This is a genomic window from Methylocystis sp. (assembly GCF_050246715.1).
GTDB lineage: Bacteria > Pseudomonadota > Alphaproteobacteria > Rhizobiales > Beijerinckiaceae > Methylocystis.
The window spans coordinates 1-54,971 of the sequence record NZ_JBFWVN010000015.1 but is presented as its reverse complement, the minus strand read 5'-3'; the positions used below and the strand labels follow the sequence as shown (position 1 = coordinate 54,971).

The following is a 54,971-nucleotide window of genomic DNA, read 5'->3' as shown; positions in this document are numbered from 1 at the left end:
CAGCGTCAGATACGGCGCAACCAACGACCATTCTTCATCACTGATATCAGACGGATAAGGCTTGCGAATCGGAACCATCCGATTCCATTAAACCCATCCCTCCCGAAAGTACATAACACCCTCTAGCGATATTTGGTTGGCTTATAAGCGTTTCACGCGGCGAGTTCGTTGAGCGTTCTTCCACTCTCCACTACTGTTATGGCGTCTCAGCACCCTGCTATCGCCGTACCGAAAATGTTCGAGTTATTTTAGTTATTATGCCCCAGACGTACAGCGGCCGATACTTTCATCTGACCCTGTGGAAGGTACCCATCACGCCCCGTTTGACGAGCGAGCAGAAGTCCGGGGGGAAGGGGTGAGTGCGGCGTCCGTAGGCGCTCATCCGACCAACAGCGCGGCGTTGCGCCCCAGCCGCGGCAGAAGCCGGGCCATGTCGCGCAAGCGCAGCGCAACGCAGCCGGCGGTGGGGGAAAGATCGTCTGTTGCGATGTGAAAGAAAATCGCGCTGCCGCGGCCAAGCACGCGCGGACGTAGATTGTAGCCCATCACGCCGACAGCGTTATAGAGCGCATCCCTACGCCACACCTCTTCGTGACTGAACCGCGACGCCGTGCAGAGCGGCCTGTTATAGAGAAACGAGCCCGGATCGTCGCACCAGAGATCGCGCGGCCGCGTGCGCCGCCACTTCAGGCGCAATGGAATTGGCGCGCGCAGGTAGAAATAGAGGAGCGGCCAACGGCCGGCAGGCGTTGCGCCGTCGCCCTCGCATTTGCGGCGCGCGATTCCGCTGCGGCCGAGCGCGCAAGGTAGAACGAGCGTCCCGGCGATCAGCCGCCCTTCATGCGGGCGCCCGCCGACGCGACGCGCGACGCGCAGCAATGCGAGTCCGGCAGGTTTCGTCCGCTTTGATCGCCGTGGCATGATGGCTTCATCTGCGCCGCTTGCCGGCGCGGTTGACCGCCTATAGCAGGAATGGTCTTCTCGAAGCGAGAAGCGACCGCCGGACCATGTCACTTCCGCGCATTATCAGCATCGCCGCCGAACCACAGTTGCGGGCTATTCTCGTCGAGCAGTTCGCCGCGCTCGGCAAATTTGCGCTGCGCGAAGGCCGGTTCGCGGCGCCCGGCGAAGATTGGCCGGATGCGGCGATCCTCGATGAGGCGCATTGCCGCGCTGAAGTGCTTGCGGACGCACGCCGGCAGGGCTGCAAGACCAACATCGTGCTGATCGCAGACACGCCGAAAGCGCCGCCGCCAAGCGTCGATGCCGTCATCGCGCGTCCTTTCCGTTTCGCGGCGCTTGTCGCCCTTATAGAATCGACGCCCGCGCCAAGCGCCGTCGGCCCCTATCGTTTCGAAGCCGGCGAATTATGGGCGCCATCGGGCGCACGTCTGAGGCTGACCGAAAAAGAATCGGCGATTCTGGCGAGGCTTGCGCGCGCCCGTGGCGCGGCCGTCTCTCGCGAGGCGCTGCTTCGCGACGTCTGGGGCTACGGGCCGACGATGTCCACCCGCACGCTCGAAACCCATATTCACCGCTTGAGACGCAAATTGGAGCCGGCGCCGGAGCGTCCGCGCTGGCTCAAGACGGAAGGCGGCGGCTATCGGCTCGCAGCCCGCGAGGATGATCCGTCATTTTGACGCTTGCGCCCGGAGGCGACCGCCAACAGACCTGCGCAGGGAGCTGGGCGAGCGAGGCGGAACAAAAGGAGATGATGACGCTTAAGTTATTATGATTATTGTTTTATTTAATTCCGGAACGGCATATGGGCCGCGCCGCCGTTTGCGATATTCTCCGTCGAAGGCTGCTGGCTTCATTGGCAAAGTCGGCGTCGAGACTTCCGCCTGCGACGCGGGCGTTGGCCGTTCATGATGAATGGGAAAAAAGTTCGGCTCCAGCCTCTAGAAGCGGATCAATTTCCTCCCAATTGAGTTGTTAGTTGCGGCGCAAGCTCGAGCGGAGTTTGCGACGCATCGCGGCGTAACGCCGCGCCAAGAGGAGTAGGAATGATGCGTAATGGCCTAAAATTGGCGCTATGCGGCGCGCTGTGCAGCGCGACTTTGGCGGCGGCCGTTCCCAGCGAAGCGATCGCCGGGCCGATGAGCGCGCCGGATCGGTCGATTGTCGCGCCGTCAGGCCCTGTCGACAATGTCTGGTATCGACGCGGTTGGGGATATCGCGGCGGATGGGGCTATCGCGGCTATCGGCGCGGTTATTACAATCCCGGTGCCGCCGTCGCGGCGGGCGTCGGTCTTGGACTTCTCGGCGCCGGCCTCGCGGCTTCCAGCGGCGGCTATGGCTATCCCTATGGCTACGGCTACTATCCGGGCTATTATTATGGCGGATGGGGAAGTCCCTATTACGGCGGCTGGGGCTGGTAAGCCCGGAGCTTCGGATAGGCTTTGAAGGGCGGCGCGGGACTCCCCCGCGCCGCCTTTTTGCCGTTACAGGAAGCAAATTGTAGAGGCAGACGCCGCGCCGACCGCGGCGCCGACAGCTATGCGAGGCTTTCGTACAAAATGGGGAATTTGCACGCGACGACGATCGCAACGACGCCCTTTGCCGACCAACGGCCGGGCACATCCGGACTGCGCAAGAAAGTCGAAATCTTCAAGCAGCGCCATTATCTTGAGAATTTCATTCAGTCGATCTTCGACGCTCTTGAGGGCTATCAGGACGCGACATTCGTGCTCGGCGGCGACGGCCGCTATTACAACCGCGAGGCCATTCAAAAGATTTTGAAGATCGCCGCCGCGAATGGCGTCGGCCGCATCATCGTCGGACAGAGCGGCATACTCTCGACGCCCGCCGTCTCGGCGCTCATTCGTTCGCTGAAGGCCTTCGGCGGAATCGTATTGTCCGCGAGCCATAATCCCGGCGGCCCGCATGGCGACTTCGGCATAAAATATAATGTCGCCAATGGCGGCCCGGCGCCAGAGAAGACGACGGAAGTGATCTACCGGCGCACGCTCGAAATTGCGGCCTTCAGAATCGTCGAAGCCGAAGACGTCGACATCGACAGGCTCGGCGAAACGATGATCGGCGCCATGCGCGTCGACATCGTCGACAGCGTCGCGAATTACAAGGCGCTGATGCAGACGCTCTTTGACTTCGATCGCATTCGCGACGCGTTTCGCTCAGGGCTAACCCTCAAATTCGACGCCATGTCGGCGGTCACCGGCCCTTATGCGCGGGCGCTTTTCGAAGAAGAACTCGGCGCTGCGCCCGGCAGCGTCATCAATGCGACGCCCCTGCCCGATTTTGGCGGGCATCATCCCGATCCCAATCTGGTCTACGCCAGGCATCTATACGATCTCGCCATGTCCGACGCCGCGCCCGATCTTTGCGCGGCATCGGACGGCGACGGCGATCGCAATCTCATCATCGGCCGCGGGCGTTTCGTCACGCCTTCTGACGGTCTCGCGATTCTTGCCGCCAACGCCACGATTGCGCCGGGCTATCGCAAGGGCGTTGCAGGAATCGCCCGCTCGATGCCGACGAGCGGCGCCGCCGACCGCGTCGCCGAAAAGCTCGGCGCGCCATTGTTTGAAACGCCGACAGGCTGGAAATTTTTCGGCAATCTGCTCGACGCCGGCCTCGTAACGATATGCGGCGAAGAAAGCGCCGGCGCCGGTTCGGACCATCTGCGCGAGAAGGACGGTCTGTGGGCGGTGCTGTTCTGGCTCGACATGCTCGCGGCGCGCAAGGAGAGCGTCGACGCGATCGTTCGCCAACATTGGACGACCTATGGGCGCAATTATTATTCGCGTCACGATTATGAGGAAGTCGCGAGCGACGGCGCTCATGCGTTGATCGACGCGCTGCGCGAAACTCTTCCGACTCTCAAGGGCAAGCGTTTCGGCGCTCTCGAAATCGCGAAGGCCGACGACTTCGCCTATCACGATCCGGTCGACGGGTCGGACTCCAAGCATCAAGGCTTGCGGGTGATGTTCGCGGACGGTTCGCGGATCGTCTATCGGCTGTCGGGCACCGGCACGGCCGGCGCGACGCTGCGCGTCTATATCGAACGTTACGAACCTGATCCCGCCCGCCAATATCTGGAGACCCAAGCCGCGCTCGCCGACCTGATCGCGCTGTCGCGCGAACTCGCCGCGATCGAACGCTATACGCAGCGCGGCGCGCCAAGCGTCATCACATAACGCGCGCAAAGCTCGCGCACGACATTTTGCTGGCGGCGAACAAAGCGTCTCGCAACCTTGCTCGCTAACGCATAGAGAACCGCGTGTCCCGAACAAAATTCGGCGTCCTGGAGCACAACATTGGAAAAGCAGCGGCTTGAAGCCTTCAGCGACGGCGTCATCGCCATCATCATCACCATCATGGCGCTTGAGTTGAAGCCGCCGCACGAGGCGAGCTTTTCAGCGCTCTTGCAAGTCGCGCCCGTCTTTTTCAGCTATGTTTTGAGCTTCGCCTATATCGCCATCTATTGGAACAATCATCATCACTTGTTGCAAGCCGCCACGCATGTGACCGGCGGGGTGCTGTGGGCGAACATTCATCTGCTGTTCTGGCTGTCGCTTATCCCCTTCGCCAGCGCCTGGATGTCGGAAAATCATTTCGCTCAAGCGACCGTCGCCATCTACGGCGTGTCGCTTTTGGCGCCGGCGATCGCCTATTTCATCCTCAGCCGCATGCTGCTGAAGACGCATGGACCGGAGTCGACGCTCACTCGCGCGATCGGCGCCGACGTTAAAGGCAAACTTTCCGTGCTGCTGTATCTTCTCGCAATCGGGCTGACGCTGGTCGACCCGCGCTTTTCGCTCGCAATTTATGTGTTCGTGGCGTTGATGTGGCTTGCGCCAGATCCGAGAATTGAGCGCGTTCTGGCGGGACAGCGACGCAAGGAAAGCCGGGACTAGACGCGGTAGAGCCAGGCGTTGCGCTTGAGTATGCCGGATCCGCCGAGCGCGCGGATCGCGAGATCGCGGGCGGCGGCCTGCATTCCGCTCAGATGATCGTAAGCGCCCTGACGGCGCGAGGCGCGCACCACCCGCTCGGCGCGGTCGCGCCGAACGCCTTGATAGGCGGCGAAGGCGGTCTCCACCGTCGCGCCCAAGCGCAGAAAAGCCTCGCCCAGCGCCTCTGCGTCTTCGATCGCCTGCGCCGCGCCCTGCGCCAGAAACGGGACCATCGGATGCGCGGCGTCGCCGAGGAGCGTGACGGATCCCCGGCTCCATTGTTTCAGCGCGGGCCGCGTAAACAGCGGCCAATGCCGCCAGGAGTCGCCAGCCTCGATCAACGTGCGAAGCTCGGCGGCCATGTAACGCCGCGAGAAGCGACTGGCGAGTTCTTCGCCTTTGAGCGACAGGCTCGAATGGGCGTCCTCGGCCTCCGGCGGCTCTTCGATGATGACGACGGCGTTGATCATTGAGCCGTCTCGCAGCGGATAATGTACGACATGGGCGCCCGGCAGCAGCCAGAGATTGGACTCACGCGCCCGAAGCGCCGTCGGAACGCTGTCGGCGGGCAGCGTCGCCCGCCAGGCGACGCAACCGGAATAAGAGGGTGCGTCGCGCTCCGACGGAACAAGATGCGCGCGCACGCTTGAGCGCACGCCATCGGCGCCGACAAGGCCCGCCGCTTCGATTTCCTCGACGCCCTCCGGCGTGTGCACGCGAACGCGGACCCCGTTTGCGCGCGCTTCGAAATCGCCGACGCGAGCGCCCGAGCGGACGTGAGTCTGCGGATTCTCGAGCGCCGCCTGAAGCAGCGCGCCCTGTAGATCGGCGCGGTGGAAAAGACGGAACGGCGCGCCCCAGCGGTTCCTTGCATCGGAAAGATCGAGCCGCGCCAGAACGGCGCCGTCGCGCCCGCGGCGGACATTGACCGCCTCAGGCTCGAGAGCCACAGCGGCAAGCGCCGGCTCGAGCGCGAGCCTGGCGAGAATGCGCCCGGCGTTCGGCGCGATCTGCAGTCCGGCGCCGATCTCCTCGATCCGCGGCGCGCGTTCCAGGACCAGCGCGCGCTTGCCGGCGCGCGCCAGCGACAGGGCGGCGGCGAGGCCGCCGATCCCCGCGCCGGCGATGACGATCGGCGCGCTCATCGGCTGGCTTCTGTCAGGCGGCGGCGTCTTCGGAGATGCGATAGACGCATTCGGCCGGATCGGCGCCGCCGCGCAGCGCCGGGTCGTAGACGTAATGCGTCGAGCAATAGGGACAGACGGCCTCGTTCGACGCGCCCATGTCGATATAGACATGCGGATGATCGAAGGGCGGCAGCGCGCCAATGCACATGAATTCTTTGGCCCCGACGCGAATCTGGGAGACGCCGGGCTGATTGTGGAAATGGGGCGTGGAATGTTCGGCCATCGTTCGCTCATGGGCTTGAGGGCCGCGGCGTCGCCCCGGCCGGAAACTCTCCCGTCCCTATATTGCAGCCGGCGCGGATTGGGTAGAGCATTTCCGGAGGAAGCGACGCCGGTCCTGCGTCGAAAATTCGTCAATTCAATAAATTACAGCGCATTGACGCATCGATGATTCATCGATGCGCATCGGATGGCCGGCCCGCGCCAGGGGCCGCCGGAGCTTCAGCGGTCCTTCGCTTGTCGGCGTCGCCTCAGCCGAACTTCAAAATATGGCTGAAAGCGAAATAAAGACCGCCCGAGAGGAGGATGGCGCAGGGCAGCGTCAGCACCCAGGCCATCAGCAAATTGCGGATCGTGCCCATTTGCACGCCGGAGCCATTAGCCGCCATCGTTCCGGCGACGCCCGAGGACAGCACATGAGTCGTCGAGACCGGCAGACCATAAGAGTCGGCGATCGCGATCGTGCTCATGGCGACGAGTTCGGCGGAAGCGCCCTGACCATAAGTCAAATGCTGCTTGCCGATCCTTTCGCCCACTGTGACGACGATCCGCTTCCAGCCGATCATCGTCCCTAGCCCGAGCGCGATCGCCACCGCGATCTTGACCCAGGTTGGAATGAATTTCGTCGCCTGATCGATCTCGTCCTTGTAATTTTTCAGAACCTGCTTGTCGCCGTCGGTCAGTTCCGCGTCCCTGTCCTTGACGATGGAGCGGAGCGCCTCGGAGACGAGATAGATGTCGTTGCGGGTGTTGCCGACCGCTGCGAAAGGAATTTTCGCGATCGAGCCATAGGTTTCGATCTCCTTGGCGATGTCGCGCATTAGAACGGCAAGCGAAGGATAAGTGCCTTCGTTCAGCTCATGGCGCGAAATATATTGCATCACCGCCGGGCGTGGATCGCCAATCACTTGATAGCCCTCGGCCTTCCCTTCAACGATTGTCGAGGCCGCTTCGGACGCGCTCGCGAAGGCCGCGATGTGACTCGCCGGCAGCGCGCGGTTGAGCGCATAGGCGGTCGGCACCGTGCCGATGAGGATCAGCATGATGAGGCCCATGCCCTTTTGGCCATCATTCGAGCCATGGGCGAAGGAAACGCCAGTGCAGGTGAGAACCAGTAAACCGCGTATCCACCACGGCGGCGGGTTCTGACCCTTGGGCTCCTGATAAAGCGCTGGATTGCGCACAAGCACTTTCATCGTGAGCAGCAAGAGCGCCGCTGCGACAAAACCGACGATCGGCGAGAACAGCAGCGAATAGCCGATCTCCACCGCTTTGCTCCAATCGACGCCTGACGTGCCGTCGCGACCGCGCATAAGCGCGTTGACGACGCCGACGCCGATGATCGAGCCGATGAGCGTATGCGAACTCGAGGCCGGTAGGCCTAACCACCATGTGCCGAGATTCCAGATGATGGCGGCGATGAGCAGAGCGAAGACCATCGCAAAGCCGGCGCTGGACCCGACCTGCAGAATGAGTTCGACCGGGAGCAGCGACACGATGCCGAAAGCGACCGCGCCGGTCGACGCCATGACGCCGAGGAAATTCCAAATGCCGGACCAAACGACCGCGACAGTCGCAGGCAGCGAATGCGTGTAGATCACCGTCGCGACGGCATTGGCGGTGTCGTGGAAGCCGTTGACGAATTCAAAGCCGAGCGCGATCAGCAACGCGACGCCAAGCAGGACGAAGGGAAGATAGGTCGTCACCGGCGCGCCGGACTCGCGCAGATCGCTCCATATGCTGAAGGCGGTGAAGCCGAGGCCGCAAGCCATCACGGCGAGAAAGACGAGAAGGCCGCGGATGTCGAGCGATTGATCAAGTTTCGGCTTGGGGCCTTGCGGATCGTGGCCGGCTGCAAGGTCGACGCCGGAGGTAAGAGATGTCATGGACTGCTCCTAATGGAACAAAGGCCGTCTAATCCTTTCGTGCAACTCTCGAATGACGCTTGACGCTATTCGCCCGATCCGGGTTCGCTAAGCCCAGTCACGCCTAATTTTTCCAGTCGCGCCTTTTCCTCGCCCGTCAAACTCGGCGCCGCCGGCGAAATGGCGGCTCGGTTGCGCCGGGCCGCCATCCAGACGGCGGCGGCGCCGGCAAGCAGCGCGATCGCCGGCGCGCTCCATAACAGCAGCGTGCCGGGCTTCATCGGCGGGCGCAGCAGCACGAAGTCGCCGTAACGGGAATGAACATAGTCGCGCACCTCGGCGTCGCTCATCCCCTCCTTGAGCTTCTCGCGCACCAGCACGCGCAAATCCTGGGCGAGCGAAGCATCGGAATCATCGATCGACTGGTTCTGGCAGACGAGACAGCGCAGCTCCTTGGTGATCTCCCGCGCCCGGGCTTCAAGCGCCGGATCAGCGAGCATCTCCCCGGGCGTGACGGCATGGGCGACGAGGGGGAGGACGAGGAGGAAGACGAATAAGGCCCCCACCCCAGCCCTCCCCCGCTTCGCGGGAGAGGGAGTCCGATTCGGCGACCCCCGCGAAGCGCACAAATGCCGATCGTTAAGGTCCCCTCTCCCGTGCAAGCGGGGGAGGGACAGGGAGGGGGCTCCGCCGCTCATTCCGCCGGCTCCAGGGCCGAGGCGGGGGCGCGGCGGGCGACGCCGATGCGCAGGCGCCGGTCGGCGAGCGACAGCGCGCCGCCGAAGGCCATGACCAAAGCGCCGATCCAGATCAGCGTGACCAACGGCTTCCAATACAGCCGGGCGTCGATCGTGCCGTCTTCATGCGACTCGCCGATCGCCGCATAGACCTGCCCCAGCCCGATCGTGACGATGCCGGCCTCCGAGCGCGACATGCGCCGCGCCTGATAAAAGCGCTTCGCCGGCTCGATCGTCGCGAGCGCAGCGCCGTCCTTGCGCACCGCCATCACCGCGTAGACTTCCGAATAGTTCGGCCCCTGGCGCGGGGAGATGGATTCAATGCCGATCTGATAGGGACCGACGTCATAGAAGCTCAAGGGCTTCATCGCCACGATGCTCTCGACCCCCCAGCCGGTGGCGGCAAGGCCGAGCAGCGTCAGCCCCATGCCGGCATGGGCGATCGACGTGCCGAAGGCCGATAGCGGCAGGCCGGCGAGGCGCTTGAGGCTTACGCGTCCGGCGCGTCCACGAGCGCGTATGGCAAGATCGCTCAATCCGCCGACGACGAGATAGATCGCGATCCCCGCGGCGGCGACCGAGAGAAAGGGCGTTCCATACCAGGCGCCGAACGCCGCCGCCGCCAGAACGCCGACGACAAAGGCGACGCGCAACCGCTGCAAGGCGGCGGCAAGATCGCCGCGCTTCCAGGACAGCATCTGGCCGATCGGCATCAATAAAGCGAGCGGCAGCGCGATCGGGATCAGCACGGTGTTGAAGAAAGGCGCGCCGACGGAAATCTTCTCGCCGGTAAGCGCTTCGAGCGCCAGCGGATAGAGCGTGCCGACGACCACCGTCGCGCAGCAGGCGGAGAGCAGCAGGTTGTTGAGAACGAGCGCGCCTTCGCGCGAGATCGGCGAAAACAACCCGCCGACGGGCAACGCGCCGGCGCGCAGCGCAAAGAGCGCCAGCGCCCCGCCGATGAAGAAGACGAGAATGGCGAGAATGAACACGCCGCGGTCGGGATCGCTCGCGAAGGCGTGCACCGAGGTGAGCACGCCGGAGCGCACCAGAAATGTGCCGAGCAACGAGAGCGAAAAGGCGAGGATCGACAGAAAGATCGTCCAGACCTTCAGCGCCTCGCGCTTTTCCATCACGGCGGCGCTGTGCAGCAGCGCGGTGCCGGCGATCCAGGGCATCAACGAGGCGTTCTCGACGGGGTCCCAGAACCAGAAGCCGCCCCAGCCCAGCGTGTAATAGGCCCAGTATGAGCCCATCGCGATGCCGAGCGTCAGCGCGATCCAGGCGAAGAGAGTCCAGGGCCGAATGACTCTCGCCCAGCCGGCGTCGATGCGTCCGCCGATCAGCGCGGCGGCAGCGAAAGAGAAGACGATCGAAAAACCGACATAGCCCAGATAGAGCAGCGGCGGATGGATCGCGAGGCCGGGGTCCTGCAGGATCGGATTGAGATCGCGGCCTTCCCATGGCGCCGGCGCGATGCGCGCGAAGGGATTCGAAGTCAACAGGATGAAGAGAAGAAAGGCGGCGCCGAGCAGGCCTTGCACGGCGAGCGCGTCAGAGCGCAGCCTGTCGGACATCGCATTCGAGAAAATCGCGATCAACGCGCCGCAAAGCGAGAGAACCAGCACCCACAACAGCATCGAGCCTTCGTGGTTCCCCCATACGCCCGAGATTTTATAGATGAATGGTTTCAGCGAATGCGAGTTCTCGATGACGTTGACGAGCGAGAAGTCGGAAACGACATGCGCATAGGTCAAAGCGCCATAGGAAAGCGCGACGAACAGGAATTGCGTGATCGCCGCCGGCCGCGCGACCCGCATCAGCGCCGCGTCATTTAAGCGCGCGCCGACGAAGGGGATGGCGAATTGCGCCAGCGCCAAAGCGAGCGCGAGAACTAACGCGTAATGTCCGGTTTCAACGATCATGCGGACCTCGGAACGGCGCAATGATTAAAGTCGCCCTCATGCTGAGGAGCGCCGTAAAGGCGCGTCTCGAAGCACGAGGGCGCCGCGCCAACTTGCTGACAGCGGCTTCCTCGTCCTTCGAGACGCAAGCTTCGCTCGCTCCTCAGGATGAGGAAGCCTTGTGGAGAGCCCATCACCTCGTCTCCCCCTGCCAGACGCCCTGCTTCTTCAAGGCGTCGGCGACGTCGCGCGGCATGTAGCGTTCGTCGTGCTTGGCGAGCACGCTGTCGGCGCGAAAACCGCCGTCCTGCTGCAGCACGCCGTCGACCACGACGCCCTGCCCCTCGCGGAAGAGATCCGGCAGCAGGCCGGTGTATGAGACCGCAAGATCTCGCGTCTTGTCGGTGATGGTGAAATTCACGTCGTGACCGTTCTTGACGACGCTCCCCTCCTTCACCAAACCGCCGATGCGCAGCCGCGCGCCTGAGGCGACCTGTTTCTTCGCAAGCTCCGACGGCGTGTAGAAGAAGACGATATTGTCGCGCAGCGCGAACAGCATCAGCCCGGCGGCGAGGCCGAGAACCGCCATCGCCCCGGCAATCAACGTCAGTCGTTTTCCCTTGCGCGTCATCTTGTTCAGAACGCTCCCATAGAGGCGAAACTTCGCTCTAGCCGCCGATATTCAATTCCTTCGCCAGCGCGTCGATGCGGGCCAGCTCGTCCTGCTTGCTTGCGAGCGCATGACGCGCGTCGGTCACCGCCTTCTTCGCCTTTTCGGTCTCGGCAAGCACGCTATAGGCGCGAATGAGCTTCAGCCATCCTTCGACGTCGTCGCCCTTGGCTTCCAGCCGCGAGGCCAGACGATCCACCATGCCGCGGATCATCGCCTGACGCTGATCGGCGGGCATCGCCGCGATCGCTTTGCCCTGCGCGCTCGACGGGCCGCTCGCCGAGACAGGCGGACTCTCCTCCCCGCGCAACATGGCGAGCTGCGCGTTCACGGCCTTGAGATAAGCGGCGTCGGGCGGCGCGTCAGCGACCATCTTGGAAAAGATTTCGATTGCTCTTTCCCTGTCGCCGGCCTGCGCGGCGGCGACGCCAAGATAATAGCGCGCCTCGGGCGCTGACGGATCGAGCGCCAGCGCCGCCTCGAAATCCTTCTTCGCTTCCGGCGTCACCATGCCGCGCGCGACGACGACGCGCGCTTCGCCAAGCGCTGCATGCCGCGCCGCGCTCGCGCCCAGAAGCCGCAGCGCTTCTGAATAGGCGTGGATCGCCTCTTCGCCGCGGCCGGTGCGCAGCAAATAAGGCGCGATGACCTCATAGCCGCGACCGTCTTCGGGATGTTCGCGCAAATGCTGTTCGATGCGCGCCACGGCGCCGGCGAGATCGCGCGCATTCGGCGCGGATTCGAGCCGCGCCGTCAGCGGCATGTCGGGCATGCCGGAATGGCCGAGTTTGGCGTAGAGCGACAGCGCGATCGCCGGCATGGCGACGATCGCCGCAAGCGCCGCGGCGAGCGCGAGCTTGCGCGAGGCGGCGACCTTGGACTTTGGCGCGGCTTCGGCGCGCAACAGACGGCGCGCCGCTTCGGTCTTTGCGGCTTCGGCGTCCGAGGCGTCGAGCCGGCCTTCGGCGCGCTCGCGCTCGATTTCGGCGATCTGCTGCTCGAAAAAGGCGACGTCGGCGGCGCTGTCATTCCCCGCCCCGTCCCGCATGGCGAGCGGCGCCAGCACCGCTATGACCGCCGCGCCGGTCAGCAAAGCGAAGATAAGCCAGATCATGGCCCGCTGTTTAAGGCTTTGCGGAGAAGTTTGGAAGAGACATGCGGCACGGGACCTATCGGACCAGGGCCATGACGCCGGCGCGAAAAAAGCCAACCGCCCATCGCGCGTCTTGCGGTATAAGCGCCGCAGAACTGGATACCTCCAACAGGGCCGTCGCCGACGATGTATTATTCGCCTTCGATCGAACAGCTTTCCACCGTGATCTCGCAGGTCACCGGTCCGGCCTTTCTGCTCGCGGCCGAGGCGCAGCTTTTAGATGTGCTCATCTCCCGCCTCGACCGGATCGTCGACCGTTCAAGAGAGATCGACGCGGAGGACGATCAGGTGCAGCCGCGTCTCAAGGCCGAACTGCCGGTCCTCAAAACGCGCGCGAAGCTGATACATCGCGCCATCTATTGGGGCGTTGGAAGTTGCATCGCGACGAGCGTCCTCGTCATTCTCGGCTTCGGCGCGGCCTTTCTGCACGTGCGTCATGAATATGGCGCAGGCTTTCTGTTCGCTGTCGCAATGATCCTCTTCACCGCCGCGCTCATCGTCTTCGCGAGAGAATTGCAGCTTGGGTTTTTGGAGATCGAGGGAAACGTCAACGCTCGTCGAAAACGCGAGCGAAAATCGTATCCACATGTTTGAAGTGGTACGAAAGATCGAAAAGCTCGTCCAACTCCTGCGGCGACAGTTTCGCGCTAACGTCCCTATCCGCGCCGAGCAGCGTGCGGAAATCCCCTTCGCCGCGCCAGACCGGCATGGCGTTTCGCTGCACCATCGCATAGGCGTCTTCGCGCGAGACGCCTTTTTGGGTCAGCGCGAGAAGCACGCGCTGCGAATGGATGAGGCCGCCGAGCTTTTCTAAATTCTTGCGCATGTTCTCCGGATAGACGACGAGATTTTCGATCACGCCTGTTAAACGCGCCAATGCGAAGTCGAGCGTCACGGTTGCGTCGGGCCCGATCATGCGCTCGACCGAAGAATGCGAAATATCGCGCTCATGCCACAGCGCGACATTCTCCATCGCCGGAATCGCCATGCCGCGCACGAGGCGCGCGAGGCCGGTCAGATTTTCGGTCAGCACCGGATTGCGCTTATGCGGCATGGCCGAAGAGCCTTTCTGCCCGGCGGAAAAAAATTCCTCCGCCTCCAAAACTTCGGTGCGCTGTAAATGACGGATTTCGATCGCCAGCCGTTCGACCGACGACGCGACGACGGCAAGCGTCGCGAAATAAGCCGCATGGCGGTCGCGCGGAATGACCTGCGTCGAGATCGGCTCGGGCGTGAGCCCCATCTTATGCGCCACATATTCTTCGACGCGCGGATCGATATTGGCGAAGGTGCCGACCGCGCCCGAAATCGCGCAGGTCGAAATTTCCTTGCGCGCCTCGACGAGCCGCGCGCGCGCACGGACGAATTCGGCGTAAGCCTGCGCCAGTTTCAGCCCGAAGGTCGTCGGCTCGGCGTGAATGCCGTGCGAGCGGCCGATCGTCGGCGTGTATTTGTGCTCATAGGCGCGGGTCTTGAGCGTGGCGAGCAGCGCGTCGACATCGGCGATCAGCAAATCCGCGGCGCGCGACAATTGCACCGCGAGACAGGTGTCGAGCACGTCGGACGACGTCATCCCCTGATGAACGAAGCGCGATTCGGCGCCGATGAATTCGCCGAGATGGGTCAGAAAGGCGATCACGTCATGTTTGGTGACGCGTTCGATCTCGTCGATCCGCGCCACGTCGAAGGCGACGAAATCCGCTTTGTCCCAGATCGCCTTGGCGCTCTCCTTAGGGATGACGCCGATTTCGGCGAGCGCGTCGCAGGCATAGGCCTCGATCTCGAACCAGATGCGAAACCGCGTTTGCGGCTCCCAAATGACCGTCATTTCGGGTCTGGAATAGCGGGGGATCATCAGGCGCCCTGAAATTCTGCGGAATGAAACAGGCGCCTAGCATGCGTGTTGCATCAAAGTCCATATATGAGGCGACCAAGCGAAGGGCGATCGGGTGAAGGGTTTCCTCATCCTGAGGAGCGTGCGCAGCACGCGTCTCGAAGGACGAGGAAGCCCGTTTTGCACATTTTTCCTCACCCAATTCCCCTGCGGCTAAGCTGGAGGATACATGAAGTCGACGGATGTGGTGGTTCTTGGCGCCGGCATCGTCGGCGTCAGCGCCGCGCTGCATCTGCAGGCGCGCGGCCAGGAGGTCGCGCTGATCGATCGCGCCGGCGCCGTCGGGCAGGAGACGAGCTTTGGCAACGCCGGGCTGATCGAGCGCTCCTCGCTCATCCCCTATCTTTTCCCGCGAGACCCGGCGCGGCTCATAAAATATGCGCTGAACCTTCTCCCCGAGGCGCATTACCATTTCTCGGCCCTCCCGGCGGTAGGGCCTTGGCTCCTGCGCTATTGGCGCGAAAGCGCGCCTGAGCGCGTGGAGCGAAATATCGAGGCGCGGCGCCCGCTGATCGAAAACAGCCTCAGCGAGCATGAGGCGTTGATCCAGCAGGCGGGCGCCGGGGAACTCCTGCGCAGAAACGGCTGGATCAAGCTGTTTCGCAGCGAGGAAAGCCTTGCGGCGGGATTTGCCGACGCGGAGCGGCTGCGCGCCTATGGCTTACATATCGACTCGCTCGATTCGGCTGGCGTCGCGGCGCTGGAGCCGGATTTCGCGCCGATCGCCGGCGGCGTCCATTATCGGGACACGGCTGGAATCGTCGATCCCGCCGCTCTGTCTAAGGCTTACGCCGACCTTTTCGTTTCACGCGGCGGCCAATTCATTGCCGGCGACGCCCGCAGCCTTTCGCAGGAGGCGAATGGACGCTGGCGCGTGGCGACGGCGGAAGGACCGCTTGCCGCCGGCGCGGCGGTCGTGACGCTCGGCCCCTGGTCGGACGCCATCTACGGGCCGCTCGGCTATAGCATCCCGCTTGGCTGGAAACGCGGCTATCACATGCATTACGCCGCAAAAGACGGCGCGAAGCTCAATCACACCATCCTCGACGCGGACGTCGGCTATCTCCTCGCGCCGATGCGTCGCGGCGTCAGGCTGACGAGCGGCGCCGAATTCGCCCGCCGCGACGCGCCGCCGACGCCCGTTCAGATCGAGATTTGCGAGCCCACAGCGCGCCGGCTGTTCCCGCTCGCCGAACGGCTCGACCCGGAGCCCTGGCGCGGCGCCCGGCCCTGTTTGCCCGACATGCTGCCGATCATCGGGCCCGCCCCGCGTCATCCTGGCCTGTGGTTCGATTTCGGCCACGCCCATCATGGGCTGACGCTCGGGCCGGTCTCCGGCCGGCTCCTCGCCGAAATGATAACTGGCGAGACGCCGTTCATCGATCCGACGCCCTATCGCGCCGATCGGTTTTAGATCTATTCCGCGCCGACGAGCCGCAGCGCGGGGTCCAAAACCCGCACCACCCGCGAGAGATCATGGCCGCGCCGGAGCACCAGGCCCGTCGCGGCGATGACTGAATAGGCACCCTGCCGACGCGCCAGCGCCGGATTCTTTTCGATTCGATAGAGCGGCGCCTCGCTCGAGCGTCGAAAAATCGAGAACACCGCCTTGGCCGACGTAAAGTCGATCGCATAGTCGCGCCATTCGCCCTGCGCGACTTTCGCTCCGTAGAGATTGAAGATGACGTTGAGTTCCGGCCGGCTGAATGAAACCGCAGCGCCGCGCTTGTCTCCCCGCGCTCCCTGCGCCGCGTCCGGCGAAGCGCCATTCACGACGACGAGCGCGGGTCGGGCTCGGCTGGGCTCCGTCGTCTCCGACTCCGCCATGCGTGACGCTCTCCTCAATGTCTTGCCGCCATGTTGGCAAGCGCGCATGCGGCGGGCAAGACTTAATGACGAGTTTGCGACGAAAATCTTTGCGGCCGTGCAACTGGATAAGATTTAGCCTGCAACAATCATACTTTCGCCGACATGGCGCCCCTTGCCAGACAAACGCGCCGCCCAAAATGAAGGTCATTGCCTCGACAGCTCGGGGCCTCGCGCTTTCGGTTTCGTCAGCCCCCCAGCCCCCCGAAAGCGTGCGGTTCCGAGATATAGAGGTCGTGGCGATGGTCGAGTCGGCCGGGAGTCTCGCTCCCGCGCCGGCTCGTCTACTTTTGGCCTTGGCAGGGGCGGTCGAGCGGGCTCAAGCGCGCCCTTGCAAAATTGCCGACCTTGCAAAATTCCCGACAATGACGAACTCAAGATGCGCCGACGCGCCGACCGCGACGCTGATTCCCTTTTGCTTTTCATTGGAGAGAACATGACCGACGACGCCGCTTCCGTCGAAAGCGCGGCCCCGGCCGCCCAGCCGCAAGCCGCCGCCGATTTCGGCTTCGAGGCTGATGTCGCGCGGCTTCTCGAATTGATGACGCATTCCGTCTATTCGGAGCGCGACGTCTTTTTGCGCGAGCTTGTCTCGAACGCCGCCGATGCTTGCGAAAAGCTGCGCTACGAGGCGCTTTCGGACGAAAAGCTCGCCGCCGAGGCCGGCCCGCCGCTCGTGACGATCTCGCTCGACAAGGACAAGCGCACCCTGACCGTCGCCGACAATGGCGTCGGCATGTCGCGCGAGGAGCTGATCAGCGCGCTCGGCACCATCGCCAATTCCGGAACCCGCGCCTTTCTCGACAAGCTCGGCAAGGAAAAGGACGAGGGCTTCATCGGCCAGTTCGGGGTTGGATTTTATTCCGCCTTCATGGTCGCCGACCGGGTGGAGGTCGCGACGCGGCGCGCCGGCGAGAATCAGGCCTGGCTATGGAGTTCCGAGGGCAAGGGCTCCTATCAGATCGCGCCGCTGCCGCTTGAAGACGCGCCCGCCGTCGGCACCCGCGTCACACTGCATCTCAACGAAGAGAGCGATGAGTTTCTCGACGGCTGGCGCGTCGAAAGCGTCGTGCGCGAACATTCGGGCGCGATCGCCGCGCCGATCGACCTCATCGCCGCGCCGGGCGAAGAGCCGCGGCGAATCACAGAGGGCGTCGCCCTGTGGACAAAGCCGAAGTCCGACATCACGCAGGAGCAATATGTAGACTTCTACCGGCAATTGTCCGGACAATTGGACGAGCCGGCGCTGATCGCCCATTGGCGCGCCGAAGGGCGCACCGAATATACGGTGCTGGCCTTTGTCCCCGGCGCGCGGCCTTTCGATCTCTTTGACCCGGCGCGAACCAGCAAATCAAAGCTTTACGTGCGCCGAGTGCTGATCTCGCGGGACATGGCGCTATTGCCGGCCTGGCTGCGATTCGCGCGCATCGTCGTCGACAGCGCCGACATTCCGCTCAATGTCTCGCGCGAGATGGTGCAGAAGAGCCCGGCCGTCGGCGCGATCGGCAAGGCGATCGCGACGCGCATGCTGCAGGAACTGAAAAAGCTCGCCGACGCCGAGCCAGAGAAATTCGCGCAAGTGTGGAGAGACTTCGGCGCCGTCCTCAAGGAAGGTCTGCATGAAGACCCGAGCCGCCGCGACGCTCTGTTCGAAATCGCCCGTTTCGCCTCGACCAAATCAGAGGAAAAGACCCGCACGCTCAAGGATTACGTCGCCGATCTGAGGAAGAATCAGACCGCGATCTATTATCTCGTCGGCGACGATATGAAGCGGCTGCGCGCCAGCCCGCAGCTCGAGGGATTCCGCGCGAGAGGCGTCGAGGTGCTGCTGCTCGACGACGCCGTCGACGCCTTCTGGGTGACGAGCGCTTTGGGCTTCGAGGGCAAGCCGTTCAAATCGGTGACCCAGGGCCAGGCCGACATCGACGCGATCGCGCTGGCCGACGACGCCAAAACCGAGGCTGCGGCGCCGGCCGACGTCGTTGATTTGCTTTCAGCGCTCAAGGAGACGCTCGTCGATTATGTCGACGACGTGCGCGCCTCGACCCGGCTGACCGACAGCGCCGTCTGCCTCGTGGCGCCGGATACCGGGTTCGATCGCCAATTGTCCCGCCTTCTGGCCGAACATGGTCAGGAAGCGGCCTTTGGAAAGCCGGTTTTGGAGGTCAACCCGAGACATGAGGCGATCATCGCGCTGGCCGGCGCCCTGCGCGACAAAGGGCGCGAGGCGACCCGCGACGAGCAGCTTCTACTCTTCGACCTCGCGCGCGTCGCGGACGGCGAGCATCCGGTCGATGCGGCGGCTTTCGCGAAACGGCTGGCGACGCTTCTCGCCAATAAGGGATAGGGCATGACCTCGGGCGTTGGGAAAATGGCGACGGCGAACAGCGAGCCGCTCCCGACGCGAATCGAGGCGATCGCGATGGCCGCGGATGATCTCGAGGCCGCGGGCGTCGCCCATCCGCAGGACGAGGCGCGCGCCCTTCTGCGCGGCGCTGCGGCGCTGACCCGGCTCGAACTCGCTCTGGCACCCCGCGCGCCGCTGACGGAGGACGAATCGCGCATCCTTGCCGACTATGTGGCGCGGCGAATCGCCCGCGAACCCCTGTCGCGCATTCTGCGCGAGCGCGGATTCTGGACGCTCGATCTTATCGTCGCGCCTGGCGTGCTCGATCCGCGGCCCGACACCGAAACGCTGGTCGAAACCGCGCTGAGCCTCGTCGCCGAAAAACGCGAAGCGCCGCTCTCGATACTCGATCTCGGCTCCGGCTCGGGGGCCATCGCCTGCGCGCTACTCAGCGAGCTTCCGGCCGCCAACGCGCTCGCCGTCGATCTTTCACCGGAAGCCTGCGCGGCGACCGCCACAAATCTCGCCCGCTGCGGCCTCTCCGATCGCGCAAGCGTCATGCGCGGCCGCTGGGCCGAGGCGCTTTGCGGTCGTTTCGACCTCATCGTCTCCAATCCGCCTTATGTGCGGAGCGGCGACATCGCAGGGCTCGACCCCGAGGTGCGACTGTATGATCCGGCGCTGGCGCTCGACGGCGGCGCCGACGGGCTCGACTGCTATCGAGACATTATCCGCGATCTGCCGCGGCTGCTGGCAGAAAACGCCTTTGTCCTTTTCGAAGTCGGTTTCGACCAAGCCGCGAGCGTCGCCGAGCTATTGGGCGCTCAGGGGCTCCAAGTCGAGCGCGTCGCCCACGACGCCGGCGGACATGAAAGGATTGTCGCAGCGCGGTTTGCGCCCGCGCCGACGTGACATATTGGCTACAGTACTCCCTTTTTTGGCCCGCTGTTCGGCGCACGGTCTTGTTGGGGGGCGCCCCCTCCACTATAGTCATTTCAGGTCCAGCCGATCGCCGACTTCGAGAATGAACCTCGAACCTTTGGCTCCGCTTCGCGAACGGAAGCCCGAAACGACCGGCGGGAGCAAAGTCGAAATCGACATGAGAGCGCCGGAGTGAGGCCACTTCGATCGTCGCTGGGCGTTATGCGCCAGGCAGGCAGACGCCATCCCGTTGCGCTTAGGGTCGTGAATTCGCGCTGAGGGGTATTGGCGCAGAACAACGCGGGGCCGCCGATTGCGGCCGACTTGAGGACATTCGACTCGCGCGCGCCGCTCTTGAAGCTGGCTGTCCGGGAACACGGGTCGCTGTCGCGCGGTCGTTTGGCGTTAGCGGCTTCTGGCGAAGGAATTTGGCGGCGGCGTTCTTGATAAGGCCGCGCAGGCGAAAGCCGAGCGTGGCGAGATTGCGGGGAGTTTGATGAGACCAGGACAGAACAAGAGAATGCGCGGACGCAACGGCCGCAAAGGGCCTAATCCGCTGACGCGATCCTATGAGTCCAATGGCCCCGACGTGAAGATTCGCGGCACGGCTCAACATGTCGCCGAAAAATATTTACAGCTCGCGCGAGATGCGCAGTCTTCCGGCGACACGATCATGGCCGAGAGCCTGCTGCAGCATGCGGAGCACTATTTCCGGCTGATCGCCGCCGCGCAGCAGCAGGTCAACGGCTATGCGCGTCCGCAGTATGAAGCGGAAGTTGAAACCAGCGAGGACGACGACGATTTCGCCGCGCTGCCCGACCGTTTCGCGCCACTTTCGGAGCGGCTGCCGGCACCGGCCTATCAGCCGCAGCCGCAGCAGCAGCCCTTCGCGCCGCAGCCGCATTTCGCCGCGCCGCAGCCCCAGCCTCAGCCTTTCGAGGAGCGCCCGATCGGCGACATGCAGCGCCCGGAACGGCCCGAGCGTCCGCAGCGGTCTGAGCGGCCCGAGCGGCAGGCTTTTGGCCGGGACCGCAACGCCGAAGGCGGCGACCGCCCGCGTCATCAGGGCTACGACCGCAGCCGCGACCGCCGTTTTCAGCCGCGCGCCGAGGCCGGCGCCGCCGAGGGCGGCGCGGGAGCCGCGCTTCCGTCATTCATAACCGCGCCGGCGGCTTCTCGCCCCGTTCCGAGCGAAGGCGCGGAGCCCTCGGTCGAGCGCGAAAACGCGCCGCGCGATCATGAGGGCGGGGTCAATTATCATCTGAGTTCGCGTCGTCGCCGGCGGCCGCGCCCGCCGATGGATGATGTCGCCAGCGGGTCGCGGGAAGATGATGCGCCGGAGGTCGGCGAGCTTCCGCTGGAGCCCGATCGTTTTTAAGTCGTCGCCGCGAATGAAATGCCCCAACTCCGGCTTGTTCGCGATGCTGCGCGCCTGGAGGCGCGCGGTCCAAGGGCGTCGCGTGTTGGACCGCGCGCCTCGAGGCGCGCCAAGGTTCCTGCTACCGATTCAGTTATTTCATGGCGTCGACTAAGGCCCCGCTGCAACGACGTTGATCGCGTCGCCCGCGGCGATGTGGCCGCCCTGCGCCACCCGCGCATAGACGCCGCAATCGATATGGCCGAAGTTCGCGCGCAGCGTCTGGACGAGGTCCATGTCGCGCCGCCCGGTTCCGGGCTCAACCCCCGTCGCCGCGCAACGGTCGGTCATTTTGAGAATTTCAAGCCGCGCGCCGCCGATCGCGAGCGTCCGACCAAGCAGCGCCGCCTCGGCCCAGGGGGCCATGTCCTCAACATAGAGATTGGCGCGAAAACGCAGCGGATCGACCACCGCCTTTGCCGCCTGCGCGATGGCGGCGACGCTCGCCAGATTGACGAGCGAGACGAAGCCGGATTTCGAATCAGTGAAGCGAAAACTGCCTGGCGCCGCGAGAAGCCGCACGGGACCCCGAATTTCCGAGTCGAGAAAGCCTGTGAGGAAGGCTTCGATGGCTTCGCGACCTTCGGCCGACCGCAAATCTCCACGTGCGACCTCGTCACCGTCTTGCTCGATCATCAATATGCCTGTCGCCGCGTCGTAGCGCGTCGCTAGACCAGCGAGCGCGGCGTTCCTCATCAGCATCAGGAATTTGATCTTGGGCTGATGTTCGGGCGCCGAGGGATTAAAGCCTGACGGCCCGTTTTCCAGCGCGAACAGCCGGTCGCCGGGAAAATAGCCGTCGGCTTCGAGAGCGGCGGCGTCGAGCGGCTCGGGCGAAAGGCCCTTCACTGGATAGCGGTAGATTGCGGCGACGCGCATGCGAACTCCGGTGGACATCGGCAGCGACAATACGTCCTGGCGAAGCGGCGGCAAATTGCGGCGCTTGCGCCCCAACCGGGCCTTTTCATATGGCCCCAACTTCCCATATCGAGCACGAGGGCCGCCGCAAGGGGTCCTCTCACAAAATATTGGACGCGAGGCGCGCCGCTCGAAGAAGGGCCGCCTCATGGTCAGAGGGGCGATGAATGAACTTTGAGAAATACACCGAACGCGCGCGCGGTTTCGTGCAGAGCGCGCAGGCGATGGCGACGCGCGAAGGCCATCAGCAGTTTACCCCCGAACATATTCTGAAAGTCCTGCTCGACGACGAGCATGGCCTTTCCGCCGGGCTGATCGACCACGCAGGCGGCCGGTCGCGAGAGGCGCTGGCGAAGACTGAGGCCGCGCTCGCCAAATTGCCGAAAGTCGGCGGCTCCGGCGCAGGCCAGCTCTATCTTGCGCCGGCGACGGCGCGGCTCTTCGACAACGCCGAGAAGCTCGCCCAGAAGGCGGGAGATTCTTACGTCACCGTCGAGCGACTGCTGCTGGCGCTGGCGATGGAGAAGGATTCGGAGGCGGCGCGCATTTTGAGCGACGCGGGCGTGACGCCGCAGACGCTGAACGCCGCGATCGAGGATTTGCGCAAGGGCCGCACGGCGGATTCGGCTTCCGCCGAAAACGCCTATGACGCGCTAAAGAAATACGCCCGCGACCTGACTGAAGCGGCGCGCGAGGGCAAGCTCGATCCGGTCATCGGCCGCGACGAGGAGATTCGCCGCACCGTGCAGGTGCTGTCGCGGCGCACCAAGAACAATCCTGTGCTGATCGGCGAACCAGGCGTCGGCAAGACGGCGATCGTCGAAGGCCTCGCTTTGCGCATCGTCAATGGCGACGTGCCGGAATCGCTCGAAGACAAGAAGCTGCTCGCGCTCGACATGGGCGCGCTGATCGCCGGCGCGAAATATCGCGGCGAATTCGAGGAGCGGCTCAAAGCGGTACTCAATGAGATCACCGCCGCCGCCGGCAAGATCATCCTGTTCATCGACGAGATGCATACGCTCGTCGGCGCCGGCAAGGCGGATGGCGCGATGGACGCCTCCAATCTGCTCAAGCCGGCGCTGGCGCGCGGCGAATTGCATTGCGTCGGCGCGACGACGCTCGACGAATATCGCAAGCATGTCGAAAAGGACGCGGCGCTGGCGCGGCGCTTCCAGCCGGTCTTCGTCGACGAGCCGACGGTCGAGGACACGATCTCGATCCTGCGCGGGTTGAAGGAGAAATACGAACTCCATCACGGCGTGCGCATCACCGACAGCGCGATCGTCGCCGCCGCGACGCTGTCGAACCGCTATATTTCCGACCGCTTCCTGCCGGACAAGGCGATCGACCTCATCGACGAAGCGTCGTCGCGTCTGCGCATGCAGATCGACTCGAAGCCCGAAGAGCTCGACGAACTCGATCGGCGCATCATTCAGCTCAAGATTGAGCAGGAAGCCTTAAAGAAGGAGACCGATGCGGCCTCGAAGGACCGTCTGTCGAAGCTCGAAGGCGAGCTTGCCGAACTCGAAGAGAAATCGACGGCGCTGACCGCGCGCTGGCGGGCGGAGAAGGACAAGCTCGGAACGGCGCAGAAGCTCAAGGAGCAGCTTGAAGCGGCGCGCAACGAACTGGCGCAGGCGCAGCGGCGCGGCGAATATCAGCGCGCCGGTGAACTGACCTATGGCGTGATTCCCGACCTCGAAAAGAAGCTCGGCGAGACCGAAAAGGAGGCAGACACGCTCGTTGACGAAGCGGTCACCGCCGATGACGTGGCGCAGGTCGTCTCGCGCTGGACCGGCGTGCCGGTCGACAAAATGCTCGAAGGCGAACGCGAGAAGCTTCTCCATATGGAGGACGAGCTTGCAAAGCGCGTCGTCGGGCAGCATGACGCGGTCGTGGCGGTGTCGACTGCGGTGCGCCGCGCGCGCGCCGGGTTGCAGGACCCCAACCGTCCGATCGGCAGCTTCATCTTTCTCGGGCCCACCGGCGTCGGCAAGACCGAACTGACCAAGGCGCTGGCGAGCTTCCTCTTCGACGACGAGACCGCGATGGTGCGGCTCGACATGTCGGAATATATGGAGAAGCATTCGGTGGCGCGGCTCATCGGCGCGCCGCCCGGCTATGTCGGCTATGAAGAAGGCGGCGCTTTGACCGAGGCGGTCCGCCGCAGGCCCTATCAGGTCGTGCTCTTCGATGAAATCGAGAAGGCGCATCCTGACGTGTTCAACGTGCTGTTGCAGGTGCTCGACGACGGACGCCTCACCGACGGCCAGGGCCGAACCGTCGATTTCAAGAACACGCTGATCATCATGACGTCGAATCTCGGTTCGGAATTCCTCGTCATGCAGAAGGAGGGCGAAGATTCCTCCGCCGTGCATGACGAGGTCATGCAGGTGGTGCGGGCGCATTTCAGGCCGGAGTTCCTGAACCGCGTCGACGAGATCATCCTGTTCAACCGCCTGCAGCGCGAGGACATGGGCGCGATCGTCGACATCCAGGTCAAGCGGCTGCAGAAGCTCCTCGAAGATCGCAAGATCACGCTGCATCTCGATTCGAAGGCGCGCGACTGGCTGGCGGCGAAGGGCTATGACCCGACTTATGGCGCGAGGCCGCTAAAGCGCGTCATGCAGAAGGAGCTGCAGGATGCGCTCGCCGAGCGCCTCCTCGCCGGCGAGATCATCGACGGCGCGACCGTGGAAGTTTCGGCCGACGCTTCAGGCCTTGTCATCGACGGCAAGTCGACGCATGGCCGCGCCGCGCCGCTGCTGCGCACGGTGGGGAACGCTTAAGTATCCCGCGCATGTCATTCCCGGCAGGCCGAAGGCCTGACCGGGAATCCAGAGCCAATCCAAGAACGTTGGCGTTGCTCTGGATTCCCGATCGCGCTTCGCTCGTCTGGAATGACAGCTGAGCGTTTCAAAAAAAAATGCCTATCGCCGCTACCACAGCCGCTCCGCGCGGCGGTTCAGCACATCCGCCTCGCGCAGATCGAGTTCGCGTTCGATACGACGGCGGGCTTCGTCTTTGAGTTTGCCTTCCCGCAGCAGCGCATTGATCAGATCGCGCTCCTCAGTGATGAGCAGCAGGTCGATATCGTCGTGACGCTCGATCAACTCGCGGCGCTCTTCGTGAATGTCGCACTTCATACGCACGCGCGACGAAAAATAGTCCTGCTGCGCGCGAAGCGTCAGCATCGCTTCTTCGGGAATGTCGTTCTCGGCGCCGAGAATCGCAAGTTTTGCGCTCGAAGCTTCAATCGCCGCGTGACGGGCGCGCAGCTCCTCGGCGCGGTGGAGAAGGCGTTCCTGCATGCCGGCTTTGGCCAAACCGGTTTTGCGAATGATCCAAGGCATCGCGGAGCCTTGAAGGACGAGCGTCACCATCACGACGAAAAAGGCGATAAAAAAGATCGCGTCGCGGTAGGGAAACGGCTCGCCCTGCGCCGTCGCGAATGGAATCGCCAGCGCCGCGGCGAGCGAGACGATGCCGCGCACGCCGGTGAAGGAAATGATAAACGGCCATTGCCAGGGTGGCGCGGGATCGCGTCGCGCAAGCGGCGGAATGAGCCAGCGCGGCAGATAGGTGAGCGGAAAAATCCACACGAAGCGGGCTAGAATCACGACGAGCGAGACGACCGCGGCGGACGCCGCCAATTCGCTCAGTGAATGATCCTGAATGCGCGAAGCAAGCGCCTGCGCCTGCAAACCGGTGAAGAGAAATACGAGCCCTTCGATCAAAAAGAGGAAGAAATCCCAGAAGAACACGCCTTGCAAGCGCGTGGCGGCGCTGATCAGCCTCGGCCCGTTCCAGCTGATGTAAAGGCCGGTCGCCACCGTCGCGATGACGCCCGAACCGCCGAGCTGTTCGGGCGGCCAATAGGCAAGGTAAGGCGTAATCAGCGACAGCGTGATCTCGATGCGCGGATCGCGCATGAGGCGGCGCATGCGCAGCATCGACCAGCCGACGACGACGCCCCAGGCGATCTCGCCGACGATGATTGCGGCGAATGTCTCGCCCGCCTGCGCAAGAGAAAAAGTGCCGACGCTGACCGCCGCCACCGCGAAGCGATAGAGCACCAGCGCCGTCGCGTCATTGGCGAGGCCCTCGCCTTCCAGGATCACAAGGATGCGCCGCGGCATTTGCATGCGCCGCGCAATGGCGAGCGGCGCGACGGCGTCGGGCGGCGAGACGATCGCGCCGAGCACGAATCCGACCGCCAGAGGCCAGCCAAGCAGCCAATTCGTCGCCGCGGAAACGGCGATGGTGGTGAAGACGACGCAGCCGACGGCGAGCAGCAGGATCGGCCACAGATTGAACTTGAACTCCCGCCAGCTCATGTTGATCGCGGAAATGTAGATCACCGGCGGCAGCACCAGGAGCAGCACGAATTGCGGCTCGAGCACAAAGGGCGGCACGCCGGGCGCGACGGCGATCAGCACGCCCGTCGCAACGAGCAGGATCGGCGAGGCGACGCCCGAGCGTAAGGCGAGGAAAGCGACGAAAGCCACCGCCGCCAGCAGAAACACCAGTATTTGCAGACCCGCGAGCATGCGCGCACCCCCGTCGCCCGCGCTCGGCGTGACGCCGAGCCTATAGCTTTCGCAGCGAGACTTCCTCGATCCTGTGATCGGCGCCCTTGGTCAGGATCAAACTTGCGCGCGGTCGGGTCGGGGCGATGTTCTGGCGCAAATTCTCAAGATTGATGCGCGTCCAAATGTCTTTGGCGACGTGCATCGTCTCCTCTTCGCCAAGATCGGCATAGACCCGGAAGTAAGACTTCGGATCGCGGAACGCGGTCTGCTGCAGCCGTCGGAAACGCTCCACATACCAGTGCTCCAGCACGTCCTCGCGCGCGTCGAGATAGACCGAGAAATCGAAAAAGTCCGAAACGAAGGGAATTTCGCGGCCATCGCGCGGGCGCGGCGCAAGCAGAACATTGACGCCCTCGACAATGAGAATGTCGGGCCGGTCTACGCAGGTCGCCTCTCCTTCGACCACGTCATAGGTCATATGCGAATAGACCGGCGCGCAGACGTTGCGCCGGCCGGCCTTTACGTCGGAGAGAAATCGCAACAGAGATTTATTGTCGTAGCTTTCCGGAAAGCCTTTCTTGTCCATGAGCCTTTCGGCTTCGAGGATTCTGTTGGGGAGGAGAAATCCGTCGGTGGTGACGAGTTCGACCTTCGGCGTGTTCGGCCAGCGCGACAGCAAGGCGCGCAACACGCGCGCCGTCGTGGATTTTCCCACCGCGACCGAGCCCGCAACGCCTATGATGTAGGGAACCTTGCCGTCTTCGGCGCCAAGAAAGCGCTGCGTCGCCTTGAAGAGGCCTTGCGTCGCGGCGACATAGAGCGCGAGCAGTCGCGACAGCGGCAGATAGATTTCGATGACTTCTTCGAGCGAGATCGGATCGTTGAGCGATTTCAGCCGGGCGAGATCGTCGAGCGTCAGCGTGAGCGGCGTATCGGCGCGCAGCGCCGCCCATTCGGCGCGCGTAAAGTGCCGGTAGGGAGACAGAGCCTCGCTGTTGGGAACGAGCTCCGCCGCCGTCATTCCTTGGCTCCGCGCGCGGCTTTCTCCGCAAGGCCGGATTGTTGCGTGCGCCGCTCCAGCTCGCGCACGACATCGTCAAGAGAGACATCGCGCGCTTCGAGCATGACGAGGAGATGGTAGAGCGTGTCGGCGGCTTCATTGATGAGCGCCCTACGATCGCCCTCCATCGCCGCGATGACGGCTTCCACCGCCTCTTCACCGAATTTTTTGGCGATCTTCGCCATGCCGGCGTCGAGCAGGGTCTTCGTATAAGAGGTCGAAGCGCTGTCGTTGCGCCGCGATTTGATCAGCGCCGCGAGGTCGTCGAGAGCGAAGGTCATTGAAAGCCCACTCCCCAGCCCTCCCCCGCTTCGCGGGAGAGGGAGCTGATTCGGATTCCGGCTGATCCGTTCGCTAGGACCATGTCCTTCCCGACAGGCCGAAGGCCTGACGGGGAATCCAGAGCCGACGCAGCAATGCTGGGCTTACTCTGGATTCCCGATCGCGCGCATTGCGCGCGTCGGGAATGACGTGGGCGTTCAATAGCGATCATCCCATCGCCTCCAATCCGTCGAGGCGCATCGGCAGTCCCGCCGCCGCCATGTGGCGCTTCGCCTGCGGGATCGAATATTCGCCGAAATGGAAAATCGAGGCCGCGAGCACGGCGTTCGCATGGCCTTCCTTGACGCCGGCGACGAGATCATCGAGCGTTCCGACGCCGCCGGAAGCGATGACCGGCGCATGCACCGCGTCGGCGACGGCGCGCGTTAGCGCGATATCGAAACCGCTCTTTGTCCCGTCGCGATCCATCGAGGTGAGCAGGATTTCGCCGGCGCCGAGTTCGGTCACCTCGCGCGCGTAGTCGACGGCGTCAATCCCGGTCTGGCGGCGCCCGCCATGGGTGAAGATTTCCCAGCGCCCGTCCGCGACGCGCTTGGCGTCGATCGCGACGACGATGCATTGCGCGCCGAATTTTTCGGACGCTTCGCGAACGAAACCGCGATTGGCGACGGCTGCTGAATTAATCGAGACCTTGTCGGCGCCGGCGAGCAGGAGATTGCGGATGTCGTCCAGCGTGCGCACGCCGCCGCCGACGGTCAGCGGCATGAAGCAGGCTTCTGCGGTGCGCTGCACGACGTCGAGCAGAATGCCGCGATTCTCATGGCTCGCGGTGATGTCGAGAAAGCAGAGTTCGTCGGCGCCGGCGGCGTCATAGGCGATGGCGCATTCCACAGGATCGCCAGCGTCGCGCAGATCGACGAAATTAACGCCTTTGACGACGCGGCCTTCCTTCACATCCAGGCAGGGAATGACGCGGGCTTTGAGCATCAGGCGTCCTCCGTCGCCGCCCGCGCGCGGCGTATCAACGCCAGCGCCTGCGCCGGATCGAGCCGCCCGTCATAGAGCGCGCGCCCGGTGATGGCGCCGGCGAGTTTGCGGCAGTCCGGCTGCAGCAGCCGCTCGACATCGGCGAGCGACGCGAGGCCGCCCGAGGCGATAACGGGAATCGTCAACGCGTCGGCGAGCGCCAGAGTGGCGTCGATGTTGAGGCCAGTGAGCACGCCGTCGCGCGAAATATCGGTGTAGATGATGGCGCTGACGCCAGCGTCTTCGAAGCTCCTGCCGAGATCGAGCGCCGACATACGCGTCGCGCGCGCCCATCCGTCGACGGCGACGCAGCCGTCCTTGGCGTCGACTCCGACCGCGACGCGGCCGGGATAGAGTCGCGCGGCCTCGCGCACGAAAGAGGGGTCCTTGACCGCCGCCGTGCCGATGATGACGCGGGCGACGCCCTGGTCCAGCCAGCGCGACAGCGTGCGCATGTCGCGAATGCCGCCGCCAAGCTGCACGGGAATGGTCAGCGCCGCGAGAATTGCTTCGACGGCGGAAGCGTTACGCGGCGCGCCCGCGAAGGCGCCGTCGAGATCGACGACATGGAGATATTCGAATCCGACCCGCTCGAAGGCGCGCGCCTGTTCCGCCGGATCGTCGCTGAACACGGTCGCGCGATCCATGTCGCCCTGGGCGAGGCGCACGCACTGCCCTTCCTTCAAATCGATTGCGGGAAACAGGATCACGGTCGCCACCTGAGGAAATTGCTGATCAAGGCTAAGCCGAGCCTCTGGCTTTTTTCGGGATGAAACTGCACGCCGACAAGATTGTCGCGGGCGACCGCCGCGGTCAGCGGCGCGCCATAATCCGTCGTCGCCAGGATGTGTTCGGGCGCCGACGGCGTGAGCTGAAACGAGTGCACGAAATAGGCGTGCAATCCGCGCTCTCCGGTCGGCACGCCGGAAAAGAGCGGATGTTCGCGACTCAGCGTAAGCGTGTTCCAGCCCATGTGGGGGATTTTCAATGAAGGATCGGCAGGCGTGATCGCCGCGACGTCTCCTGGAATCCAGCCGAGCCCCGGCCATTCGCCATGCTCGAGGCCACGCGCGCCCATGAGCTGCATCCCAACGCAAATGCCTAAGAACGGCCGGCCGCGGTCGATGGCCGCCTCCTGCAGCGCGGCGTAAAGGCCCTCGATCGCCATCAGGCCGCGACGGCAATCGGCGAAAGCGCCGACGCCCGGCAGAACGACGCGCTCGGCGGCGCGCACGACGTCAGGTTCGCTGGTGACGCGGATATTGGCCGGCTGCTGCGATTCGCGGGCCGCGCGCTCAAAGGCTTTCAAGGCGGAATGAAGATTGCCCGACCCGTAGTCGATGATCGCCGTCGTCAAGGAGCAGGCTCCCGAGCGACGTCTTCCTTGGCGACGGGGCGGTGACGGTGAAAATACGCCGCCTCGGCTTCGTCGATGTCGTCGCCGACGACAAGGTCCTGCTCGACATAGCCGCGACGCGCCAAATTCCAGCCGACGAGCCGCTCTCCCTCGAAGCCAAGCCAGACGGCGAGCGCGAAGGTGAGCCAGGAGATGGCGTCGCGCGAGACCCGCATTTTCCAGGCGAGAAGCGATAAGGCGACGAGCAGAAGCGTCCACAGGCCGGCGACGATCCAAGCCCGGCGCCAGGCAAGCCAGAACGGGCCGAAAAGCGCGGCCGGCCAGGAAAAGCCGTCGCGCAGAAAGACGATCTTATCCGGCGCGGGAAGCGCGCCCGACGCCGTTCGCGGAAAATGAACAGTGAATATGGCCATCGGCCGTCCTCTCCTCGGCGTCACGCGCCTCCTGTCAGGCGGTGAGCGTTCCCTTGGTAGAGGGCGCTTCGCCTTGCGAACGGCGCGGATCGATCGCGACCGCCTTACCGAACGCCCGCGCGAAGCCCTTGAAGGCGCTTTCGGCGATATGATGGCTGTTGACGCCGCGCAGGCATTCGATGTGCAGTCCGATGCGGGCTTGAACCGCGAAAGCCTGAAAGAATTCGCGCATCAATTCCGTGTCGAAGTCGCCGATCCGTTGCGCCGGGAAGGAAACGTCGTAAACGAGAAAAGGACGGCCGGAAACGTCCACGACGACGCGGGTTAACGCCTCATCGAGCGGCACATGGGCGTCGCCATAGCGGGCAATGCCCTTGCGGTCGCCGAGCGCGCGATCCGTTGCCTGGCCAATGGCGATGCCGACGTCCTCGACTGTGTGATGGCCGTCAATATAGAGATCGCCCTCGGCGCGCACCGTCAGATCCAGTGGCGCATGACGGGCGATCTGGTCGAGCATATGGTCGAAAAAGCCCAACCCCGTCGAAATCTCCGAGCGGCCGGCCCCATCGAGGTCAACGGCTACGGAAATCTTCGTTTCCTTCGTGTTGCGCTCGATCGTCGCGCTGCGCATGTCCTACCTTTTTGTGGGCTCCGCCGGCGATTCCGGCGACTGTGGCCGAAGCGGCGGGTTTGTAACAATTCGGTCCTTGATAAGCCACCCGTGCCGCTTCCGCGTCAACCGCCCGAGCCGCTTCCGCGTCAAGGAGAAGCGAGATACGCGCCAACGATCGCCTCCTGTCGGCAGACCGAAAGCAAAGCGGCGAATGGTCCTTCGGTTCGCGTCGATTCCCTCCCCAAACTCGACCACGGCAATTTGTCTGATCCCCCGGAGCGCTTATAGCTTGGCGAAAATGTCCTAAGAAGACGCCTCCATGCGCAAAATGCCGCATCCGACAGGACGTCGGTCGCTTGTTCAAACGGCCGAGGGCGAGGCGAGGAGAGGAGAAAACATGCGCGTAAGATTCTTTTCTGGCCTCATCGCGACGGCGCTGGCCGCTCAACCGACGACCGCCGAAACTTGGCGGGACGGCTTTGTGTCGCGCGTCGAAGCGCTGGCGCTTATCCAAACGCTGAACGCCTCATTGCTCGCAAGCCGCAGCGCGACCGCGACGTTAGAGAAATGGTGCGCCGATCACAAAATGTCGGCGGCGCCCAAAATCCTTGCGCGCCGCGTTTCGGGCACCGAGAAGCCGCCGAGCGAGGAGACGCGCCGGCGGCTCGATGTCGGCGCGAATGAGCCGATAAAATATCGTCGCGTGCAGCTCGCATGCGGCGAACATGTGCTGTCGGAAGCCGACAATTGGTACGTGCCGGGGCGCCTTTCCGACGACATGAACCGCGCCCTGGAGACGACGGAAACGCCCTTCGGCAAGGCGATCGCCCCGCTTCAACCGTTCCGCCGCACGGTTGAGATGAAGCTGCGCTGGTCGCCGCTGCCCGAAGGATGGGAGGCGTCTGCAACCGGCACCTCGCCAGACAAGGCGAGCGGCGCACTTTCCATTCCTCATGATCTCTTCGAGCACACGGCGGTGGTTTATGCGCGCGATCACCGTCCCCTGTCCGAGGTGCATGAAACTTATACGCGCGAGATATTGGAATTTCCTGCGCCCAGATCGCCGGGCGAGTGACCGCGCCGCGGCGGGCCGCCGTCGTGCCGCACTTGCTCAAATCAGCGTAGAACTCTACATCGGCTGAACGTCTCAGGCTGGATAAGCAAATGGATAGCGAACAAGGCCGCTCGGCGGCGATGCATGCGACGACGATCATCCTCGTCAAGAAAGCGGGAGAAACGGTGATCGCCGGGGACGGTCAGGTGAGTCTGGGCCAGACGATCATGAAGGGCAACGCCAAGAAGGTGCGCCGCCTCGGGAAGGGCGACGTCATCGCTGGTTTCGCCGGCGCCACCGCCGACGCTTTCACGCTCTTCGAACGGCTTGAATCGAAGCTCGAACAATATCCCGGACAATTGATGCGCGCCTGCGTCGAACTCGCCAAGGACTGGCGGATGGACCGATATTTGCGGCGCCTGGAGGCGATGATGCTTGTCGCCGACAAGAGCGTCGGCCTCGTCCTTACCGGCTCCGGCGACGTTCTGGAGCCGGAAGCGACTGACGAAGGCGCGGTGGCCGCCATTGGTTCAGGCGGAAATTACGCGCTCGCCGCCGGGCGCGCTTTGCTCGATTCGCCGCTCAACGCCGAAACCATCGCGCGACGGGCAATGATTATCGCATCAGAAATTTGCGTCTACACCAACCAGAACGTGGTGGTGGAGAAGATTTAGGGCATTCGGTATTCGGCAGTCGGCGGTGGGATGATACGACTGCCTAATGCCGACTGCCTAATGCCGTTCCGAAGGACCTTCCCATGGCCGATTTCTCGCCGCGCGAGATCGTTTCCGAACTCGATCGCTTCATCGTTGGGCAAAACGACGCGAAGCGCGCCGTCGCCATCGCGCTGCGCAATCGCTGGCGACGGCTGCAGCTCGAAGGCCAGATGCGCGAAGAGGTGCTGCCGAAGAATATCCTCATGATCGGCCCGACAGGCTGCGGCAAGACCGAGATCGCGCGGCGCCTCGCCCGTCTCGCCAATGCGCCCTTTCTGAAAGTCGAAGCGACGAAATTCACCGAAGTCGGCTATGTCGGCCGCGACGTTGAACAAATCGTGCGCGATCTCATCGAGGTCGCCATCGTGATGGTCAAGGAGCGCCGCCGCAAGGACGTGCAGGCGCGCGCGCAACAGGCCGCCGAAGAGCGCACGCTCGACGCGCTGGTCGGCCCTGCCGCCTCGCCGAGCACGCGCGAAACATTTCGGCGTCGCCTGCGCGCAGGCGAACTCGACGACAAGGAAATCGAAATCGAGCTCACTCAATCGGGCTCCTCGATGCCGATGTTCGAACTGCCGAACATGCCCGGCGCGAGCGTCTCCGCCTTTTCGCTCGGCGATATCTTCGGCAAGGCAATGCAACGCGGCAAGCCGCGCAAGCTATCCGTGAAGGACGCTCAGGCGCCGCTCGTCGCCGAGGAAAGCGAAAAGCTGATCGACCAGGAGGCGAGCGTCCGCGAGGCGATTCATGAGGTTGAGAACAACGGCATCGTTTTCATCGACGAGATGGACAAGATTTGCGCGCGCGAGGGGCGCGGCGGCGCCGATGTTTCGCGCGAAGGCGTCCAGCGCGATCTCCTGCCGCTCATCGAAGGCACCACGGTCGCGACCAAACATGGAACGGTGAAGACGGACCATGTGCTGTTCATCGCCTCAGGCGCTTTTCATGTCGCAAAGCCCTCCGACCTTCTACCGGAACTGCAGGGACGCTTGCCGATTCGCGTCGAACTCTCGTCGCTCAACGAAGACGATTTCCGTCGCATTCTGACCGAAACCGAAGCCTGTCTGACCAAGCAATATTCCGCGCTGATGGGCACCGAGGGCGTGACGCTGGAATTCGCGCCCTCCGCCGTCGACGCCGTCGCCAAGGTCGCCGTGCAGGTGAATACTTCCGTCGAGAATATCGGCGCGCGGCGGCTGCAAACGGTGATGGAGCGCGTGCTCGACGACATCAGCTTTTCGGCGTCGGACCGCGCCGGCGACAGAATCGTCATCGACGGCGCCTATGTGGAAGAGCACATCGGCGATCTGGCGAAAAACAGGGATCTGAGCCGGTTTATTTTGTGACGCGATTCAGGCGGCGCTCGTCGCCCCAGCCCCCCACCGTACCTCTCCCCGTAAGCGAGGAAGGGGGCTCTAGCATCGCGCCTTCCGGCCCTTCTCCCCGCTTGCGGGGAGAAGTGAGATGAGGGGCTGGAGCATTTTGCAAATCTAATCCCGCCAACTGCACGCTTGCGCCCGCGCGCGCTTCTCGCCATAAGACCGCCAAACGCAAAACCTCGGCAAATCCCATGACCACCTTCCCTCAGCGCGTCTTCTCCGGCGTGCAGTCCACTGGCAATCTGCATCTCGGCAACTATCTCGGCGCGATCGTCAAATTCGTCGAGCTGCAGAAGAACTTCGACTGCCTCTATTGCGTCGTCGACCTGCATGCGATCACCGTGCCGCAGGACTCGATCGCGCTCAAAGCCAATACGCGCGAAATTGCCGCCGCCTTCATCGCCTGCGGCATCGACCCGAAAGAGAACATCGTCTTCAACCAGAGCCAGGTTGCGGAACACGCCGAACTCGCCTGGGTGTTGAATTGCGTCGCGCGCATCGGCTGGCTCAATCGCATGACCCAGTTCAAGGACAAGGCCGGCAAGGATCGCGAGAACGCCTCGATGGGCCTGCTCGACTATCCGGTGCTGATGGCCGCGGATATTTTGATCTATCGCGCGACGCATGTGCCGGTCGGCGACGACCAGAAGCAGCATCTCGAACTCGCGCGCGACATCGCGCAGAAGTTCAACAACGACTTCGCCGAGTCGATCGCGCGCAACGGCTTTGGCGAGGCCTTCTTTCCCCTGCCCGAGCCGCTGATCTCAGGGCCGGCGACGCGGGTGATGAGCCTGCGCGACGGCACGAAGAAAATGTCGAAGTCGGACGCTTCCGACTATTCGCGGATCAATCTCTCGGACGACGCCGACCAGATCGCGCAGAAGGTGAAGAAGGCGAAGACCGACCCGGACGCTTTGCCTTCCGAGGAAAAGGGGCTCGAAGGGCGCCCGGAAGCGGACAATCTTGTCGGCATCTACGCGGCGCTCTCGGGGCGCGGCAAGGCGGATGTCCTTGGCGAATTCGGCGGCGCTAATTTCTCGACCTTTAAAAACTCGCTGGTCGATCTCGCCGTCGCCAAGCTCGCCCCGATCACCGACAGGATGCGCCGCATTCGCGAGGATGAGTCCTATGTCGACGGCGTGCTGCGCGACGGCGCCGAACGCGCCCGCGCCATCGCCCGAGAGAATATGAATGCGGTGAAGGATATCGTGGGATTTTTGCGGTAGGCGGGCGCTATCCGTCGTTCAACTCCTGTAGCAGCCGTTCGGCTTCGAGTTTGAGCGGCGCAAGTTCGTTCGCGATGACATCCCAAACGAGAAAGTGATCGACGCCCCAATAAGCATGAATCAGCCGATTGCGGAAAGCCACTATTCTTTTCCACGGCGTCGGCGTCGCGGCGCGAAGCTCAGGCGAAAGTCTGTTTGCGGCCTCGCCAATAATCTCGAAATTGCGAATGACGGCGTCTTGAATCATTCTCTCATTGAGAAATAATTCCTTACCCCCGACCACAAAAGTTTCGATGGCGCGAATGCTGTCGAGCATATGTTCGAGATAAAGACGATCCGATCTCACAAAGTAAGGCTTTCCCTATCTATGAGCGGCTTGAGATAGGGACTAATCCCTCGCGAGGTAATCAGGTCGACTTTCCGACCGATCAGCGCCTCAAGCTCTTCCGCGAGCGCCAGAAATTCCGCAAAACCCCGATCCTCGGCGAGATCGATCAATATATCGACGTCGCTCGAAGGCGTTTCCGATCTTCGCGCCACCGACCCAAAAAGCCTGAGATTCGACGCGCCATGGCGCGCCGCCGCTCGGAGGAGATCAACGCGTTTTTCCAGCAATGTGTCGAGCAGCGGCATTTCTTACCTCTTCCAAAGCATTATAGCAGATATCTTCTAACCGAGCGCTGAAGGCTTCGGCCCCCCGCTCGCCCAATCGAGCAGTTGGACGGTATGGACGACCGGGATCGCCGCACCCGACCTGATCTGAATGATGCAGCCGATATTGCCCGCGGCGACGATATCCGGCGCGAGGCTCTCGATATTAGCGACCTTTCGCGACCGCAACTCGCCGGCGAAATGAGGCTGCAGCACATTATAGGTTCCCGCCGAACCACAGCAGATATGGCCTTCCGGAACGTCGACGACCTCAAAGCCTGCCGCGCGAAGAAGCGCGACTGGCTCTTGCGATATTTTCTGCCCGTGTTGCAGAGAACAAGCCGAATGATAGGCCACGCGAAGCCTCGGCGCGTCGCCCGTCGGCGCAAAGCCGATCTTTGACAAAAGCTCGGTCACGTCTTTTGCGATCAACGAGATATGCGCCGACCTCTCCGCGAGAGTCGGATCGTTGCGGAACATATGGCCATAGTCCTTCACGCTGGTTCCGCAGCCCGAGGCGTTGATGACGATATGGTCGAGTCCGCCGGAGCCGATTTCGCGCGACCAGGCTTCGATATTGGCGCGCGCATAGCGCAGCGACTCATCGAGTTTGCCGAGATGATGCGGCAGCGCCCCGCAGCAGCCAGCGCCTTTCGCAACCACGACCTCGACGCCATGGCGCGTGAGAAGCCGTATCGTCGCCTCATTGATCGACGTGTCGAGAACCGTCTGGACACAGCCGCTGAGAAGCGCGACGCGCATTTTGCGCGCGCCTTGCGCCGCAAACACCTGCGGAGAATCGACGCTCGAAGCGGAGGGAATCCACGCCGGCGCGAGCGCGAGCGCCGACGCGATGCGGCGCGGCGCCAAGCACGCCAATGGACGCAGGGCCGCCGCAAGACGAAACAGCGGACGCGCGAGCACGGGCCGCGGCAAGATGGAAGCGAGCGCCGCGCGCATGGCGCGCTCCTCAAAGGGCCGCCTATATGTCTGTTCGATATGCGCCCGCGCGTGATCGACGAGATGCATGAAATGCACGCTCGAAGGACATGTCGTCATGCAGGAGAGACAGGACAGGCAGCGATCGATATGACGAGCCGTATGCGCATCTGCCGGCCGTTCCATCTCGAACATGTCCTTGATGAGATAGATGCGCCCGCGCGGCCCATCGAGTTCGTCGCCGGTAAGGAGATAGGTCGGGCATGTCGCCGTGCAGAAGCCGCAATGCACACAGGCGCGGAGAATCTTCTCCGTTTCGGCCATATCGGGATCGGCGAGCGCCTGCAGCGAGAAAAACGTCTGCATCGACTTTTAGAACTCCGCGCGCATTCGGCCACGCTCCAAAATATGCGCGGGATCGAAGCTTTCCTTGACACGCTTGGTCAGCGCCGCAAGCGCCGCCGGCTGCGGATGGAAGATGTCGACCGTCGCGCGCGTCTCCTCGCTCGCACGAACAAGCGTCGCGTGGCCTCCGCAGGCGTCGACTGCGCCGCGCACAGAGTCGGTATGCGCGTCAGGCGCGGTCTCGACGCACAGCCAGATCAATCCGCCCGCCCAGTCATAAAAATGCGCGAGTATCGGCGCGCCCGCGCGGCGAATGCGCTCGACGACGGCGAATCCTTCGGTTGGCGCGACGGAAATGCGCCAAACCTGGCCGGCTATTGCGGCGACGGGCGCGGCGTCTCGCAAATCTCGCCACAGCGCCGCTGACTCGCGCACGTCGAGCGTCTCAAACCGGATGCCGTTGCCGGCCAATCGCGCGGCGAGATCGTCGCGGCGCGCCGTCACCGATATCGCGGGACCCTCGAGGCGAATAGCGGCGGCGTGCGCGTCGAACGCCAAACCGGCGCCGGCGGGCAGCATCGCGAGCGACGACGGCTCGCACGGCGTCGCCGTGGCGCGGCGCAACAGCGCGAGACTCTCCGCTTCGCTCGCGCCGATCGCGAGCAGCGTGCATTCGGTCTCGGGCTTCGGCAGCACTTTGAGCGTCGCCTCGGTAAGGAGCGCCAGCGTGCCATATGAGCCGCAAATGAGCTTTGAAAGGTCATAGCCGGTGACATTCTTCATGACGCGGCCGCCGGATTTTACAATCTCGCCCCGCCCTGTAACGCAGCGGAATCCGAGTACATGATCGCGCGCCGCGCCCGCTTTGATCCGCCGCGGGCCAGAGGCGTTGACGGCCACGACGCCGCCGATCGTCGCGCCGCCCTGCGCCGGGCCAAGGAGCGCGCCATAGTCCAGCGGCTCGAAGGCGAGCTGCTGCCCGTGAGCGTCCAACAGCGCTTCGATCTCGCTGAGACTTGTGCCCGCGCGCGTCGAGAGCACGAGTTCGTCGGGCTCATATAGCGTCACTCCGGTCAGCGCGGCGGTGGAAAGCGTCTGACTCTGCGGCGCACAGCGCCCGAGCCGCGACTTCGAGCCGCCGCCGACAATCGCGCAAGAGACGGCGTTCGCATTCGCTGTGCGGATCGCGTCAACGGCGTCCACCTCGTCGCGGATGTCTAGCGTCGCCGAAGCGCCCCGCATCGCTAAAATCTCGGCAGGTCTGGAAAGGGCGTCTTTCCGCCGGAGACATGCATCATGCCGAACTCGGCGCAACGATGCAGCGTCGGAAACACTTTGCCCGGATTGAGACGGCCCGCCGGGTCAAAGGCGCATTTGAGCCGCATCTGCTGCTCGAGGTCGACCTCGCTAAACATTTCGCCCATCAGGTCGCGCTTTTCGACGCCGACGCCATGCTCACCGGTGAGAACGCCGCCGAGCGAAACGCACAGTCGCAAAATGTCGAAGCCGAGCTTTTCCGCGCGTTCGACGTCGCCCTCTTTTGAGGCGTCATAGAGAATGAGGGGGTGGAGATTGCCGTCGCCGGCGTGAAAGACATTGGCGACGCTCAGCCCCTGTTCCTTGGCAAGCCGATCCATGCCGGCAAGCGCTTCCGGCAGCCGCGCCCGCGGTATCGTGCCGTCCATGCAAAGATAGTCGGGCGCGATGCAGCTGACCGCCGGGAACGCATTCTTGCGTCCGGCCCAGAATTGCAGTCGCTCCGCTTCGCTCGTCGAGGCCCGTATCGTCGTCGCGCCTTCTTCACGCGCGATATCCTGAACGACGCCGACGAGATGGTCGACTTCCGCCTGTGTTCCGTCGAGCTCGACGATAACGAGCGCTTGCGCGTCGAGCGGATAGCCGCAGGGCTGAAAGCGCTCGACCGCATGGATCGTCGCTTTGTCCATCATCTCCAGCCCGCCGGGGATGATTCCGCGCGCGATGATCGCGCCGACGCAGCGCGCGCCCGCCTCGACGCTCGCAAAGCCAAGCAGCAGGCCGCGCGCGACCGGCGGCTTCTGCAAGAGCCGCACCGTCACTTCCGTCACGACGCCAAGCAGTCCCTCGGAGCCGGTCATCAGACCGATCAGGTCGTAGCCCTCGCTGTCGAGATGCTTGCCCCCGAGCCTGATGAGGTCGCCGCCCATCAGCACAATCTCGAGCCCGAGTATATTATTGGTCGTCAGGCCGTATTTCAGGCAGTGAACGCCTCCGGCGTTCTCGGCGACATTGCCGCCGATCGAACAGGCGATCTGCGACGAGGGATCCGGCGCATAATAGAAGCCCTGCGCCTCGACGGCTTTCGATATCGCCAGATTCTGAACGCCAGGCTGGACGCACGCGCAGCGGTTCTCGTAGTCGATCTCGAGGATGCGATTGAACTTGGACATGCCGAGAAGAATGCCGTCTTCAAGCGGCATCGAACCGCCGGAAAGCGACGTGCCGGCGCCCCGAGGCACCACTTTGACATTCATCTCGGCAGCGAGCGCCATGATCGCGCGCACCTCTTCGACGTTGCCGGGCAGCGCCACGACGAGCGGGAGCGCGCGATACATGGTGAAGGCGTCGCATTCATAGGCGCGGCGTGAGACGTCGTCGACGATCAGGCTCTCACGAGGCAGAATGGCGCTTAGCCGCGCGATCAGCTCATTGCGTCGCGACATGATCGCCGGCTCGGGCGCCGGCATGAGGAGAGTCATCGACCCGCGCCTCCGATGCGCGCGAGAGGCCGCTGAACGCGCCAGCTTTCCGCCAAAGCGTAGACTTTGCTAAGGCGCGCCGCGCCCTGCGTCCAACCCGTTTAGTTGAGGGCCCGACCGCGCGCAAGCCCGCCAAGAAGGTCCGCGGAGATCGCAAAATCATTAGAAATGCGCGGATTTTTGGCGCTTTCCATTAATCCGCTTATGCTAAGCAATATTCCATCGCACCCGAAAGCGGCCGAAAGGCAATGATAAAGACCATTCTGATCGTCGAGGACAATGAGCTCAATATGACGCTCTTCAACGATCTTCTCGAATCCAACGGCCATGCGACGCTATGCGCGAAAAACGGCCGCGAGGCGATTTCCCTTGCGCGAAACCATCGGCCCGATCTCATCTTGATGGATATTCAGCTGCCGGATATCAGCGGCCTCGACGTGACGCGCCTGCTCAAGGCCGATGACGATCTCAAAGCGATTCCCGTCGTGGCGATCACCGCCTTCGCGATGAAGGGGGATGAGGAAAAAATCCTTCAGGGCGGCTGCGAAGCCTATTTGTCGAAACCGATCTCGGTGGCGAAATTTCTGGAGACGGTGAATTCCTTTCTCGCAGAACGCCCCTGACCGACGATTTCGCCGCAATCGCAAAGTTTTCGACGGGCTTGCAGGCGGCGCGCGGCTGAACTATACAGCGCGCGACGGCGGCGAGCCGGTCCGGACCTCCCCCAAGAGGCGACCGAATGGAATGGGGCCATAGCTCAGTTGGGAGAGCGCTTCAATGGCATTGAAGAGGTCGTCGGTTCGATTCCGTCTGGCTCCACCAATAAGATCAATGAATTAAAGACGGAACACCCGATTTTAGATTGCTTGTTTTGGGGACACGTCGCCACCGCGCCAGTAACCGTCCCTCGATCGGCATGATGTCGCTCATCTCTCAATATTCAGCAGGTTCAGAAAAGCTGTGAAGACTGAACCCGAAGCAGATGAGGCTGACACTGAGGATTACAGGCGAGCCATTTTCATTCAGCAGAAGGCCCAGTTTGGCGTGATACTCGCCAATCGGCTGTCTGATCCCAATGAGGATCACGACACCGCCCGCCACCGTTATGCCCACGTCCGGGAGGAATTGATCGCAGCCCTTGATTTGATCGAGGACGAGTTTTTGCGTGGATTCTCTGCTCACCAAATTATTAAGATGTGCAAGGCAGGCAATGACGAGATAATCGCACGCGCCTTGCTCATTTGCGTGCGGGACGAGTTTATCCGCGAGAAAATCTTTGAAGATTTTCCCGAACTACGGGCGAGCCGCAACTCCGCTTGAGCCACAGGGATGATCGATGTTTACGTTGGGCGCAATAATTCTGACGGTTTCTCTCGCTTGGTATGCCGGACGGCAGAATGAAAACGACCGTTCCCAATATGATGGTGCGCCTCTCGATCTCCACGAGTGGTTATTACTGTTGCATGCTCGCCAGGATTTAAAGCTGATTTCTTTTCTCCTAGGCGGCATTTTGGTCATGCTCGGCGTGATAGCCGACCGCATTCAATAACTCCGAGACGATAGTGAATTTTGTGAGCGGAAGCGATCGCGCGGTGATAAGCGTTTACAAATTGCGACGCATACGCGAACTTACCACGCCAATTGTGGTATTGCAGAGCGATAGACAAGGTGCCGGCTCTGCACGTCGCCCTAACTTACGAGAAGGCAGTTTTGATGCGCCTGAAGGCCTTTTTCTTTGCACTAGGCGGGATAGGACTTCTCACCGCGCCCACTTTTGCGAAGGGGCCTTTTGAACCTTTTTCAATCGGCAATTGGCAGGGCGGCTCCTTCACGAATGACGAAACCGGCGCGTTTTCCCATTGCGCCGCTAGTGTCCCATACCAAAACGGCATGTCGCTATTCGTCGCTGTAGATAGCGCTGGTTGGCGTCTTGGTTTCCTTAACAATGGCTGGCGTTTAGTCGTAGGGCAGAACCTTCCCATTCAGCTAAGATTTGACGGCGGCGCGCCTCTTCCCCTCACGGCAATACCGCTCAATGGCATACTTGCAGTTGTCCCAATGCCTGTTCAATCTACTTTGATGCGGACTTTTATGGACGCCGACCGCATGGACTTTATTGCGGGCGGGAACGTGTTTCCATTTAATCTCGAAGGATCGCTGCGTGTTTTCCCGCTTCTTGCCGACTGCGCAAAACGCCATACCCCTCAAGGGCCGCCAGCCGTCGCGCAGGAGCGCAGATCGCCAAAGCGGTCCGCGCCTCGTGCTTATGTCAATCCACCAGAGAAGGCTGACGAGAGGCCATCAACGAGCGCCCCTCCCGACGCGGAGGCCGAGCGTAGCAAACTGATATCAGAAGCTGCTGCTGAGCACTCAAAGTGTCTCCGCAGTCAGATGCGCCAAATTGTTCCATATTCTAGCGAAAGTGCGGAAACCTTAGCTCAGGTTGTTATTACCAAATGCGAGGAATCAGAACAGAAGTTCGTCAGCTTAGGGATGGCACTGTTCAACGCATCAAGAGCGGAAGTTGAAAAAATCGTTAGCCAAGCACTTGAAAAGCAAAAGAAGAAAATGGTCGCCGATATAGTTAGCTTCCGCGCAGAGATAAATAAATCGATAATGTCTCAGCCGAAGTCAGAAGAACACCAAAAATCAAAAAAGGAAGAAACTGGCATCTAGACTTACTTCATCGCCGCCTTTTTTGAGCCTTGACCTTTGTAGCGCGTCGGGTCATTCGCTTCTAGCGCTCGCACATAGGCGTCGACGATTTTTGCGATTTTGATCCGCTTCGGCGATCCTTTCGCCATTCCCATGGCGGCTGAACCTGACCAGCCCAAATCCCCCGCTTCGCGTTCTTCGCCTCTTGTTCAGCCGCTACATAGGCGCTCGAATATTTTCGATACGCCATCGCGTGACCATTTCTAACAAGCCAAAGCTCGATGTCTTCGCCTCTCACACTGCAGTCCGCGACAATTCGGCCATATCGGTCAATGTCGCGCTCCTGGCATTGGACAGGCGAAGCACCGATGAAATCATCGAGAGTTATCGCAGCTTGTTGTCCACACCGGTAGAGTTTGCCCATGGCATCGAAGCACGGCTGTCCTTTCTCCGGCGCGTCAATGCCGTGAAGCCTGATGCGCTGGCCATGTATTCTCTATCGTGTCGCCGTCGACGACCGAAGCACGGCCAACCATGTCAGCGAAGGCAGTGCTTGAAATGGCCGCAGCTAAGACGGCCATAATGACTCGCTTCATGCGCACCTATAGCTTTAAGGGGGCGGGACAATTGTGTCACCTCTTCGCGGCAGCCGCTTAGCGCGATACCAGCCATTGCATAAGGCGGGTTATCTCGCTTTCCAACTCAGCATCGGTCATTTGTTCTACGGGACGCTTAGGAATCTCTTTTGGCAATAGCGAAGCGATTAGCCTAAGATAGGCCGCAGGCTCGGATATTCTGCAATTCTCAATTGCCGTAGCGCCATGCAATTCGTAGTCGTTCCGCAACGCTTCAACAAACGCTTTCGGAAATAAATTACGTGAGCCCTTGCGCGTTGTCTTAGGCAGGTGGTTTCGCCACAAAGTATGTCCGGGCAATAACTGACCCTTCGCATCGCGTTGCTTAGCGCTATCGAGCGTCCCATCGTTCGTGCGATCAGGCGCGGTAATCTTTTTCTGCATGTTTCGAACCATACCGTCGTTGCATAATCAGCGTCGCCTTAGTTCATTTCCATTGCACGTCGCCCACATATCCCATGCATTTGGTAAGGCAGTCGCGTTCACGTTCGCGCGCCACACGGAGTCCTTTCGATAAATTGCCTTACCGGGACAATCGGGACAACCGGGACAAATGTCCCTCCCTGTCCCGCCATAAACGGCAGCGGGATGGGCCAGGGCCCGGGACAACCGGGACACACCCCTTAAGGGGTGTCCTGTCCCGTCCCGCTCCGATGGTCGCCTGCTGGATCAAGGGAGCCATAGGACGCGCCTTCCGTTGTGCTCAGCGGCGTTGACGCGCTGTGCCTTGATCGCCGCCTCAACTGAACGGCTGAAGTTCCTGCGCTGGCGATTGGCAAGTTTTTCCCTATCTTCGTCGGGCTCGGCCTGCTCGGCGATGCGCGCATAATAGTGGCTTCGGACTATATTATCCGAAACGGCGCGCACGGTCGTATCGTCGTTGTAGGGACGGATTAACTTACCGTCCCGTTCGATCGCTTCGGCGATCACAGCCATGAGCAAGCGTTGTGTAGGTGGCGCAGACTTAGCGCGGCTTACCTTTGCGTTGGGTGCAGCATCGTCAATTGTCTCGACAATTAGCGTCGAGATATCGTCGCCGTCTTCATCCTGTCCGATGACGATGCGAGATAGCCGCGCTACGAGACAAATGTCGCTACCTTCGTCTTTTAGTTTTTGTAGAGTTAGCGTCGCGGCATAGTCTCTCTCTGCGCGCTCGCAAAGCACAGTTGTATCGAGCGCGCCGGAAAGGCTTGAATGACCGCGTAATCGCTTGTCGTCGCTTAGCCCGGCATGATGAACGATCAAGACCAGACATTTGAAGCGCGACGCTATCTCGCCAGCATTGGCGACAAAGGCCGTCATCCCGCTTCCGTTTTCGTCCGCCGAGCCGAGCGTTTGCGCCAGCGTGTCGATCACGATCAGACCCGGAGCGACTCCTGCGCCTTCAATCGCCTCGCCGAGCGCCCCCACATCGCCTGGCGCAGTTCCGAGGTTCGGCGCTGCGGCAATCATATAGAAGGGAACTGAAGACGAAAGCTCGGGGTGGGCTCTCTCGAAACCAACCTTTCGCTTTCTCAGCCCCGCCGCCCCTTCGGCAGCGAGATATACGACGGGCGCTTGAGTAACGCGTCGTCCTGCCCATTGTCGGCCCGACGCTATGGAAACGGCGATATAGAGCGCGACGAAGCTCTTGTAGCTCCCCGGTTTTCCATAAAGCGCGGCAACGCCCCGACGCGGGAGGATATGCTTGACGAGCCATTCCTCGCTCTTGTCAAAGGTGATGCTTTTCCATGCTTCGAGCTTGAAACGCCCAGCCACGGGGAAATGCTTCCTTTTTACCTCGACTCTATCCACCTCCTGCCGCGCCATCGCTCGCGCAACGCTGTCCTGGGCCGCCTTCACGCCCGCCGCGGGCATTTGTGGCCTAAGGAGCAATGGGTTAGCCAATCCGTTTGTCCATCCGCTGTCGAACGTAGCCTGCGTTTTGCGAGGATCGTTGCCGCCTTTGGCTGCGCGCTCCATCGCCGCTTCCAGCGCTTTGTCGTAAAGGCCTTCAGCGGGCACCCCTGCCGCCACAAGGCCGGCGAGCGTATGCGCTTCCTTGTTGATCGTAGCGTTCGAGGTTCCGGGTGAGGCGTTAGCGGTATTATCAAGCGACCGCCGGGCGATATTCCAAGCGTGCTCGATTTGCTCGGGCGTGAGCGCGCGAGGCGGCGAAGTGGGAAAGTTATCGGGCTGCGCTCCCATGCCGCTTGCGCCTTCCCCCCGAGGCGCGCTGCTCTTGTTCTTGATGGTTGCCGGCCGCTTGCCCCTGCGAAGCAGGTCCAGCAACCACTGCGGCGGTGGTGGCGGCGGGCCATTCTCTAGTCGCGCGGAGCCTTCGGCATATTCATAGCATCGGCCATCGGGCAGCGTCGCGCTGGGGGCGAGGATGTAGCCGCCCACGCCCCTTGCGTCGACGCCGCGCCCGCCCAGCGCACCTGGGCTGTTGCCGAGCGTCTCGCCCTCCGGTTGACTGAAGATGTAATGCACGCCGCCGCCCGGAGTGTTCACGCGCGGCACGCCGTGAAGAGCGTCGTTGTTTGCCGCGCACAAGCCCACGAAATGCGCTACGCCATCGGGAGCGTCGGGCTTCCGGTCGGCGTCAATGACCAAGAGATTGCTCTTTCCGCAATCGATCGCTGGCACGGCGGCGTTATGGCGTTCGAAAGCCTCGCGGAGTATATTTTCATCAGTCGTGGACCATGCCCGCCACGATGCAACGAAGGTAGGGCGTTTGTCCGTCCCGCAAGGAAACACGGCATTCCCAGCCCGGCCCAGGGTGAGTGCAGCATCTAAATTAACGGAAGCAGGCGATAGGGAGGCGGGGATCGAGCCCGCCTCTTTCGCATTAATGCCCTCGGGCGGCCCTGCAGCGCGCGCGGTGTGCAAGGAAGGTAGCGGCATGGGGACGGGCCGGCGCTTTCCATTTTCGAGGCCGCGATTGATCGCATCGTCCAAATTTTTATTGTTTATCGATTTAAGAGCCGGAATCTCTCTGGCTGTAGCCCACAGGGCGGCCGTGATTTCCGACTGCTCCAGCACGCCGACATAACGGCCCATTTCGCTAGCGGCCTCTTCCAAGGCCGCGAGCCCAGCGCTGTAGTTTTTCTGGGCCGCGACATGAGCCTTCATGCTGTTCAGTTTTTCGAGCGCGTCTTCGCGCTGTGCGGCGGGTTGATTGGCATGGGTGGTCACTTGCAAAGCCTCCCCATAGCGCGCGCCCACGGGAGAGCGGAGATACCCTCGCGTTTTGCCCATGCGGGGGGCGTGCCGGGGTCAAATGAAAAGCCTCGGCCCTCAGCGACCCCCCGCATCAGCGCGAGATGGACGTGGTTTATCAGGACGAACTTCGGCGGGCGCTTAGCCGCCCGGCGCTGGCGACGGTTCATCTTCCCGTTCGTCATGACTCACGCCGCCTGCGTCTCGGAGGTCGACTTTTGCGCCTTGCCGATCTTCGACAGCGCCCAGGCGTCCAGGTCTTCGGGCTTGTAAATCGCGGCGTTCGCCGCTTTGTGGAAGATCGGGCCACCGCCTACGACGGCCAGCTTCGCCAGAGTTTTTTCGGAGCCGAATCCGTAGTTGGCTTTAAGATATTCGCCAGCTGACTTACGGCGGAGATATTGGGCCGGATGCAACTTGGTCACTCCTCTGATGAGCGCCGTAGCGCTAGGAATGACTATGAAATCTACGCACAATTTCGGGCTTGTCGAAATGTCTTAATGCCCCAAGCAAAAAATCTTTGGGGCATTTTCTTGGGGCATTTATTTTGCCAGGTCTCTCGATATTCGGCGGACTCCCGGAACTTTTCATGGGGCATTCTTTAACGGCCGTCCTGGGTTCGCCATCGGGTACAGTTCATGCCAAATTCGTTCGAAGTGTTGCTTTTTAATGCCTCGATCTTGGAAGAATTCCTTATTGTCTTCCCATGCCCGAATCCGTGGCCTTCCACCCAGCTCGCATTCCTTGGCCTTTATCCACTTTGTCAGCTCCACTTCGGTCATCAACGGCTTTGTATGTGCCTTTGCTACCTTCAATTGTTCCCTTAACCACGCAGCAAACGACGCCTTGCCTACATGGACGCAGTGAATCTGAGGTCGCTTCCCGCCGCGGAATATTTCAGCGAAAGCTTCATCCGAATAGCCATCGATGGCGGGCTCAATCGAATTGTTTTTGTCGGGGACTAGATCGTAACTATTGCCAGCGAAAATGCCGGGGTCGATCCGTTCGCGCCGTTTTTCGCCAGCGTAGAGAACTATTTCCTCCATCTTTGCCGCATCGAAGAGCGCTCGCCATGCCCGCGTCTTTCTCGCGGCCGATAAAGGCCAATGCTTCGCGAGCATATCTATTTCAAAAGTTGGCTTACCAAATGCCAAAATATTTAAGACGACATTCAATGAGATCGCATCGCCTTCACAATTCGCCACAGATGCAATGCTCAGTCCTCCCGGCGGCTTCCATTGCTTCCTTTGGAATTTTTCGGCCGCTAATATTCGAGGATCGAATTGAGGCTTACCCGATCCGCCACCTGACGCGCTTGTGGCGCACCGTGGCGTATTCCCTGCGCATAAAGTCCGCAGCGGTCTCGGCTGACGACTTCTACATTCGGATGCTGGCGCAGCCAGTCCGCCGTTTCTTCCGTCGAACGTCCGGGCAAGACGTCGATAACTTCGCGTCGCTCCAGATCCACCATCACGGTCCCGTAACTCTCTCCCTTCCGCCAGCTCCAATCGTCGATGCCCAACGCACGAACGTCATTGATCCCGCGGCTCGAGCCCCGTTTCAACTGCCGCAGAAGGGTGTCGTCGCTCGCCGGCATGCCGAGGCGGTTTATCAGCCGCTCGCATGGCTTGCCGCCGGCGCCATGCGCAAATAGCTGAAGAAGGCGGCCAACACGTAACGTCCGACGCGCATGTCGGGCGGCGACGCCGGGAAGCTGATCGGAGAATGTTTTCCGTGCGCACAACCTATTCAGACAACGCCAACGCGTCATCAGGACTTTCAATGCGACAACCGCGCCTTGAGCCGGCAGATCCTGTAAACAGCGCGAATATCGACTGTGTCGCCGTCGTGATCGCGCCCCGCATCCGGGACAGAAGCCGATCTCTCGCGCGGCGGCCGAAATTACCCAACGATCGCCATCGCACTCCACCGCCGTAACTCTGACGCCTGGCCCAAGCGTCCATGTTGATTTTGCTTGCATGCGGCTCAATACGGGCCGCGAAGTCACCAACCGGTAAAAAGCACGAAATGTGAGGCAGACCCCGTTTGATGGCTTTTTTGGCGCAAAGTTCGATATTCTCAATCCAAGATGGCTTCTGACAATGACTCTGAGCAATTGCTCGTAAGAATATGCGCGAGGACCGCCAAACTCGAAGGTGATCGCATGCGCGTCCTTCCGATCCAACGCCCGAACGATTGCTTCCGCCACATCCTCCACATAGGTGGGCTGCAGTCTCGTGAGACCGCGCCCGAACATCGGATAGATTGGAAGCCGGCCGAGCAGTTTGAGGATTGGGGTGAGAAATGAATCGTCCGGTCCGAACATTACCGCCGGGCGAATTAGAATTGCGTCTGCGAACGCAGCCCGAACCGCCAATTCGCCTTCGCCACGCTTGCGGATATAGAGCGATGACGAGCCAGCATCAGAACCGATTCCAGAAATGTGCGCGAGCCGCTCCACTCCGGCTCGACGTGCTTGATTCGCCACTCGTTGAGCAGCCTCGACATGCACGGAATGAAAAGTCTCGCGGCCATGCTCGACGTGTAGACTGACCGCATTCACAACGCCGTAAGGGGGTCAGCGCAGAATCTTCCCAAAATCGTACGTTAAGGGCGGTTGGACGTTTAGAAATAAGCAGCTCCTCCCCGATTTGGACCTCTGATTTCTTGCAAGAATGCTGATTTTTGAATTCCCGGCCAAACTGCAGCGCCACCATTCGTGGCTGCGCGGCAGGAGGCCAGCAATGAAAAAACACGAAATTCTTTCCCCACAATCCCGGGCTGAGTTGTTCGACCCGCCGACAGATCCGGCAGCTATCGTTCGGCAGTACACGTTCTCGCTCGATGATTTGACATTGATCCGCCAACGACGCCGTGACGCCAATCGATTGGGATTTGCCGTGCATCTTGCCTATTTGAAATTTCCCGGCAGAGCTCTCGGCAGTGAGGAGGCTCCCGCCTCCGACATGGTCCCCTTTTTGGCACAACAGCTCGGAGTGGGATCAGACGTTTATAGCGAATACGCGCACCGTGACGAAACCCGTCGCGAGCATCTGGGCGACATACAGTCATATCTTTGCGTTCGTCCTTTCAGCCGCGGTGATTATCGCTATGTCGCAAAGATTGCGACGACCGAAGCGATTGGCACGGATCGTGGCCACGCGATCGTCGCAGCCATGATCGAGGCTTTGAGATCCCGTGGCATTTTGTTGCCTGCGCCGACAATTTTGGAGCGCATCGGCTTGGCGGCACGCGCTCGCGCCCGAAAGCAGGCTCACACGAACCTTATAGAGGGATTGGAACAACAAAGGATCGCCGCACTGCAGGCGTTGATAGCAGTCAGAAACGATAGAGACCGCACGCAGCTTGCCTGGTTGCGTGACTGGCCAGAGGCGCCAACGCAGAAGAACCTGGTTGGCGTCGTCGAGCGCTTGCAATTCATCCGCAGCTTGGGCGTCGGTCCGGATCGCGAGCAACGGATTCATCGCGCGCGTTACAGGGCGATCGCCAAGGAAACGTCCATTCTCAGCGCTCAGCATCTTTCGCGGTTCGACACGCCGCGCCGACTGGCGACTCTGGTCGTATTCGCTCGAGAGATGGAAGCGATCCTCACCGACGCGGCGCTGGTCATGTTCGACAAGATGCTTGGCGGTGTCTACCGTCGCGCCGAACGCGCCTACAGAGAAAATGTTGTCCATCGAGCGAAAGCGCTCGATGCTTCGGCGCGAGCGCTTCTTCATATGGCGAAAGCCATGTTGGCCGCGAAGGAATCGGGAGAGGACCAAGACGCGGCTGTCGAACGCTCGCTCGGCTGGGAACGCTTGAAAGCGCTCGTCGCGGAAACAGAAATTGTCGTCACCAACACGCGCGAAGATAATCTGACCGAAATCGTCGAAAGATATCCGACGGTGCGCCGGATGATACCGGTCCTGCTCAACGCATTTGTGTTCCGCTCATGGAAGCCAAATGACTCATTGCTCGACGCGCTCGATCTGTTGCGCGGACTTTATGCGGCGCGGCCGAGACAACTCTCGCAGCGCCCGCCCACAGCGTTTCTGAAAGCGACGTGGCGCAAGCTCGTTGGACGAGGATCTGCGTTTGATCGTCGGGCCTATGAGGTCGCAGTCATGATGACGTTACGCGACAGTTTGCGGTCCGGGGATATCTGGGTCGAGGGCAGCCGCGCGTTCCGCGCTTTCGGCGATTTTCTTCTGCCGCCAGAGGCTTTTGTCACACGACGACTAGAGGGCGAATTGGGGCTTGCCGTCCCGGATCGCTTCGAGGATTGGCGCACTGAGCGAACGGCCTTGCTTGAATCGCGGCTCAATGAAATTGATGCGCTTGCGTCGGCAGGCAAACTTGTCGAAGCGGCCATAACCGCAGAAGGATTATCGATCAGTCCCATTCGCAAAGACGAGAACGATGAAGTAGACGATGTCGCGCGGCGGCTCTATGGCATGTTGCCGCGCCTGCGCATCACCGAGCTTCTCGCCGAGGTCAATGGTTGGACAGGATTTGCCCAGCGCTTCGGTCATCTGCGAACCGGCGCGCCGCCCGAGGAGAGCGTCGGGCTGATGACCGCATTACTCGCGGACGCCACCAATCTCGGCCTCACCCGAATGGCGCGCAGCTCCAAAATATTTAGCCATTCGAAATTGCTCTGGATCGCCGAATGGCATGTTCGCGATGAAACCTATCAGGCGGCGCTCGCGTGTCTGATCGAAGCGATCCACGCGCAGCCCTTCACAAGGGTCTGGGGCGACGGCGGCACGTCATCGTTGGATGGACAATTTTTCAAGGCAGGCGGGCATGGCGAGGCGCGCGCCGACCACAACGCCAAATATGGCTCGGAGCCGGGCGTCAAGTTTTATACGCACATCTCCGATCGCTATGCGCCGTTTTACACCAAGGTCATCGCCGCCAATGCCAGCGAGGCCGCGCACATTCTGGACGGGTTGCTTCATCACGAATGCTCGCTGGACATCCGCGAGCACTATACGGACACGGCGGGCGCCGTCGATCACGTGTTCGGTCTCTGCCATCTCACGGGATTTCGATTTGCGCCGCGCATTCGCGATCTTGCCGATCGCCGGCTCTATGTCGCTGATGCTCGCGCCACATATAAATCACTCGACCCGATGATCGGCGGCGCTATCGACTTCCGCATCATCGGCGAAAATTGGGATGAGACGTTGCGCCTCGCGGCGTCAATCAAAGCTGGAACGGTTGCGCCGTCGATCCTAATGCGTCGGCTCGCCGCTTACCCCAAACAGAATGCGCTGGCGAAGACGCTTCGGGAGATCGGGCGGCTCGAACGCACCCTCTTCACCCTCGACTGGATCAGCGACCCGGCTCTGAGGCGGCGAACAAACGCTGGGCTCAACAAGGGTGAGGCCCGCAACGCGCTCTCCAGGGCGGTGTTCTTTCATCGTCTTGGCGAGATCCGCGACCGGACCTTCGAAAATCAGCGCTACCGAGCCTCTGGCCTCAATCTGGTCGTCTCGGCCGTCATCCTTTGGAATACGGTCTATCTCAGCCACGCCGTTGCCGAGCTGCGCTCCAGCGGAGAACGCGTCCGTGACGATTTGCTCGCTCATATCGCGCCGCTCGGCTGGGAGCACATCACCTTCAACGGGGACTATGTTTGGCCGACCGAGCCACTCCAAAATGCTTTCCGGCCCCTCAGAAACCCCCGCTCTGAGCTACTCGATGCGGCTTAGAGTACAATTTTGGGAAGATTCTGCGCTGACCCCAACAAGTGAGAGAGAACGCAGCTTTTGCGAAGGCGCCCGCCTGTCCGGCAATCGGTCCTTTGCCGGTTGATTAGCGGTCTGTCTGGAAACGATGCTCGATAATATCCCTTTTGCACGGGTCTCAACCGATAGCCGGTCGTCGCCGCGCCGTCGCCGAAGCGCGAAAGATATCGCGCGCATCAAGGCGACGCACGCCGTACCGCGAGCACGTCGACCGCCTCGAAGTTCGCAAGGATCGCAAGCGCGTATACCGCCCTTGCCGAGAGCCGCACGAAACCCACTTAAATTTATCGGTCCCTGGCCTACCCGTCTGGACTTTGGGCCAGCGCAGAAGGCGTCCGGCGTCATGAAATTGCAACACTATATCGGCGGCCTGGAAGGGTTGCCGGAGCCCCTAACGCTGGATCGGCGGGTCTTTGCCGAGGAGTGGGAGAGGCGAATATTCGGCATCCATGTTGCGATGATGGGTCTGTCGGGCCATCTCGGCTCGTCCGCGCCGGCCTATGCGATCGCCGACGTGCCGACCACCTTCCGAGACATGTGGACATGGGCGGATCTGCGCGCCGGCGCCGAGGCGATGGATCCGTTCGACTACTTCAAATTCCGTTATTACGAGAAGTGGCTCGGCGGCATTACCGCATTCCTTGTCGATAAGGGATACCTGCGCGAGGACGAATTAGCGTCGCGGACTACAGAACTGCGTGGCGAAGCGGCCAGGCCGGACGTCGCCCGGCTAGGGGGCGCCGATCGGGGTGGAGCCATTGACGAGCAGATCATGGCATATCTGCGCAACGGCGATACCCCGCGGCGCGACGTCGCGCATCCGAAGTTCGCCGTCGGGCGACGGGTCCGGATCACAAATGTTCCAGCCGGCGCGCACACTCGGCTGCCCGGTTACCTGCGGGGGCGGAGCGGTACGGTGGCGCAGGTGCTCGAAGGCGACTACGCCTACTTCTGGCACACTGGCGACGGCATCGGCGATCCCATGCCGGTCTACATCGTCGAGTTCACACCGGCCGAACTGTGGGGTCCGAGCGCGGAACCCGGCGCGCAGACGCTTTACGCCGAACTGTTCGAGGCATACCTGGAGGAGCCCGCATGAGCGGCCAGTTCGCGTATCCGGAGGACCGCGAGCAGTCTAGCGCGGCCAAAGTCGCCGCGCTGGAATCGCTTCTGATTGAAAAGGGCGTCATCACACCCGAGACCGTAGATAAAGTGCTGGCCTACTTCGAATCGGAGATGACGCCTCTCAATGGCAAGAAGATCGTCGTGCGAGCATGGACCGACGCCGGCTTCTTGGCCCGGCTGCTCGCCGACACCCCGGCCGCGATCGCCGAACTCGACCTGCCCGAGGGAATGGCCGGCGCCGAGGGCGAGCACCTTCGGGCGGTCGCCAACGCGCCCGGGGTGCACAACCTGATCATCTGCTCGCTTTGTTCGTGCTTCCCATGGCCGGTGCTGGGGTTGCCGCCGTACTGGTACAAGGATCCGGTGTTTCGCGCGCGCGCGGCCCGCGAGCCGAGGAAGGTGCTCGCCGAGGTCGGCGTCCACCTGCCCAAGGACACCGAGATCAAGGTGTGGGACAGCAGCGGGACGGCGCGGTGGTTCGTGATTCCCGAAAGGCCAGCCGCGACAGAAGATTTCACCGAGGCACAGTTGATGGACCTGGTGACGACCGAGTCGATGATGGGCGTCGCTCTGGCCGGAGCGCGGTCATGAGACTGCACGGATCCTGCACCACTGATCAGGGAGCGCCGCGGTTCGACTACGAGTGGCAGCGACGCGCATTCGGCCTGGCCGTCGCGTTGTCGGAATTCGGCCACTACCGCTGGGAGGACTTCCAGCACGCCCTTATCGAGACGATCGGGCGCTGGGAACGCGCGCCGGAATCCGAGCGCGGCGATTGGGAATACTACGACCATTGGGTCGTCGCGCTTCAGAAGGTGATCGACGAGCGCGGATTGCTGACGACGACAACGGCATCGGCCCCCAACCGCCATCACTGACGCTAGCTGGATCGGTCCCTTCTCCAGCGGCTGCCTTGTAACAGGGACGGCCATGATTTCGCTTTTCGCTCGAGTTTGCCCGCGTGATACTTCATCCAGCCAATCGTCGTCATTGTTAGCAACGCGGCGGGCTTTGTCACGTTGGTGAGTTTCACTTGTCACTTGCGCCGGTTCGCTGCCAGCCTTCGCGCACGAAAACAAAGGCTCGCCGATGCCGATAGAGCCAAGACGTTTTCGAAATTGGCCCTATTTCGCCAATGACAATGCTATCTATTTTGGTGGCGCGACGTTGACCTTTGTCATTACCGAATTGGCGATGAAGCATTCGCGATGCGCTTTGTCGTGCAGCCAATCGAGATCGGCTTGCGTGGGC

Annotated in this window: 52 protein-coding genes and 1 tRNA gene; 23 read left to right on the top strand and 30 right to left on the bottom strand. The window is 62.2% G+C overall.

The genetic code is table 11. The features are described 5' to 3' along the window. Nucleotides 1-378: 378 nt before the first annotated feature. Nucleotides 379-921: a L,D-transpeptidase family protein gene (locus AB7I51_RS07445; protein WP_428406171.1), complete on the bottom strand. Its 543-nt coding sequence runs from the start codon at nucleotides 919-921 to the stop codon at nucleotides 379-381. An 86-nt stretch (nucleotides 922-1,007) separates the two neighbouring features. Between AB7I51_RS07445 and AB7I51_RS07440 the strand changes: the two genes are divergently transcribed. The 4 genes from AB7I51_RS07440 (at nucleotide 1,008) to AB7I51_RS07425 (ending at nucleotide 4,880) form a co-directional block, all read left to right on the top strand. Next, nucleotides 1,008-1,640, top strand: a complete 633-nt coding sequence (locus AB7I51_RS07440; protein ID WP_428403979.1) for a winged helix-turn-helix domain-containing protein — start codon at nucleotides 1,008-1,010, stop codon at nucleotides 1,638-1,640. Between the two features lie 366 nt (nucleotides 1,641-2,006). Beyond that, entirely contained in the window at nucleotides 2,007-2,381 is a 375-nt protein-coding gene (locus AB7I51_RS07435) for a hypothetical protein (protein WP_428403978.1), read from the top strand. A gap of 138 nt (nucleotides 2,382-2,519) precedes the next feature. Next, nucleotides 2,520-4,160, top strand: coding sequence for an alpha-D-glucose phosphate-specific phosphoglucomutase (locus AB7I51_RS07430; RefSeq protein ID WP_428403977.1), 1,641 nt, complete (start codon nucleotides 2,520-2,522; stop codon nucleotides 4,158-4,160). Between the two features lie 120 nt (nucleotides 4,161-4,280). Beyond that, nucleotides 4,281-4,880, top strand: a complete 600-nt coding sequence (locus tag AB7I51_RS07425) for a TMEM175 family protein (RefSeq protein ID WP_428403976.1) — start codon at nucleotides 4,281-4,283, stop codon at nucleotides 4,878-4,880. Here the strand turns inward: AB7I51_RS07425 and AB7I51_RS07420 are convergent. From AB7I51_RS07420 to ccmI, 7 genes are all read right to left on the bottom strand, one after another. After that, on the bottom strand, nucleotides 4,877-6,064 hold the full coding sequence (locus AB7I51_RS07420) for an FAD-dependent monooxygenase (RefSeq protein ID WP_428403975.1): 1,188 nt from the start codon (nucleotides 6,062-6,064) through the stop codon (nucleotides 4,877-4,879). The two genes, AB7I51_RS07425 and AB7I51_RS07420, sit on opposite strands and share 4 nt — an antisense overlap. A gap of 13 nt (nucleotides 6,065-6,077) precedes the next feature. Then, nucleotides 6,078-6,329 carry a zinc-finger domain-containing protein gene (locus tag AB7I51_RS07415; RefSeq protein WP_428403974.1) on the bottom strand — a complete coding sequence of 84 codons (252 nt, stop codon included), beginning with the start codon at nucleotides 6,327-6,329 and terminating at the stop codon, nucleotides 6,078-6,080. Nucleotides 6,330-6,576: 247 nt separating this feature from the next. Beyond that, on the bottom strand, nucleotides 6,577-8,211 hold the full coding sequence (locus tag AB7I51_RS07410) for an inorganic phosphate transporter (RefSeq protein WP_428403973.1): 1,635 nt from the start codon (nucleotides 8,209-8,211) through the stop codon (nucleotides 6,577-6,579). A gap of 65 nt (nucleotides 8,212-8,276) precedes the next feature. Next, complete coding sequence (locus AB7I51_RS07405; RefSeq protein WP_428403972.1) at nucleotides 8,277-8,756, bottom strand: cytochrome c-type biogenesis protein; 480 nt, start codon at nucleotides 8,754-8,756, stop codon at nucleotides 8,277-8,279. A 128-nt stretch (nucleotides 8,757-8,884) separates the two neighbouring features. Beyond that, nucleotides 8,885-10,852 carry a heme lyase CcmF/NrfE family subunit gene (locus tag AB7I51_RS07400; RefSeq protein WP_428403971.1) on the bottom strand — a complete coding sequence of 656 codons (1,968 nt, stop codon included), beginning with the start codon at nucleotides 10,850-10,852 and terminating at the stop codon, nucleotides 8,885-8,887. A 172-nt stretch (nucleotides 10,853-11,024) separates the two neighbouring features. Continuing rightward, on the bottom strand, nucleotides 11,025-11,462 hold the full coding sequence (ccmE, locus tag AB7I51_RS07395; RefSeq protein WP_428403970.1) for a cytochrome c maturation protein CcmE: 438 nt from the start codon (nucleotides 11,460-11,462) through the stop codon (nucleotides 11,025-11,027). 37 nt (nucleotides 11,463-11,499) lie between these two features. Beyond that, nucleotides 11,500-12,615 carry a c-type cytochrome biogenesis protein CcmI gene (gene ccmI / locus AB7I51_RS07390; protein ID WP_428403969.1) on the bottom strand — a complete coding sequence of 372 codons (1,116 nt, stop codon included), beginning with the start codon at nucleotides 12,613-12,615 and terminating at the stop codon, nucleotides 11,500-11,502. Between the two features lie 165 nt (nucleotides 12,616-12,780). Here ccmI and AB7I51_RS07385 point away from each other — a divergent pair, with 165 nt between their 5' ends. After that, entirely contained in the window at nucleotides 12,781-13,248 is a 468-nt protein-coding gene (locus tag AB7I51_RS07385; protein WP_428403968.1) for a DUF2721 domain-containing protein, read from the top strand. Here the strand turns inward: AB7I51_RS07385 and purB are convergent. Further along, entirely contained in the window at nucleotides 13,202-14,509 is a 1,308-nt protein-coding gene (gene purB / locus AB7I51_RS07380; RefSeq protein ID WP_428403967.1) for an adenylosuccinate lyase, read from the bottom strand. The two genes, AB7I51_RS07385 and purB, sit on opposite strands and share 47 nt — an antisense overlap. A gap of 208 nt (nucleotides 14,510-14,717) precedes the next feature. On the opposite strand from purB, the gene AB7I51_RS07375 reads away from it, so the two are divergent. Beyond that, nucleotides 14,718-15,962: an NAD(P)/FAD-dependent oxidoreductase gene (locus tag AB7I51_RS07375; RefSeq protein ID WP_428403966.1), complete on the top strand. Its 1,245-nt coding sequence runs from the start codon at nucleotides 14,718-14,720 to the stop codon at nucleotides 15,960-15,962. Between the two features lie 2 nt (nucleotides 15,963-15,964). On the opposite strand, the gene AB7I51_RS07370 is transcribed toward AB7I51_RS07375, so the two are convergent. Next, entirely contained in the window at nucleotides 15,965-16,375 is a 411-nt protein-coding gene (locus AB7I51_RS07370) for a DUF2794 domain-containing protein (protein ID WP_428403965.1), read from the bottom strand. A gap of 475 nt (nucleotides 16,376-16,850) precedes the next feature. On the opposite strand from AB7I51_RS07370, the gene htpG reads away from it, so the two are divergent. The 3 genes from htpG (at nucleotide 16,851) to AB7I51_RS07355 (ending at nucleotide 21,060) form a co-directional block, all read left to right on the top strand. Then, nucleotides 16,851-18,761: a molecular chaperone HtpG gene (gene htpG / locus AB7I51_RS07365; RefSeq protein ID WP_428403964.1), complete on the top strand. Its 1,911-nt coding sequence runs from the start codon at nucleotides 16,851-16,853 to the stop codon at nucleotides 18,759-18,761. 3 nt (nucleotides 18,762-18,764) lie between these two features. Continuing rightward, a complete protein-coding gene (gene prmC, locus AB7I51_RS07360; RefSeq protein ID WP_428403963.1) occupies nucleotides 18,765-19,673 on the top strand; it encodes a peptide chain release factor N(5)-glutamine methyltransferase in 909 nt (302 codons plus the stop codon). 529 nt (nucleotides 19,674-20,202) lie between these two features. Further along, nucleotides 20,203-21,060, top strand: coding sequence for a DUF4167 domain-containing protein (locus tag AB7I51_RS07355; RefSeq protein ID WP_428403962.1), 858 nt, complete (start codon nucleotides 20,203-20,205; stop codon nucleotides 21,058-21,060). Between the two features lie 150 nt (nucleotides 21,061-21,210). Here the strand turns inward: AB7I51_RS07355 and AB7I51_RS07350 are convergent, their stop codons facing one another. Next, nucleotides 21,211-21,978, bottom strand: a complete 768-nt coding sequence (locus AB7I51_RS07350) for an MOSC domain-containing protein (protein WP_428403961.1) — start codon at nucleotides 21,976-21,978, stop codon at nucleotides 21,211-21,213. A 206-nt stretch (nucleotides 21,979-22,184) separates the two neighbouring features. On the opposite strand from AB7I51_RS07350, the gene clpB reads away from it, so the two are divergent. After that, nucleotides 22,185-24,806 carry an ATP-dependent chaperone ClpB gene (clpB, locus tag AB7I51_RS07345; RefSeq protein ID WP_428403960.1) on the top strand — a complete coding sequence of 874 codons (2,622 nt, stop codon included), beginning with the start codon at nucleotides 22,185-22,187 and terminating at the stop codon, nucleotides 24,804-24,806. A gap of 150 nt (nucleotides 24,807-24,956) precedes the next feature. Here clpB and AB7I51_RS07340 read toward each other — a convergent pair whose 3' ends face one another. From AB7I51_RS07340 to hisB, 8 genes are all read right to left on the bottom strand, one after another. Beyond that, the gene (locus tag AB7I51_RS07340; protein ID WP_428403959.1) at nucleotides 24,957-26,567 is read right to left on the bottom strand and encodes a Na+/H+ antiporter; all 1,611 of its coding nucleotides are present in this window, start codon (nucleotides 26,565-26,567) and stop codon (nucleotides 24,957-24,959) included. Nucleotides 26,568-26,607: 40 nt separating this feature from the next. Further along, nucleotides 26,608-27,570, bottom strand: coding sequence for a type I pantothenate kinase (coaA, locus tag AB7I51_RS07335; RefSeq protein ID WP_428403958.1), 963 nt, complete (start codon nucleotides 27,568-27,570; stop codon nucleotides 26,608-26,610). Continuing rightward, nucleotides 27,567-27,890, bottom strand: coding sequence for a phosphoribosyl-ATP diphosphatase (locus AB7I51_RS07330; RefSeq protein WP_428403957.1), 324 nt, complete (start codon nucleotides 27,888-27,890; stop codon nucleotides 27,567-27,569). The genes coaA and AB7I51_RS07330 overlap by 4 nt, the downstream gene beginning before the upstream one ends. 208 nt (nucleotides 27,891-28,098) lie before the next feature. After that, nucleotides 28,099-28,878 (bottom strand): imidazole glycerol phosphate synthase subunit HisF, encoded by a 780-nt coding sequence (hisF, locus tag AB7I51_RS07325; RefSeq protein ID WP_428403956.1) that lies wholly within the window; start codon nucleotides 28,876-28,878, stop codon nucleotides 28,099-28,101. Further along, nucleotides 28,878-29,627 (bottom strand): 1-(5-phosphoribosyl)-5-[(5-phosphoribosylamino)methylideneamino]imidazole-4-carboxamide isomerase, encoded by a 750-nt coding sequence (gene hisA, locus AB7I51_RS07320; protein WP_428403980.1) that lies wholly within the window; start codon nucleotides 29,625-29,627, stop codon nucleotides 28,878-28,880. The genes hisF and hisA overlap by 1 nt, the downstream gene beginning before the upstream one ends. Further along, on the bottom strand, nucleotides 29,624-30,274 hold the full coding sequence (hisH, locus tag AB7I51_RS07315) for an imidazole glycerol phosphate synthase subunit HisH (RefSeq protein ID WP_428403955.1): 651 nt from the start codon (nucleotides 30,272-30,274) through the stop codon (nucleotides 29,624-29,626). The genes hisA and hisH overlap by 4 nt, the downstream gene beginning before the upstream one ends. After that, complete coding sequence (locus AB7I51_RS07310; protein ID WP_428403954.1) at nucleotides 30,271-30,687, bottom strand: DUF2628 domain-containing protein; 417 nt, start codon at nucleotides 30,685-30,687, stop codon at nucleotides 30,271-30,273. The genes hisH and AB7I51_RS07310 overlap by 4 nt, the downstream gene beginning before the upstream one ends. 34 nt (nucleotides 30,688-30,721) lie before the next feature. After that, the gene (gene hisB / locus AB7I51_RS07305) at nucleotides 30,722-31,318 is read right to left on the bottom strand and encodes an imidazoleglycerol-phosphate dehydratase HisB (RefSeq protein WP_428403953.1); all 597 of its coding nucleotides are present in this window, start codon (nucleotides 31,316-31,318) and stop codon (nucleotides 30,722-30,724) included. 379 nt (nucleotides 31,319-31,697) lie between these two features. Here hisB and AB7I51_RS07300 point away from each other — a divergent pair, with 379 nt between their 5' ends. The 4 genes from AB7I51_RS07300 (at nucleotide 31,698) to trpS (ending at nucleotide 35,675) form a co-directional block, all read left to right on the top strand. Then, entirely contained in the window at nucleotides 31,698-32,375 is a 678-nt protein-coding gene (locus tag AB7I51_RS07300; RefSeq protein WP_428403952.1) for a hypothetical protein, read from the top strand. Nucleotides 32,376-32,464: 89 nt separating this feature from the next. Beyond that, nucleotides 32,465-33,028: an ATP-dependent protease subunit HslV gene (gene hslV / locus AB7I51_RS07295; protein ID WP_428403951.1), complete on the top strand. Its 564-nt coding sequence runs from the start codon at nucleotides 32,465-32,467 to the stop codon at nucleotides 33,026-33,028. A gap of 83 nt (nucleotides 33,029-33,111) precedes the next feature. Then, nucleotides 33,112-34,416 (top strand): ATP-dependent protease ATPase subunit HslU, encoded by a 1,305-nt coding sequence (gene hslU / locus AB7I51_RS07290; protein ID WP_428403950.1) that lies wholly within the window; start codon nucleotides 33,112-33,114, stop codon nucleotides 34,414-34,416. 224 nt (nucleotides 34,417-34,640) lie between these two features. Beyond that, nucleotides 34,641-35,675 carry a tryptophan--tRNA ligase gene (gene trpS / locus AB7I51_RS07285; RefSeq protein WP_428403949.1) on the top strand — a complete coding sequence of 345 codons (1,035 nt, stop codon included), beginning with the start codon at nucleotides 34,641-34,643 and terminating at the stop codon, nucleotides 35,673-35,675. 7 nt (nucleotides 35,676-35,682) lie between these two features. Here the strand turns inward: trpS and AB7I51_RS07280 are convergent, their stop codons facing one another. The 5 genes from AB7I51_RS07280 to AB7I51_RS07260 are packed head-to-tail and all read right to left on the bottom strand — an operon-like array spanning nucleotide 35,683 to nucleotide 40,348. Further along, entirely contained in the window at nucleotides 35,683-36,021 is a 339-nt protein-coding gene (locus AB7I51_RS07280) for a HepT-like ribonuclease domain-containing protein (protein WP_428403948.1), read from the bottom strand. Next, entirely contained in the window at nucleotides 36,018-36,308 is a 291-nt protein-coding gene (locus AB7I51_RS07275; RefSeq protein WP_428403947.1) for a nucleotidyltransferase family protein, read from the bottom strand. Before AB7I51_RS07275 ends, AB7I51_RS07280 begins: the two co-directional genes overlap by 4 nt. A gap of 36 nt (nucleotides 36,309-36,344) precedes the next feature. Then, nucleotides 36,345-37,631 carry a glycolate oxidase subunit GlcF gene (gene glcF / locus AB7I51_RS07270; protein WP_428403946.1) on the bottom strand — a complete coding sequence of 429 codons (1,287 nt, stop codon included), beginning with the start codon at nucleotides 37,629-37,631 and terminating at the stop codon, nucleotides 36,345-36,347. A gap of 6 nt (nucleotides 37,632-37,637) precedes the next feature. Next, nucleotides 37,638-38,852 carry a glycolate oxidase subunit GlcE gene (gene glcE / locus AB7I51_RS07265; protein WP_428403945.1) on the bottom strand — a complete coding sequence of 405 codons (1,215 nt, stop codon included), beginning with the start codon at nucleotides 38,850-38,852 and terminating at the stop codon, nucleotides 37,638-37,640. A gap of 2 nt (nucleotides 38,853-38,854) precedes the next feature. Next, on the bottom strand, nucleotides 38,855-40,348 hold the full coding sequence (locus AB7I51_RS07260; protein WP_428403944.1) for an FAD-linked oxidase C-terminal domain-containing protein: 1,494 nt from the start codon (nucleotides 40,346-40,348) through the stop codon (nucleotides 38,855-38,857). A gap of 248 nt (nucleotides 40,349-40,596) precedes the next feature. Here AB7I51_RS07260 and AB7I51_RS07255 point away from each other — a divergent pair, with 248 nt between their 5' ends. The 5 genes from AB7I51_RS07255 (at nucleotide 40,597) to AB7I51_RS07235 (ending at nucleotide 43,024) form a co-directional block, all read left to right on the top strand. Beyond that, entirely contained in the window at nucleotides 40,597-40,971 is a 375-nt protein-coding gene (locus AB7I51_RS07255; RefSeq protein WP_428403943.1) for a response regulator, read from the top strand. A gap of 123 nt (nucleotides 40,972-41,094) precedes the next feature. After that, nucleotides 41,095-41,170: transfer RNA gene (locus AB7I51_RS07250), tRNA-Ala, on the top strand. Between the two features lie 138 nt (nucleotides 41,171-41,308). Then, the gene (locus tag AB7I51_RS07245) at nucleotides 41,309-41,668 is read left to right on the top strand and encodes a hypothetical protein (RefSeq protein WP_428403942.1); all 360 of its coding nucleotides are present in this window, start codon (nucleotides 41,309-41,311) and stop codon (nucleotides 41,666-41,668) included. A 16-nt stretch (nucleotides 41,669-41,684) separates the two neighbouring features. Further along, nucleotides 41,685-41,897 carry a hypothetical protein gene (locus AB7I51_RS07240; RefSeq protein ID WP_428403941.1) on the top strand — a complete coding sequence of 71 codons (213 nt, stop codon included), beginning with the start codon at nucleotides 41,685-41,687 and terminating at the stop codon, nucleotides 41,895-41,897. A 164-nt stretch (nucleotides 41,898-42,061) separates the two neighbouring features. Then, a complete protein-coding gene (locus tag AB7I51_RS07235) occupies nucleotides 42,062-43,024 on the top strand; it encodes a hypothetical protein (RefSeq protein ID WP_428403940.1) in 963 nt (320 codons plus the stop codon). 61 nt (nucleotides 43,025-43,085) lie between these two features. On the opposite strand, the gene AB7I51_RS07230 is transcribed toward AB7I51_RS07235, so the two are convergent. The 6 genes from AB7I51_RS07230 to AB7I51_RS07205 all read right to left on the bottom strand — a co-directional run bounded on the left by AB7I51_RS07230 (nucleotide 43,086) and on the right by AB7I51_RS07205 (nucleotide 49,402). Further along, nucleotides 43,086-43,427, bottom strand: coding sequence for a thermonuclease family protein (locus tag AB7I51_RS07230; RefSeq protein ID WP_428403939.1), 342 nt, complete (start codon nucleotides 43,425-43,427; stop codon nucleotides 43,086-43,088). A 229-nt stretch (nucleotides 43,428-43,656) separates the two neighbouring features. Then, nucleotides 43,657-44,022, bottom strand: coding sequence for a hypothetical protein (locus tag AB7I51_RS07225; RefSeq protein WP_428403938.1), 366 nt, complete (start codon nucleotides 44,020-44,022; stop codon nucleotides 43,657-43,659). Between the two features lie 285 nt (nucleotides 44,023-44,307). Further along, nucleotides 44,308-46,815, bottom strand: a complete 2,508-nt coding sequence (locus AB7I51_RS07220) for an AAA family ATPase (protein ID WP_428403937.1) — start codon at nucleotides 46,813-46,815, stop codon at nucleotides 44,308-44,310. Between the two features lie 212 nt (nucleotides 46,816-47,027). Continuing rightward, the gene (locus AB7I51_RS07215) at nucleotides 47,028-47,264 is read right to left on the bottom strand and encodes a hypothetical protein (RefSeq protein WP_428403936.1); all 237 of its coding nucleotides are present in this window, start codon (nucleotides 47,262-47,264) and stop codon (nucleotides 47,028-47,030) included. A gap of 162 nt (nucleotides 47,265-47,426) precedes the next feature. Next, nucleotides 47,427-48,014, bottom strand: a complete 588-nt coding sequence (locus tag AB7I51_RS07210) for a hypothetical protein (RefSeq protein WP_428403935.1) — start codon at nucleotides 48,012-48,014, stop codon at nucleotides 47,427-47,429. Nucleotides 48,015-48,103: 89 nt separating this feature from the next. Continuing rightward, nucleotides 48,104-49,402 carry an ISL3 family transposase gene (locus tag AB7I51_RS07205; protein ID WP_428403934.1) on the bottom strand — a complete coding sequence of 433 codons (1,299 nt, stop codon included), beginning with the start codon at nucleotides 49,400-49,402 and terminating at the stop codon, nucleotides 48,104-48,106. 181 nt (nucleotides 49,403-49,583) lie between these two features. Here AB7I51_RS07205 and AB7I51_RS07200 point away from each other — a divergent pair, with 181 nt between their 5' ends. From AB7I51_RS07200 to AB7I51_RS07185, 4 genes are all read left to right on the top strand, one after another. After that, nucleotides 49,584-52,559, top strand: a complete 2,976-nt coding sequence (locus AB7I51_RS07200) for a Tn3 family transposase (protein WP_428406170.1) — start codon at nucleotides 49,584-49,586, stop codon at nucleotides 52,557-52,559. A 379-nt stretch (nucleotides 52,560-52,938) separates the two neighbouring features. Next, complete coding sequence (gene nthB / locus AB7I51_RS07195; protein ID WP_428406169.1) at nucleotides 52,939-53,694, top strand: nitrile hydratase subunit beta; 756 nt, start codon at nucleotides 52,939-52,941, stop codon at nucleotides 53,692-53,694. Then, nucleotides 53,691-54,311 (top strand): nitrile hydratase subunit alpha, encoded by a 621-nt coding sequence (gene nthA / locus AB7I51_RS07190; RefSeq protein WP_428406168.1) that lies wholly within the window; start codon nucleotides 53,691-53,693, stop codon nucleotides 54,309-54,311. The genes nthB and nthA overlap by 4 nt, the downstream gene beginning before the upstream one ends. After that, complete coding sequence (locus AB7I51_RS07185) at nucleotides 54,308-54,598, top strand: nitrile hydratase accessory protein (protein ID WP_428406167.1); 291 nt, start codon at nucleotides 54,308-54,310, stop codon at nucleotides 54,596-54,598. Before nthA ends, AB7I51_RS07185 begins: the two co-directional genes overlap by 4 nt. Nucleotides 54,599-54,971 lie beyond the last annotated feature (373 nt).

What these genes read in the sequence shown, in the direction of transcription:
- AB7I51_RS07445 (WP_428406171.1), bottom strand. Translation starts at nt 921, where the DNA reads ATGCCACGGCGATCAAAGCGGACGAAACCTGCCGGACTCGCATTGCTG.
- AB7I51_RS07440 (WP_428403979.1), top strand. Translation starts at nt 1,008, where the DNA reads ATGTCACTTCCGCGCATTATCAGCATCGCCGCCGAACCACAGTTGCGG.
- AB7I51_RS07435 (WP_428403978.1), top strand. Translation starts at nt 2,007, where the DNA reads ATGATGCGTAATGGCCTAAAATTGGCGCTATGCGGCGCGCTGTGCAGC.
- AB7I51_RS07430 (WP_428403977.1), top strand. Translation starts at nt 2,520, where the DNA reads ATGGGGAATTTGCACGCGACGACGATCGCAACGACGCCCTTTGCCGAC.
- AB7I51_RS07420 (WP_428403975.1), bottom strand. Translation starts at nt 6,064, where the DNA reads ATGAGCGCGCCGATCGTCATCGCCGGCGCGGGGATCGGCGGCCTCGCC.
- AB7I51_RS07415 (WP_428403974.1), bottom strand. Translation starts at nt 6,329, where the DNA reads ATGGCCGAACATTCCACGCCCCATTTCCACAATCAGCCCGGCGTCTCC.
- AB7I51_RS07410 (WP_428403973.1), bottom strand. Translation starts at nt 8,211, where the DNA reads ATGACATCTCTTACCTCCGGCGTCGACCTTGCAGCCGGCCACGATCCG.
- AB7I51_RS07400 (WP_428403971.1), bottom strand. Translation starts at nt 10,852, where the DNA reads ATGATCGTTGAAACCGGACATTACGCGTTAGTTCTCGCGCTCGCTTTG.
- ccmE (WP_428403970.1), bottom strand. Translation starts at nt 11,462, where the DNA reads ATGACGCGCAAGGGAAAACGACTGACGTTGATTGCCGGGGCGATGGCG.
- ccmI (WP_428403969.1), bottom strand. Translation starts at nt 12,615, where the DNA reads ATGATCTGGCTTATCTTCGCTTTGCTGACCGGCGCGGCGGTCATAGCG.
- AB7I51_RS07385 (WP_428403968.1), top strand. Translation starts at nt 12,781, where the DNA reads ATGTATTATTCGCCTTCGATCGAACAGCTTTCCACCGTGATCTCGCAG.
- purB (WP_428403967.1), bottom strand. Translation starts at nt 14,509, where the DNA reads ATGATCCCCCGCTATTCCAGACCCGAAATGACGGTCATTTGGGAGCCG.
- AB7I51_RS07375 (WP_428403966.1), top strand. Translation starts at nt 14,718, where the DNA reads ATGAAGTCGACGGATGTGGTGGTTCTTGGCGCCGGCATCGTCGGCGTC.
- AB7I51_RS07370 (WP_428403965.1), bottom strand. Translation starts at nt 16,375, where the DNA reads ATGGCGGAGTCGGAGACGACGGAGCCCAGCCGAGCCCGACCCGCGCTC.
- htpG (WP_428403964.1), top strand. Translation starts at nt 16,851, where the DNA reads ATGACCGACGACGCCGCTTCCGTCGAAAGCGCGGCCCCGGCCGCCCAG.
- prmC (WP_428403963.1), top strand. Translation starts at nt 18,765, where the DNA reads ATGACCTCGGGCGTTGGGAAAATGGCGACGGCGAACAGCGAGCCGCTC.
- AB7I51_RS07355 (WP_428403962.1), top strand. Translation starts at nt 20,203, where the DNA reads ATGCGCGGACGCAACGGCCGCAAAGGGCCTAATCCGCTGACGCGATCC.
- AB7I51_RS07350 (WP_428403961.1), bottom strand. Translation starts at nt 21,978, where the DNA reads ATGCGCGTCGCCGCAATCTACCGCTATCCAGTGAAGGGCCTTTCGCCC.
- clpB (WP_428403960.1), top strand. Translation starts at nt 22,185, where the DNA reads ATGAACTTTGAGAAATACACCGAACGCGCGCGCGGTTTCGTGCAGAGC.
- AB7I51_RS07340 (WP_428403959.1), bottom strand. Translation starts at nt 26,567, where the DNA reads ATGCTCGCGGGTCTGCAAATACTGGTGTTTCTGCTGGCGGCGGTGGCT.
- coaA (WP_428403958.1), bottom strand. Translation starts at nt 27,570, where the DNA reads ATGACGGCGGCGGAGCTCGTTCCCAACAGCGAGGCTCTGTCTCCCTAC.
- AB7I51_RS07330 (WP_428403957.1), bottom strand. Translation starts at nt 27,890, where the DNA reads ATGACCTTCGCTCTCGACGACCTCGCGGCGCTGATCAAATCGCGGCGC.
- hisF (WP_428403956.1), bottom strand. Translation starts at nt 28,878, where the DNA reads ATGCTCAAAGCCCGCGTCATTCCCTGCCTGGATGTGAAGGAAGGCCGC.
- AB7I51_RS07310 (WP_428403954.1), bottom strand. Translation starts at nt 30,687, where the DNA reads ATGGCCATATTCACTGTTCATTTTCCGCGAACGGCGTCGGGCGCGCTT.
- hisB (WP_428403953.1), bottom strand. Translation starts at nt 31,318, where the DNA reads ATGCGCAGCGCGACGATCGAGCGCAACACGAAGGAAACGAAGATTTCC.
- AB7I51_RS07300 (WP_428403952.1), top strand. Translation starts at nt 31,698, where the DNA reads ATGCGCGTAAGATTCTTTTCTGGCCTCATCGCGACGGCGCTGGCCGCT.
- hslV (WP_428403951.1), top strand. Translation starts at nt 32,465, where the DNA reads ATGGATAGCGAACAAGGCCGCTCGGCGGCGATGCATGCGACGACGATC.
- hslU (WP_428403950.1), top strand. Translation starts at nt 33,112, where the DNA reads ATGGCCGATTTCTCGCCGCGCGAGATCGTTTCCGAACTCGATCGCTTC.
- trpS (WP_428403949.1), top strand. Translation starts at nt 34,641, where the DNA reads ATGACCACCTTCCCTCAGCGCGTCTTCTCCGGCGTGCAGTCCACTGGC.
- AB7I51_RS07275 (WP_428403947.1), bottom strand. Translation starts at nt 36,308, where the DNA reads ATGCCGCTGCTCGACACATTGCTGGAAAAACGCGTTGATCTCCTCCGA.
- glcF (WP_428403946.1), bottom strand. Translation starts at nt 37,631, where the DNA reads ATGCAGACGTTTTTCTCGCTGCAGGCGCTCGCCGATCCCGATATGGCC.
- glcE (WP_428403945.1), bottom strand. Translation starts at nt 38,852, where the DNA reads ATGCGGGGCGCTTCGGCGACGCTAGACATCCGCGACGAGGTGGACGCC.
- AB7I51_RS07260 (WP_428403944.1), bottom strand. Translation starts at nt 40,348, where the DNA reads ATGACTCTCCTCATGCCGGCGCCCGAGCCGGCGATCATGTCGCGACGC.
- AB7I51_RS07255 (WP_428403943.1), top strand. Translation starts at nt 40,597, where the DNA reads ATGATAAAGACCATTCTGATCGTCGAGGACAATGAGCTCAATATGACG.
- AB7I51_RS07240 (WP_428403941.1), top strand. Translation starts at nt 41,685, where the DNA reads ATGTTTACGTTGGGCGCAATAATTCTGACGGTTTCTCTCGCTTGGTAT.
- AB7I51_RS07235 (WP_428403940.1), top strand. Translation starts at nt 42,062, where the DNA reads ATGCGCCTGAAGGCCTTTTTCTTTGCACTAGGCGGGATAGGACTTCTC.
- AB7I51_RS07230 (WP_428403939.1), bottom strand. Translation starts at nt 43,427, where the DNA reads ATGGGCAAACTCTACCGGTGTGGACAACAAGCTGCGATAACTCTCGAT.
- AB7I51_RS07225 (WP_428403938.1), bottom strand. Translation starts at nt 44,022, where the DNA reads ATGCAGAAAAAGATTACCGCGCCTGATCGCACGAACGATGGGACGCTC.
- AB7I51_RS07200 (WP_428406170.1), top strand. Translation starts at nt 49,584, where the DNA reads ATGAAAAAACACGAAATTCTTTCCCCACAATCCCGGGCTGAGTTGTTC.
- nthB (WP_428406169.1), top strand. Translation starts at nt 52,939, where the DNA reads ATGAAATTGCAACACTATATCGGCGGCCTGGAAGGGTTGCCGGAGCCC.
- nthA (WP_428406168.1), top strand. Translation starts at nt 53,691, where the DNA reads ATGAGCGGCCAGTTCGCGTATCCGGAGGACCGCGAGCAGTCTAGCGCG.
- AB7I51_RS07185 (WP_428406167.1), top strand. Translation starts at nt 54,308, where the DNA reads ATGAGACTGCACGGATCCTGCACCACTGATCAGGGAGCGCCGCGGTTC.